The 47,078-nt window shown below is 64.9% G+C and carries 40 protein-coding genes and 1 pseudogene; 26 read left to right on the forward strand and 15 right to left on the reverse strand.

What is annotated here, in order from left to right:
* Positions 1-82: 82 nt before the first annotated feature.
* Together VIG32_05555 and VIG32_05560 are read left to right on the forward strand one after the other, a co-directional pair.
* On the forward strand, positions 83-604 hold the full coding sequence (locus tag VIG32_05555) for a hypothetical protein (protein ID HEY8297469.1): 522 nt from the start codon (positions 83-85) through the stop codon (positions 602-604).
* 19 nt (positions 605-623) lie between these two features.
* Positions 624-1,025, forward strand: coding sequence for a hypothetical protein (locus VIG32_05560; protein ID HEY8297470.1), 402 nt, complete (start codon positions 624-626; stop codon positions 1,023-1,025).
* On the opposite strand, the gene VIG32_05565 is transcribed toward VIG32_05560, so the two are convergent.
* The gene (locus VIG32_05565; protein HEY8297471.1) at positions 1,002-2,123 is read right to left on the reverse strand and encodes a GNAT family N-acetyltransferase; all 1,122 of its coding nucleotides are present in this window, start codon (positions 2,121-2,123) and stop codon (positions 1,002-1,004) included. The two genes, VIG32_05560 and VIG32_05565, sit on opposite strands and share 24 nt — an antisense overlap.
* 252 nt (positions 2,124-2,375) lie before the next feature.
* Between VIG32_05565 and VIG32_05570 the strand changes: the two genes are divergently transcribed.
* From VIG32_05570 to VIG32_05580, 3 genes are read left to right on the forward strand one after another with little or no spacing between them, the layout of a single operon-like run.
* Positions 2,376-3,491: a glycosyltransferase family 39 protein gene (locus VIG32_05570; protein ID HEY8297472.1), complete on the forward strand. Its 1,116-nt coding sequence runs from the start codon at positions 2,376-2,378 to the stop codon at positions 3,489-3,491.
* Positions 3,481-4,950 carry a glycosyltransferase family 87 protein gene (locus VIG32_05575; GenBank protein HEY8297473.1) on the forward strand — a complete coding sequence of 490 codons (1,470 nt, stop codon included), beginning with the start codon at positions 3,481-3,483 and terminating at the stop codon, positions 4,948-4,950. Before VIG32_05570 ends, VIG32_05575 begins: the two co-directional genes overlap by 11 nt.
* Positions 4,898-5,659 carry a class I SAM-dependent methyltransferase gene (locus tag VIG32_05580; GenBank protein HEY8297474.1) on the forward strand — a complete coding sequence of 254 codons (762 nt, stop codon included), beginning with the start codon at positions 4,898-4,900 and terminating at the stop codon, positions 5,657-5,659. The genes VIG32_05575 and VIG32_05580 overlap by 53 nt, the downstream gene beginning before the upstream one ends.
* On the opposite strand, the gene VIG32_05585 is transcribed toward VIG32_05580, so the two are convergent.
* The 7 genes from VIG32_05585 to VIG32_05615 are packed head-to-tail and all read right to left on the reverse strand — an operon-like array spanning position 5,627 to position 14,580.
* Positions 5,627-8,410, reverse strand: coding sequence for a hypothetical protein (locus tag VIG32_05585; GenBank protein HEY8297475.1), 2,784 nt, complete (start codon positions 8,408-8,410; stop codon positions 5,627-5,629). The two genes, VIG32_05580 and VIG32_05585, sit on opposite strands and share 33 nt — an antisense overlap.
* Positions 8,410-9,348, reverse strand: a complete 939-nt coding sequence (locus VIG32_05590) for a polysaccharide deacetylase family protein (protein HEY8297476.1) — start codon at positions 9,346-9,348, stop codon at positions 8,410-8,412. The genes VIG32_05585 and VIG32_05590 overlap by 1 nt, the downstream gene beginning before the upstream one ends.
* The gene (locus tag VIG32_05595; protein ID HEY8297477.1) at positions 9,332-10,657 is read right to left on the reverse strand and encodes an FAD-dependent oxidoreductase; all 1,326 of its coding nucleotides are present in this window, start codon (positions 10,655-10,657) and stop codon (positions 9,332-9,334) included. The genes VIG32_05590 and VIG32_05595 overlap by 17 nt, the downstream gene beginning before the upstream one ends.
* A gap of 2 nt (positions 10,658-10,659) precedes the next feature.
* Positions 10,660-11,298 carry an acyltransferase gene (locus tag VIG32_05600; GenBank protein ID HEY8297478.1) on the reverse strand — a complete coding sequence of 213 codons (639 nt, stop codon included), beginning with the start codon at positions 11,296-11,298 and terminating at the stop codon, positions 10,660-10,662.
* Positions 11,295-12,311 (reverse strand): Gfo/Idh/MocA family oxidoreductase, encoded by a 1,017-nt coding sequence (locus tag VIG32_05605; protein HEY8297479.1) that lies wholly within the window; start codon positions 12,309-12,311, stop codon positions 11,295-11,297. Before VIG32_05605 ends, VIG32_05600 begins: the two co-directional genes overlap by 4 nt.
* Positions 12,308-13,528, reverse strand: a complete 1,221-nt coding sequence (locus VIG32_05610; GenBank protein HEY8297480.1) for a DegT/DnrJ/EryC1/StrS family aminotransferase — start codon at positions 13,526-13,528, stop codon at positions 12,308-12,310. Before VIG32_05610 ends, VIG32_05605 begins: the two co-directional genes overlap by 4 nt.
* Positions 13,513-14,580, reverse strand: coding sequence for a glycosyltransferase family 2 protein (locus tag VIG32_05615; GenBank protein HEY8297481.1), 1,068 nt, complete (start codon positions 14,578-14,580; stop codon positions 13,513-13,515). The genes VIG32_05610 and VIG32_05615 overlap by 16 nt, the downstream gene beginning before the upstream one ends.
* Here VIG32_05615 and VIG32_05620 point away from each other — a divergent pair.
* The 3 genes from VIG32_05620 to VIG32_05630 are packed head-to-tail and all read left to right on the forward strand — an operon-like array spanning position 14,572 to position 16,429.
* Positions 14,572-15,327, forward strand: a complete 756-nt coding sequence (locus VIG32_05620) for an ABC transporter ATP-binding protein (protein ID HEY8297482.1) — start codon at positions 14,572-14,574, stop codon at positions 15,325-15,327. The genes VIG32_05615 and VIG32_05620 overlap by 9 nt on opposite strands.
* Positions 15,324-16,136, forward strand: coding sequence for an ABC transporter permease (locus tag VIG32_05625; protein ID HEY8297483.1), 813 nt, complete (start codon positions 15,324-15,326; stop codon positions 16,134-16,136). The genes VIG32_05620 and VIG32_05625 overlap by 4 nt, the downstream gene beginning before the upstream one ends.
* A 23-nt stretch (positions 16,137-16,159) precedes the next feature.
* Positions 16,160-16,429, forward strand: coding sequence for an HPr-rel-A system PqqD family peptide chaperone (locus VIG32_05630; GenBank protein HEY8297484.1), 270 nt, complete (start codon positions 16,160-16,162; stop codon positions 16,427-16,429).
* Here VIG32_05630 and VIG32_05635 read toward each other — a convergent pair.
* Positions 16,339-17,913: a nucleotidyltransferase family protein gene (locus VIG32_05635; GenBank protein ID HEY8297485.1), complete on the reverse strand. Its 1,575-nt coding sequence runs from the start codon at positions 17,911-17,913 to the stop codon at positions 16,339-16,341. The genes VIG32_05630 and VIG32_05635 overlap by 91 nt on opposite strands.
* A complete protein-coding gene (locus VIG32_05640; protein ID HEY8297486.1) occupies positions 17,910-18,845 on the reverse strand; it encodes a hypothetical protein in 936 nt (311 codons plus the stop codon). Before VIG32_05640 ends, VIG32_05635 begins: the two co-directional genes overlap by 4 nt.
* A gap of 280 nt (positions 18,846-19,125) precedes the next feature.
* Between VIG32_05640 and VIG32_05645 the strand changes: the two genes are divergently transcribed.
* Genes VIG32_05645 through VIG32_05675 form a run of 7 tightly spaced genes read left to right on the forward strand, consistent with a single transcriptional unit; the run spans position 19,126 to position 27,051 of the window.
* The gene (locus VIG32_05645) at positions 19,126-19,512 is read left to right on the forward strand and encodes a hypothetical protein (GenBank protein HEY8297487.1); all 387 of its coding nucleotides are present in this window, start codon (positions 19,126-19,128) and stop codon (positions 19,510-19,512) included.
* Positions 19,513-19,555: 43 nt separating this feature from the next.
* Positions 19,556-20,980, forward strand: a complete 1,425-nt coding sequence (locus VIG32_05650; GenBank protein HEY8297488.1) for a sugar transferase — start codon at positions 19,556-19,558, stop codon at positions 20,978-20,980.
* A gap of 7 nt (positions 20,981-20,987) precedes the next feature.
* Positions 20,988-22,196, forward strand: a complete 1,209-nt coding sequence (locus VIG32_05655; GenBank protein HEY8297489.1) for a glycosyltransferase — start codon at positions 20,988-20,990, stop codon at positions 22,194-22,196.
* Positions 22,193-23,476, forward strand: a complete 1,284-nt coding sequence (locus tag VIG32_05660; GenBank protein ID HEY8297490.1) for a nucleotide sugar dehydrogenase — start codon at positions 22,193-22,195, stop codon at positions 23,474-23,476. Before VIG32_05655 ends, VIG32_05660 begins: the two co-directional genes overlap by 4 nt.
* A complete protein-coding gene (locus VIG32_05665) occupies positions 23,473-24,498 on the forward strand; it encodes a D-glucuronyl C5-epimerase family protein (GenBank protein HEY8297491.1) in 1,026 nt (341 codons plus the stop codon). Before VIG32_05660 ends, VIG32_05665 begins: the two co-directional genes overlap by 4 nt.
* On the forward strand, positions 24,491-25,870 hold the full coding sequence (locus VIG32_05670) for an O-antigen ligase family protein (GenBank protein HEY8297492.1): 1,380 nt from the start codon (positions 24,491-24,493) through the stop codon (positions 25,868-25,870). The genes VIG32_05665 and VIG32_05670 overlap by 8 nt, the downstream gene beginning before the upstream one ends.
* Complete coding sequence (locus tag VIG32_05675; protein HEY8297493.1) at positions 25,783-27,051, forward strand: glycosyltransferase family 4 protein; 1,269 nt, start codon at positions 25,783-25,785, stop codon at positions 27,049-27,051. The genes VIG32_05670 and VIG32_05675 overlap by 88 nt, the downstream gene beginning before the upstream one ends.
* A 13-nt stretch (positions 27,052-27,064) precedes the next feature.
* On the opposite strand, the gene VIG32_05680 is transcribed toward VIG32_05675, so the two are convergent.
* Together VIG32_05680 and VIG32_05685 are read right to left on the reverse strand one after the other, a co-directional pair.
* Positions 27,065-28,177, reverse strand: a complete 1,113-nt coding sequence (locus tag VIG32_05680) for a glycosyltransferase (protein ID HEY8297494.1) — start codon at positions 28,175-28,177, stop codon at positions 27,065-27,067.
* On the reverse strand, positions 28,167-29,222 hold the full coding sequence (locus VIG32_05685) for a glycosyltransferase family 4 protein (GenBank protein ID HEY8297495.1): 1,056 nt from the start codon (positions 29,220-29,222) through the stop codon (positions 28,167-28,169). Before VIG32_05685 ends, VIG32_05680 begins: the two co-directional genes overlap by 11 nt.
* Positions 29,223-29,485: 263 nt before the next feature.
* Here VIG32_05685 and VIG32_05690 point away from each other — a divergent pair, with 263 nt between their 5' ends.
* The 7 genes from VIG32_05690 to VIG32_05720 all read left to right on the forward strand — a co-directional run bounded on the left by VIG32_05690 (position 29,486) and on the right by VIG32_05720 (position 38,351).
* Entirely contained in the window at positions 29,486-30,118 is a 633-nt protein-coding gene (locus VIG32_05690) for a response regulator transcription factor (GenBank protein ID HEY8297496.1), read from the forward strand.
* Between the two features lie 2 nt (positions 30,119-30,120).
* Complete coding sequence (locus VIG32_05695; protein ID HEY8297497.1) at positions 30,121-31,812, forward strand: diguanylate cyclase; 1,692 nt, start codon at positions 30,121-30,123, stop codon at positions 31,810-31,812.
* Between the two features lie 10 nt (positions 31,813-31,822).
* Positions 31,823-34,042, forward strand: coding sequence for an HD-GYP domain-containing protein (locus VIG32_05700; protein HEY8297498.1), 2,220 nt, complete (start codon positions 31,823-31,825; stop codon positions 34,040-34,042).
* Between the two features lie 149 nt (positions 34,043-34,191).
* A complete protein-coding gene (locus tag VIG32_05705; GenBank protein ID HEY8297499.1) occupies positions 34,192-34,890 on the forward strand; it encodes a hypothetical protein in 699 nt (232 codons plus the stop codon).
* Positions 34,891-34,900: 10 nt separating this feature from the next.
* Complete coding sequence (locus VIG32_05710) at positions 34,901-35,794, forward strand: polysaccharide biosynthesis/export family protein (GenBank protein HEY8297500.1); 894 nt, start codon at positions 34,901-34,903, stop codon at positions 35,792-35,794.
* Between the two features lie 3 nt (positions 35,795-35,797).
* Positions 35,798-37,954, forward strand: a complete 2,157-nt coding sequence (locus VIG32_05715; protein ID HEY8297501.1) for a hypothetical protein — start codon at positions 35,798-35,800, stop codon at positions 37,952-37,954.
* Between the two features lie 4 nt (positions 37,955-37,958).
* Entirely contained in the window at positions 37,959-38,351 is a 393-nt protein-coding gene (locus VIG32_05720; GenBank protein HEY8297502.1) for a hypothetical protein, read from the forward strand.
* Between the two features lie 4 nt (positions 38,352-38,355).
* Here VIG32_05720 and VIG32_05725 read toward each other — a convergent pair whose 3' ends face one another.
* Positions 38,356-38,739: a hypothetical protein gene (locus VIG32_05725; protein HEY8297503.1), complete on the reverse strand. Its 384-nt coding sequence runs from the start codon at positions 38,737-38,739 to the stop codon at positions 38,356-38,358.
* A gap of 6 nt (positions 38,740-38,745) precedes the next feature.
* Complete coding sequence (locus tag VIG32_05730) at positions 38,746-39,225, reverse strand: hypothetical protein (protein HEY8297504.1); 480 nt, start codon at positions 39,223-39,225, stop codon at positions 38,746-38,748.
* Between the two features lie 192 nt (positions 39,226-39,417).
* Here VIG32_05730 and VIG32_05735 point away from each other — a divergent pair, with 192 nt between their 5' ends.
* Positions 39,418-40,323, forward strand: a complete 906-nt coding sequence (locus tag VIG32_05735; protein HEY8297505.1) for an NAD(P)-dependent oxidoreductase — start codon at positions 39,418-39,420, stop codon at positions 40,321-40,323.
* Entirely contained in the window at positions 40,320-41,108 is a 789-nt protein-coding gene (locus tag VIG32_05740; GenBank protein HEY8297506.1) for an alpha/beta hydrolase, read from the forward strand. The genes VIG32_05735 and VIG32_05740 overlap by 4 nt, the downstream gene beginning before the upstream one ends.
* On the opposite strand, the gene VIG32_05745 is transcribed toward VIG32_05740, so the two are convergent.
* Positions 41,105-41,539, reverse strand: a complete 435-nt coding sequence (locus VIG32_05745) for a CAP domain-containing protein (GenBank protein HEY8297507.1) — start codon at positions 41,537-41,539, stop codon at positions 41,105-41,107. The genes VIG32_05740 and VIG32_05745 overlap by 4 nt on opposite strands.
* 373 nt (positions 41,540-41,912) lie before the next feature.
* Between VIG32_05745 and rpoC the strand changes: the two are divergent.
* Together rpoC and VIG32_05755 are read left to right on the forward strand one after the other, a co-directional pair.
* Positions 41,913-45,398 (forward strand): annotated as a pseudogene (rpoC, locus tag VIG32_05750) (DNA-directed RNA polymerase subunit beta').
* Positions 45,399-46,475: 1,077 nt separating this feature from the next.
* On the forward strand, positions 46,476-47,078 hold a 603-nt coding region (locus tag VIG32_05755), incomplete at its 3' end, for a hypothetical protein (GenBank protein ID HEY8297508.1).

Raw genomic sequence — 47,078 nt, forward strand, 5'->3', positions numbered from 1 at the left:
AGTTGTCATCCTGAGCTTGTCGAAGGACGAAAGGGACGGAAGCACTGCTTGCGCGCGTGCGTGCTTGTCGTGAACGTGTGGCGTGAGGATCGGTCGGGGCGTTACGATGGACGGGCTTCTTCGTGGGCGCGTTGCCGGTAACGATGAAGTGCTCGGGCGGCTGCGTATCCCAAGAGCGCATTTCGAAGAGTTTGCCGAAGCGGAACGCTATCTCGCGAGGGACCCCGAGGCGGTCGCCATACTCTACACGCTCGAACACGGGCGGCGTGCGCTGCGGCTCAGTATCATTCGCGATGGGAACGATCGTTTCGATGGCGCGGATACGATCGCGTGGGACCCGCACTCGGCGCTGCGCACGACGCAGGGAGGCCGCCAGACGCCCGCCCTCGGGTTACTGCACGAAGAGGACCACGCATTCGAGCGCCTCACTGCTCCGAGGCTGCAGAAAAGACTGCTCGCATCGCCCGACCCCGCATACGACGATCTGGAAGAAAAGCGGGTGATCGCGGGCGTGGAGACGCGCGCCGCGAAGATACTCGGAGAAGGCGTTCGAACCGATCATCGCGGAACGCTCTTCACCGTCTCGAAACCGACGAGCCTATGATCTACGAGGAAACGCGCTCATGCTCCACGCGGCTCTAGCCGTCGCACTCGCCTCCGCAAACGTGGTTCCAGCCAGCTACGACCGCGCGCGTTCGATGATCGTCTATCACGTGAGCGATCGCTTGATGACGCGGGTCGCGATCGCGCCGGAACGGGTGCGCTTCTACCCCAACGCGACCGTGTATCGCCGCTCCGGCGAGGAGATCGCGCGGCTTCTCGAAGCGGCAGAGATCGCGCGACCGGTCGCCAAGGACACGCGCGTGGACGCGCGCTGGCTCGTCGAGTTCTACGATCGGTCAGGCCGGAATATCGGATCGATATCGTGCGATAAGTTCGGCGGCCACGGCACCATCGGCGGCCGGCACGTCGCTTTCTCGAGCGACCACTTCGTCGTCTGGCTACGCTCGGCGTTCCCGTATTGAGTGCGGGCGGAGATGCGATACGGCGGCGAGCGTTTTGAGCGCGCGGCTGCGTAGAGCGGCTTGCCAACCGCGGGTGGCGTGCACGGCGGCGGCCCGTAGCCCGCGCCGCGCCAGCAGCACGTTGCGCGTTTCGCGGGTCTGCGTGCCGAAGCGCGCTTTATACGCCTCGTTTCCTCGCGTAAAATCGTAGAGCTTGTAACCGCGCGCGATCGCGTGTTCGATCGCGAGGGCGTTGAGTGCGATACCGGGCGAGTATTTGGCGTACTCGGGATCCGAGCCGGTCATATACATCAGATACGCCCCTTCGCGCTCGCAGAGAAAGACGGCTTGCGTGGCGATCGTCTCACCGCCGCGGCGCAGCGAGAATATCTGCAGGCAGCCGCGGTCGTACGCGTTGCGGAAGAGCGTACCGAACCGCACGCGTGCGTGCGCGAGGTTGCCTCGCCAGCGAAGATAGTTCAGCGTGACGAGCATCTCGATGCGCTCGTCGATGTTCGTGTCGTCGGCGACTTCAAGCGTTGCTCCGAGCTGCTCGAAGGTGCGCAGCGAGCGGCGTAGATTCGCGCGAAAACTCTTGGAAAGGCCGGCGAGGTATCCCTCGAAATCCTTGCCGAGAACCACGTACGGACAGGTCGTGGATCTCGATGTCACGATTCGATTGCCGCGCGCGCGCAGCCGCTCCACGATGAGCGCGATGCGCGGATCGCGAGTGTCGTCGAGAAACGCGTGATCCCACGTTAGTCCATCGAGATATTCGGCGAGCACTTCCGCTGCTGCATTTTCGTGGGCCGGGTCGGCAACCAGCCCCGTATAGTCCGCTTTGGGACTGCCGCCGAGATGAAGCGCCGCGCCGAACGGCAATCGAGCCGGCCACCGTTCGCTCGCGAGGGGAGCGAACGCAACGTATGCGTCGCTTCGCCGATCGCGCACCGCGGCGACAAACGGACGATACGGCGAGATCTCCCAGTAGGCGCGTTGCCATCCCCAACTCGTAAACACGTGCGCGTGTGGGTCGATCGCGTGTAGCCGCTCCCAACTTGCGCGCAAAAGCTCGAAAGCCGCGAGCCGGTCGATTCGTTCGACCGTGTAATCGCTCACGGTTTCACCGCGGCGTAGGAGCCAGATGCTGTTCTGTTGCGTGCATGTTCCGTGTCATCGTAACGGCTCGCCCGAGGCAGTGAAAAGGGCCGCATACCCGCATCGAGAGGGCCGAAAGACCGCACGGCGCGCGCGGGGGCCGAAAGCCTCCATGAAATCCGGCAAAATACCCCACGCGCTCGGGCAGGAGCGCTCGCCGCGCCGTACCGATGTGCCGCAGTGCGCGCGTTCTCCGCATGCTAGCCTGAGTGCGTGGCTCCTCTGAAGCTTGCCGCCTGGCGCGCGCGCGCATACGCGCTGGTGTTGGCCATCGTTGCCGCCGCGGCGATTCACGTGCAGACCGATCGTCATCCCGATTGGGGGTATGACGGATACACCTACGCGATTCGCATGGAAATGGATGCCGGAATCCCGTACGCTCGGGCGCGCTCGTCCGCGCAGCTTTTCTACGCCGGGAAACCCGAGCTCGCCGATCCCCTTCGCCGCCACTACTTGTACGCCGCGTATCCGCAATATTGGGCGCTCTTCGCGCCGCGAATCGTGTACCCGTTGGCGGCTTCCTGGCTCTGGCCGCTCGCCGGTATGCAAGCGCTTCTGATCGTATCCAACCTCGCCTTCGTCGCCGGAATACTGCTGCTGTACGCGCTCGCGATGCTCTACGCGGCGCCGGAGATCGCCGCGCTCGTCGCCCTCTCGTGCTGCGCGCTGCCAAACGTACGGTCGTACGGAAGCGGTGCCTCGACCGATATGCTCGCGTTCGCGTTTCTCGTGGCCATGATTTATGCCGTCTGCCGCTACGCCGATTCGGCGAAATGGCCGTGGTTTGCCGCGTTTACCGCCGCAGCGACGCTCATGAGTTTCACGCGTCCCATTGCGTACGTGCCGTTGGCCGCAGCGCTCGTGCTCGTTCTCGCGGGTATCGGCGCGAAGAACCAACGGCACGTGCGTCTCGGACTGCGAATCGGTGCGGTCTCCCTGCTGCTGTGCGGCGCGCTCGTAGCCATCGGCTTGGCCGCCCATTCGCCGGGACTTGGCGAGGTGGTGGCGCAGCTACGGGATAGCAGCGCGTATCTGAAGACCGCGCCCCTATGGGCGTGGTACGCGGCGCGCGTCGGGTACGTGACGATTCGCAGCATCGCTCTAGCATTCGCGCTCTTTGCGGCGCCGCTTTCGCTCGTCGCGCTTTGGCGCTGGCGAACGCGAGCAGACGCGGTGTTTTTCTTCGGCCTGGTGGCGGCGTCGATTCCGACGATCCTCGTCAATCCGATCGTGGGCGATATTCCGCGCGTCGTCATTTTCCCGCTCCTGCCGGTCTTCTGCTGCGGCCTCGCGATCGCGCTTTCTCGCGGAGCGCGCGGTGCGGTCTAAAACGCGCCGCGAGTTCGCGGCGACCGTCGCCGTCTGCGCGCTCGTCGTCTTCGCGTTTTTCGGAGCGCGCCCGCTGTTCGATAGCGCGCTCCACCGCCACGGCGGCGACCCGTATCCCGCCACGGACTTCGCGATCTTCTATTGCGCGGGAGCCGCGCTCGATGCCGGACGCAATCCCTATCTGCTCGAGCCGCTGCGATCCTGCGAACACCGCATCTGGACGCCGGGATATCTTCCGGCGAGCGCCGCCGAGCCCGCGGCGCTGCCGGGATACGCCGTTCTTCCGTTTGCGCTGCTTGCAAAGTTGCCGTTTCCGGCCGCCAAGTTTCTCTGGCTCGTGCTGTCGTGTGTGTTTTTTGGAGTCGCCGTCGCGTGCGGGCAGCGACTTTCGCGAATGCCGGCCGTCGCGGTCTTCGCGATCCTCTTCGTGCCGGTCGCGATGCTCAACATTCGGTGGGGGCAGCTCGGACCGCTCGTCGCCGCCGCACTCTTCGCAAGCGCCGTGCTGGCGCGCGCGGGACGCGAGCGGCTCGCCGCCGTCGCCGCGATCGCCGCCACGATCGAACCGCATATCGGGCTCCCGGTTCTGGTCGCGCTTTCTTGGTTCGCACCGCGCTCTCGCGCGGTCGTGATCGGCGGCGCGGCCGTCTTGGCCGTCGCGCACTTTTGGTCGCTGGGCCTCGCGACGGGGCTGCGTTATTTCACGCAGGTGCTGCCGGCGATGTCGCACGCCGAGCTGCTTGCCGCCGATCAGTACGGTACGGTTTGGGCGCTGCACGCCGGCGGCCTGAGCGAACGCTACGCCACGCTGCTCGCGCAGCCCCTGTACGTTGCCGCGATCGTGTGTTCGCTGCTCGTGGTCGCCGCGTATCTCCGGCGGTTTGCCGATCGCTCGGCGATCGTAGCGGCGCCCGCCGCGGTCGCGCTGCTCGGGGCGCCGTATCTGCACGACGTGGAGCTTTGCGTCGCACTAATTCTGCCGCTTGCGGCGCTCGCGAGGACCTCGCGCCGGATGGCGTGGAGCGCGATCGCCGTCGCGCTCGCCATTCCATGGTACGCGGCCACGCACGACACGGTCATCGCAACCGCCGCAATCGGCTCGGGCGCGCTATTTCTCGCCATTGCCGCCAGTCCGCGAGGCCGCCTCGCCATAACGGCGGCACTCGCCTGTACGCTCGCAGGTCTCGTTGCGATTCTCGCCTTGCGCCATCTTCCGGTGGGCCACTCCGCTGCCGTTGCCTTCGGCAACCCGGGCGTGCTCGCAGCCGAAAGCTGGGGCGCATACTTGCGTTCGCAGCCTCCGGCGCTTGCGACCGGTATGCAAACGGCCGTTCCCAAAGCGCTCACCTGGGTCGCGTTGCTGCTGGCAGCGCTCGGTGCGGCGCAGCTTTCGAAAAGGAGTACCGATGAACCAACGCACGTCGAAGGCACGCGCCGCGTACTACGCCGGACTGGCTGAGCTCTATGTGCCGGAACGCCGATTCTTGGAAACGCTCGTATCGCCGAGCGATTCGTTTCTCGATATCGGCGTCGGCGCCGGCCGCACCACACTGCACGTCGAACCGCGGGTCGCCCGCTATGTGGGCGTCGACTACTCGCCGGAAATGATCGCCGCCCTGCGTAGGCGGTTCCCGGCGCTGCCCGCCGAGCGCTTTGCTCTAGCCGACGCGCGCGATCTGCCCTTTGAGGATGCATCGTTCGATCGCACCATGTTCAGTTTCAACGGCCTGGACTACGTCCCGCGCGCCGATCGTGGCCGCGTGCTCTCGGAGGTTCGCCGCGTGACCAAGGATGATGGGTACTTTCTCTTTTCGACGCACAATATCGACTGGGAAGGGCTCGATGATTCGCTCTGCCTGAAGCGGGAAGACTGGATTCGTCCGCGTTCGATCGCGCGTCACGTTCGGATGTGCGTTCGTAATCGAACGTTGAGCGTTCGCGCGAAGATGGAAGCCGCGCGGCGCCAAGGCTATGGCGTGGTCGCCGGCAGCGCCGTGCGGAGCTGCTACACGTCGTATGGCCGGCAAATCGCGGAACTGGGCGCCTGCGGTTTTGCCGCGATTACGGCCTTCGCCTTAGATGGCGCAGAGAGCGACGACCCAACCGTGCTCGCGAAGAGCCCGTTCATTCACTTCTTAACGCGAATCGAGAAGAACCAGGCCCGTTAGCGGCGCGAGCGTGGCCGGAACACCGTTCGTCCACGTGGCTCGGCCGCGAGCGTATTCGCTCGCGGCGTCGACCGAAAGCCTCTGGGAATACCGGCGCAGTACCGACGGCATGGGGATCGGTACGTTTCGATCGTTTACGACCGCCGCGCACCGGCCGATGTTTCGCGCGTCCTGATAGCAGCGAGCGAACTCGCGCACGTATGCCCCGCCATCGGCCAATTCGCCGATGCGCGCGTGCGCCGAGCGTATGGGCGATTCCGGAACGATATCGTACTCGGGATACACGGTGTGTCCGTCGGGCGCCCGGGCCACCGGCGCGGCGACCGACCAGCGCGAGTCGTAGCTGAGCCACCAGGAAGCGAGCGCGTAGAGGCGCTGCGCGGGCGCGAACGGACCCGTCATCATACAAACGACGTATCGCGCCAGGCGATCGTCCGCAAGCAGCGCGTTCTCCATTCGCGGCCAGTTGCCATAGCGCTGGTCCAAGATGCCGATGGCCGCGCTCGAAAAACACCCTTCAAAGTTGACGCCGAGGACGTTGCGCGAACGTGCGAGGGCGCCGCCATACGCAGGTCCCCAATCCTCGCCGTCGCCGTTGAGAATGACCGGACGAGCGGCCGACGCGATCAGCCCGCGTTCGGCGGCGAGCCACGCCTGGGGCCCGGCGAGTTCGCGCGAGGCTTCGCCGAAACCGTCGAACGCCCCGTTCATCTCAGAGCCGGTGTCGTCGGCGAAAAAACCGTCCAGCCTAGCCGCAGCGGCGAGACCCGCCGTATAACGCGCGTACGCGCGCTGCGTTACGGCAGAGGCCGGGTTCAGAACGTCCTGATACTCGTGCGTGTAGGCGTCGGCTCGATGAAGCCGCGCGCCGTCCGGTGCGTGAAGCCAAGCGTCCTCATTCGACGAAATCTCTTTGCCGATTGGTCCCGCGCAGGCACCCGCTGGCGCCACGAACGGCGGTTTGCAGTACGGCACGAGCGTCGGGTCGGTATAGGCCAGTGCGTATTCGCCGCCCGCCGCCTTAAACGCGCCGACCAGTTCGGGCGTTCCGCCGGCCGTTTCGACGAACGTTGCTTTGCGCGCCATGTACGAACCGGGAATGTCGACGTTGGTCGAAAACGCGCCATAATAGAGATACGTACGAACGTGTGCGGGGGCCGCACTGGCGAATTGCCCGCAGAGGAGTAACGCTGCAACGGCTGCGGCGGCGACGGCGGCGCTGCGCCGTCGTCGCATGGCCATTCCCCACGCCTTTCGCAGCGTGAGATATTCGCGCCGGCCGTCGATCAATATGCGGCCGTCGGGCAGGCGCGCGAACGTATGGATCCCGTGCGGGAGCCGGGCATCGCCCGAATCGATGCGCGCCGCGGGTTCTTCAACGAACGCCTCGGAATCGAGCCGAAGCACGCGGTTGATGACGACCGCGCCGCCGTAGCGAACGCTGCAGTCCTGAGCGGGCCGATAGAGAACGCCGTTTTCAACAAAGAGCGGGCCCGCCGGGCGCGCGTTTGCGAGATCGGTCTTCACCGGGTTGGCGGCGTGCGGCGTCCACGGTCCGAACGGCGAGGGCGCGCTATACAGGTAGAGCGCCGCATTGCTATCGCAACCGGCACGCGTACAGAAGAGCCACCACGTGCCGAGGTAGTTCACGATCGTGCTGTCGCACGCGCCGATACCGTCGAGCACGGTTTGGTGACGCTCCAAAACGAGCGTGCCGCGGTCGAAGGTAAAGGCGTCGACGCGCCGTTTATCCGATGTCTCCGGAAGACAGAACGCCGTGCCGTCGTATCTGAAGACGAACGGATAGGACCAGTGACCGGAATCGGCGGCGATGCGCGTTTGCGCGAGCGGTCTCCAACGCTCGTCGACGCCAATGGCCACCAAATTTCCCTGGCGCAGCCGGTGCGAAAACGTTTCGCAGAGAACTGCGGGTGACGCGCCGGGCAAAAAGAACGGATCGGCATAGAATGGCCTGCGCTCGCGCGGATGCATCCAGCGCACTCCGCTCACGATCACGCGCTCGCTCGTGATTCTGCCGGCGTCGATCGACACCGTGCCGATATCCCACGCGTCGTCAACGAGCGCAAAGCGCAGCGCCGCACGCGCGGCACGGTAGGCTTGCGCCGCACCGAACCGCAGGAGGTCCCATGCCCCCAGTCGCTGTGGATCCGGCATCGTCGCGGCGACGTCGCGACTGGCAACTGTTCCGGCGGCCGCGAGACGGACGCACAGGGCCGGCCAGGCGCTGAGGTGACGGAATACGTCTGTCAACGTCAGCGCGTACGAGTAGCGAATGCCGAAGCGTCCCGTTCGCAGCACGCGCGACGTATTCGCGATGCGCAGGCGAGCTTCGACGACGCGATCGCCGCTCGCCACGCTGCGCGCATACGGCAGTTCGCGGGTCGAACTGTGCATCTCCGGGATCCACGTTCCGTAGCGCCCGGTAAACGGTTGCGGCAATGCTTCGGCATCGTGGCGAAAATCGATGACGACGTCGACCGGCGGCCGCACGCCAAGGTCGTCGAGTTCGACCACGCCCTCGAGCGAGCGGTTCGCGAGTTGCCGCCGGGCGAGCAGACGCGCGATCGTTCCATAGGAATGCGCGGCGCGCGCGTCACCGAAGACGCGCAGATCGCATGACGGTTCGGCCCGCAGCGCCGCGATCGCATCCGCTTGCCACGCGGGTACGCCATCGAGAGAGACGATCGCAACGACCGCCAACCGTCGCAGGGTCTCGGGCGAACGGGTCATCAGGCGGCTGCGAGCGCTTGCGTGCGGCGCGCGTGTTCGCGCATCGGAACGATCTCGAGTGACTTTTGGTAGATGTCGAGAAAGCGCGCGATGCTCGCGAGTTTCTCCGATGACGGGCGCGACATTCCCGGAAAGAAGCGCAACGACGCAACGTCGTCGCCTCCAAGGAAGTCGAGCGGGTGCAAGAGCAGCGACGGGCGCACGCCGGCTGCTCGGCACAGGCTCATCGCAAGCGCAAAATAGCGGTCGGCGGCGACCGGCGAGAATGCGTCGATATAGTGCAGGTAACTGCAGTGAATGGGCAGCCTCACGATCGGCATCGTGGTCACCGGAATCTCGACGATCGAACCGGCGGGCGCGTATTTTACGTGCGCGCGGTTCGGGCGCAGTCCGTCGCTGAAGGTGCCGAACAGCGTCGCTCGCTCGAGGCGTTGCGCCGCGTCCAGCTGGGACTGCCGAAAGTAGTACCAGCGGGCGAGGGGTCCGATGAACGTGGCGAGATCGGAGGCGTCGTACCGGTAGCCGCTGCGGATCAAGGCGTTAAGCAGTTGCGGTGAACTCGCAAAACCGGGACCGCGAAATCCGACGGGCGCCTGGCCGGTCGATTGAGCGATCGCCTCATGCGCGCGCGCCAGTTCGTCGTATGCGTCGCGTTCGGAGGCCTGGGCGATCCACGGTTCGTGCGAGAACGAGTGATTGCCCAGCTCGTGTCCGGCACGCGCAATTTGCGCGAGCGCCTCGCGGTTGCGCGGCGCCGCGGCATCGCGACCGACGACGAAAAACGTGATCTTCAGATCGCGACGCGCGAGAAACTCGAGAACGCGCGGCACTACGACGTCCAGATACGAGGGGTAATCCGTCCACGCGGCGTCACCGTGAATCTTGAGATACGACCACTCGTTATCGAGGTCGAGCGAGAGGCTACCGAAGTGTGACATAGCGCGGGCCGTCTCCTTGGATCGCCGCAGTCCGTACGATCTCGGTCGCCTGCGCCGCCAGCCGCAGCGTCTCGTTAACGTTTAAGGTCGCGTGCGCGATCTGCGAAGAGTTCACGATAAAGAGTCCCGGAACCGACGTGCGGATCGGGAGCATGCGGCTCACCGCGCCGCACTCGGGGAAGGGCATAACGTACGGCGCGCGGGCGACCTCGAACGCGCGCACGCGGCGCTCGTCGAAACCCGGATAGACCAGGCGTAGCGAATCCACGGCCATGTCGTAGAGCGTGGCGCCGGTGTGATAGGTGTCCTCGCTCGAATCGACGTAACGGGGGAGATAGACGAGTCCTCGCCCGCTCAAGTGACGCGGGTCGACCAGCGCGCTCATGTCGATGATACCGGTGAAGGGGATGCGCGCATCGGCAAGATTGGTCACGTAATAAGGCCCGAGCGGACGATCCAGCACGAGCGAGCAGCATACGACGCCCAACCCGGGCGCGTTTGCTAGCCGATCGCGCTCGATGCGGGAGAGCGACGGGCACATCCACGCGGCGGTCTGCGGCGGTGAAGTCACGACCACGCGATCGAACGACTGCATTTCGCTATTCGCACGAATGTCGAAGGTCCCGTCGGCGTTGTGCGCGATCGACTCGACGCAGACGCCGGTCCGCAGGGAAACTCCGCACCGCGCGAGATCGCGGGTCAACGCGCGTACGATCGTGGCGTAGCCGCCGTCGACGTAGCCGAAACGCGCCGGCCCTGCATGCTTGGTACCTTGAAGCCGCGCGATCGTGGCCTGCAGAAAAGCCGCGGAGGCTCGCGCGTAGCCGTCCCCCAGCTTGGCCCGAAGCAGCGGAGCCCAAATGCGTTCGTAGACGCGCCGGCCTGCGAGCCGCACCATCCACGCTTCGACGGAGATATCGTCGAGCGCCGGATCCTCGCGCTTCGCCCCGCGCACGCTCCGTAGGAGCGCGAGCTTGTCAAGCCAATTGAGCGCATCGAACGCCAGGTAATCGCGCGCACTCGAAAACGGCTGCAGGCGACCGCCAATAAAAAAGGCGCTCTTGATGCGTTTCCACTCGAGCGCCGAATCGAGGTCCAGCTCGCGCAGCAGGGCGATGACGTGTTCGTCGCTCTCGAGGATGACGTGATAGAAGCGGTCCCACTCAAGATCGCCGATGCGCCAGGGTGCGGCGAGTCCGCCGATCCCGTCGGCGCGTTCGAATATCGTGACCTCGTGCGTTGCGGCCAGGCGTCGCGCCATCGCCACGCCCAACATGCCGCCGCCGACGATTGCTAGACGCGCGGGCATCGCTACGCCCCTCGCTCCGCAACGACGCCGTCGCGAACGGTATAGTCGCGCGCGCAGTCCCGGCATGAGACGTCCTCGGTCGCCTGCGGGGAGCGGTCCGCGAATCGCAGCAGCAGCGTGCCGCAGCGACAGACGCAGCCCATCGATCGCGCCGGGTTGCCGATCGCTAGATGAAAGTCCGGTACGCTTTTGGTAACCACGGAGCCCATGCCGATCATGGCGAAGCGGCCGATGCTCAAATCGTTGCCGATCGTGCAGTTCGCGCCGATCGTCGCGCCCTCGCGCACCAGCGTCGGAAGTGTGTGTTCGTCGGGCTCGCTCGAACGCAGTTCGCGCAGATCGGGGCTGGTCGCGCGTGGGAACCGATCGTTGGTGAAGACGGTCCCCGCACTAATCATCACCCCGTCCTCGATCGTGACGGCGGCACAGATGTAGACCATCGCGTTGAGCTTGCAGCGATCGCCGATCGACACGTCGTAGGCGATGTAGGATTTTTCGCCGACGATGCACTGCTCGCCGATGGCGGCGCCGGCACGAACGTGAACGCCGTCCCAAAGGCTCGTTCCGCGACCGACGCGCGCGCCGGGCTCGACGATCGCCGCTGGATGGATGCGAACCTCGGGGAGTTCGGCGATCGTCATGCGACCTCGACCATCGTGCCGGCCCCTACTTCGATCCACATATTGAAGCGAAGCGATGCGTATGCGGCGTCGACGGCTTCGACGGAAGCGAGGGCATCGGCGGCGGTGACTTCGAGTGCGTTCTCACCCCGAATCGCGCCGGCGAAATTCTCGATAACGCCCACGAAGGCGCGCATCTTCGCATAGCCGCTGCCGAACTCGACCCACTGCGAATCGGCGGCGGTCTTCATCCGCGAGCCCGCCCATCCAAGTTCGATCGCGCCGTCATCGCCGCAGATGCGCAAGTACTGCGTGAGGCGCTTGTCGAGCGACCAGCTCAGGTCGGCCGTTGCGACGCCGCCCGCGCCGAAGCGCGCGCAAACCGTCGCCGTATCTTCGACCGCAATGTCCTGGTGACGCACCGGTTCGGTCGCGCGCACGCTGCTTAGCGGCCCGCCGATATAGCGAAAGATATCCATCGCGTGCGTGCCGTTATCGATGATGACGCCGCCGCCGGCAATCTCGCGGTCGCCGTTCCAGCGCGACCGCATGTCGACGCGCGAGGTGAAGGCGACGTCGATGCTTCGCAGTTCGCCGATTTTGCCGGCCGCGATCGCCTCGCGCGCCGCTCGAACGTCGGTGACGAACCGAAACTTGGAGGCCATGCTCACGATGGAACCGGCATTCTTCGCGCAAGCGATCATGGAGCGCGCGCCGGCTACATCGGTGGCGAACGGTTTCTCGCAGAGCACGTGTATGGCGCGCGACGCGAAGAACTCGGCGATCGACCGGTGCGTGTTTGGGGGCGTCGCGACGACGACAGCGTCGGGCGACTCTTCTTGCGCGAGAGCGAAGAACGACGTATACGAGCGCGTGCCGTTTTCGAGCGCGACGCGGCGTGCCGATTCGGCATCGGCGTCGCAGACGGCGATCAATTCGACGCCGCGCGCCAGCCGAATCGCTTCGGCGTGCACGCGGCCGATCGCGCCGGCGCCGATCAGTGCGATGCGAAGCGGTGTTTGAGGCGCGCTCATGCCGCGATCACGCGCAATTGATCGGCGGCCGCGCGCAGCGCGTGGGCGACGTGTGCGACGTGCTCGCTCGTGTAGCGCTCGTTGAGCGGCAGCACCAGCACGTCCTCGAGTGCCTCGGCCGTCCCTGGAAAGCGTTCGGCACGGTAGTCGATCGCCTCGGGGCGCGCCAGTGAGAACGGAAACTGGCTCGAGCCGAACGTCGCCCGCGCTTGGAACACCTCGCACATAAAAGCCGGCTTCTGGATGTAGCGTGGGACGGCGGCGACGTCGTATCCCTTGAGCAGACGGGCGAATCCGTGCGGCCCTTCGGGGTAGATCGCGGAATCGATGCGCAGTGCGTATTTCCAATACGAATGAGTCGCGTGCTCGGCGACGTAGGGAGGTGCGATGCCGCCCACGCCCGCGAGCGCTGCGGTGAGCTCGGCGGCGCGCGTGCGGCGGATGTCGACGAACTGGTCGAGGCGCTCTACCTGCGCGTAGGCTACGGCGCCCTGCAGTTCGGAGAGCCGGTAATTGAGCGCCGCGAAATAATGATCGGGATGGGCGTCGCCATAACCCCAGGCTTTGTTGATAAAGAGCATCACGCGTCGCGCGAGCGCGTCGTCGTCGGTGACGACCACGCCGCCCTCGCCGCACGTGATATGCTTGCCTTGTTGCAGGCTGAAACAGCCGAGCGCGCCGATCGACCCGACGTTGCGGCCGTGGTCGGTCGCGAGATAGGCCTGCGCGCAATCTTCAACGATCGGAATGCCGCGCTCGCGGGCGAGCGCTTCGATCGGCTCCATATCGCACGGATTGCCGAAGAGATGCGTGACGATAATTGCGGCGGTCTTGGGGGAGAGCGCTGCCTCGATCGTCTCGCGAGTCACGTTGCACGTGAGGGGATCGACGTCGGCAAAGACGGGGATGGCCGCCTGATAGACGATCGGCGTCAGGGCGCCCATGTCGGTGATCGACGTCGTGACCACTTCGTCGCCGGGCTCCAGATCGAGCGCCGCGAGGGCCGTATGGATCGCGGCGCTTCCGGAGGTACACGCAAACGCATGCTTGACGCCGAGTCGAGCCGCGAGCGTGCGCTCGAAACGCTTGACGAACTGCCCTTTGGTGCTAATCAGCGTTCCGGATTCGAGCACGGCTCGCAACGCCTCGAGTTCGGCATCGCCGAAAGAACGGCCCGAGGCGTCTTGATCGTTGGGAAGTGTCACGGACGTTTGCACAGTACTGCTCCATTAGTGAGAAAGTCGCCGACCTGGAGGCCGACCAGGGCGAGGCTGGTATACTGAATCGCGATCGTCACCCCGGTTGCGATCGCGAGCGTTCGGGTGGAGGCGTGAAGGAACAAGGCAATCAGAACGACGGCCGGCAGAATTCCGGGCAACAATCCCGGAATGCCCGCCAGCAGGGCCGGCCGGGCCGCAATGCCGGCGCAGAAGACGCGCCACGTTCGGCGCGCGGTGGCCAGCAGATTGACGCGTCGCGCGCGATCCTTCGGTTGCGCGCTCCAATCCAGCGTTTCGGGAATCTCTACGATTGGCGCACCGCAGCGCAGCGCTTCAAAAAATAGCCCGTACGTTGCGTCGATCGCGCGCACGCTCAAAGCATCGCGCAGCCAGTTTCCGCGGTAGGCACGTACGATACCGGTCATCGTAAAATGCCGGCCGCGGGTCGCATACGAGAGGAAGCGATTGGCCCAGCGGCTGAGCAGACGTTTCACGAGCGGAATTCCCACGCACGCACCGCCGCGCATGTACGGCGAGGCCACGCATACGGTCGAGCCGCTCGCGTGGAGTTCGCCCACGAGCCGCCCGATCGCGGCCGGTTCGTAGGTGAGATCGCTGTCGAAGGTCACGACGCACTCGCCGCTGCTGCGGAGTACGCCGGTGCGGACCGCGGCGTTCATGCCGCAGTTGGCGCCGTGCGCGAGGGCCACGCACGAAACGTGCCTGCGCGCGAACGACTCGATCGTCGCACGGCTGGCGTCGGTGCTGCCATCGTCGACGACGATCAATTCGTAGGCTTCACGGCCGTACTCGGCGTCGAGCCATACCAGCATCGACGAAAGCCGGGAAAAGAGCGTTGCGCCTTCGTTGTACACCGGCACAACGACGCTAAGCTTCGGATTCACTCCGACAACGTACCTCAATTGGGTTGCCGGTTGCTTCGGTCGAATACACCCGCAGGTGTAGGGCCTTTCGGGCCCGGGCCTCGCGGCGTTCACACCTTTCGCCCGTAGCTTCGTGCGCCCTAGAATACTGGAGGTATGGTTCACGCAGTACGGCTGGAAAAGGTCGTCAAGAATTTCGGGACGGGTTCGCTCTCCCCGCTCGCGCAGCTGCGGCCGCGATTCGAACGTCCCGTCCTGCGGGACGTTTCGTTTTCGGTGGCGCCCGGCTCGATCGTCGGACTGCTCGGTCCCAACGGCTCGGGAAAGACCACGATCCTGAAGCTGATCGCCACGCTGACCGTGCCGAGCGCGGGCCGCGTTGAGGTCTTCGGTATGGATGCCGCACGGAATGCGGCGGCGGTGCGCAAGCTCCTGGGACTCGGCTTGGCCGACGATCGCTCCTTTTACTATCGCTTGAGCGCCCGCGCCAATCTGGAGTTTTTCGGTGGGCTCGGCGGTCTGTGGGGGAAGCGATTGCGGGATCGGATCGTCTATTGCGCCCGCCTGTTCGATCTCGAGAGCGATCTCGATCGCCTGTACGGTACGTTCTCCACCGGCATGCGTCATCGTCTGGCGCTGGCACGCGCGTTGCTCTCGGACGGCGCGGTGCTCGTGCTCGACGAACCGACGCGAGCGATCGACCCATCGCATGCCGCCGAGATCCGCGCGCTGATTCGCGATCGCTTGGCGGCCAGTGAAGGCAAGACCGTGATCGTTGCGAGTAATTCGCTTGAGGAAGTGCACGAACTCTGCGATCACGTCGCCGTTCTCGAGAACGGCATCGTTTCGGGAACGCGACCCGCCGCCGCCGTACTGCACGAACAACGGCTCCGTCTTGCGAGCGGCCAGTGATCGCCGCCGTCAACGTGGGCGCCTTCTTTCGCCGCGACCTACGGATCGCGATGGCCTACCCGATGAACTTCGTCATGCAATGGGTGGGCGTAGCCGTCGCCGTCTTCGGCGCCTACTTCATCTCGAAGCTCGTGCCGAACTCCGCGCTCTTCGGTGCCGGCGGGCGCCACGGCACCTATTTTGAGTACGCGGTGGTGAATCTCGCGTTCTTCTCGATGATGCAGGTGGCGATGCAGAGCGTCGATCGCGCGATCCGCAACGATCAGATGGTCGGTACGATCGAAGCGACTCTGGCGGCGACACCCAATGTCGCTACCTTCGTCCTCGCGAGCATGCTGTGGCCGTTGACGCTTACGGTCATCCAGGGCGCCGGGTATCTCGTGCTGGCATCGCTCCTGTTCGGCGGCTCACCGTTCGCGCACGTCAACGTCGGCTCGACGCTGCTCTGCTTTCTGCTCATCGTAAGCTCGACGGTGCCGCTGGGCATCTTGAGCGCTGCGGCGACGCTGCGATTCAAACAGGTCTCGCCGTCGGATTTCTTCGTCGGAGGCGGCATGTCGCTGCTCAGCGGCGTGCTCTTTCCGGTCGCGTTGTTGCCGGGGCCGCTGCAGATCGTGTCGTGGCTGCTGCCGATCACGCACGGGCTGCGCGCCGTGCGGGAAGCGCTGGCGGGTGCGGCGTTTCCGATTATCGCCGGCGACGTCGTGTGGCTGAGCGTTGCATCGGTCGTCCTCTTCCCGCTCTCACTGCTGCTCTTTTCGAGAGCCCTGCGCGCCGAACGAATGGCCGGCACGCTCGCGCAATACTAGCGGGTCTACGAAAGGACGATGCGATGATTGACTATCCTAAATTGGCCGCGGAAGTGGAACTGCGCGAGTGCGCCCAGGACGTGGTCGTGTACGACAAACGCGGCGCCAAGATTCACGTCGTCAACGCCACGGCCGGGGCCATCTTAGGCTGGTGCAGCGGAAGCGCGAGTGCGCCGGAGATCGCCGGGAAACTCGCGCAGACCTACGGGATCGAACTGGAACGGGCGGAGCGCGACGTGCGTGCGATTCTCGCGACGCTCGAAGCTTCGGGCGTCATTACGCAGAGCGCGTAGCCCGCTACCAGCGGAGCGATCGCGAGTTGCGCCGCGACGTGCGCGATCTTGCGCGGCAGCGAGCGACGCAGCGTCGGCGTATCGCGTACGCCCGAACAGAGTACCGCCGCCGCGGCGGACCATTCACCCGAAAGCGCGATAAGCGCAGCTTCCGCACCGCGGCTGTATCGCCGCATCGCCGCCGGCAACGAGGATTTGTGCAGCGTCCATCGCGCGAAGGCGCGCGCGAGCGGCCGGATCGGTAGGCCGATGCCGGCTAGATCGCAGGCGATCGATAGCAGGCCGGCAAGGCGCGTCGACGGACCGCTGGCGCGGATCCACTCGAGGACGCTCCCCGCGATCGCCGGTTTGGCCGCCAGCAACTGCGCGGCGACGATCGCATCGCGCAGGTGAAAGTCGTCGAGCGAATGGAGCAGAAGATGATAGACGCTTGCGGTATCGTCGAGAACGCGGATTGCGCCGCGTTCGCCGCGCACGAAGAGAAAGCGATCGTGCAGACTTCGCCAGTCCGTGTTCGCCTGGCGAACCCCTCCGGAGACGAGCGACGTGTGCAGCTCGACGATGACGCCGTCGGGCGAACGCAGAGGAACTTCGTGGTGGTGGCGTTCGTAACCGGATCGATTGCCCGTCGGCCGATAGCCCGCCGCGCAAAGCGTATCGACCGCCGCTCGCGCCAGCGCGCGCGGCACGAGCAGATCGACGTCGCTCGACGGATGGAGGGCGGTCGCATCCGGCGACGCCGCACGGGCGGCGCCCTTCAAAGCTGCAACCGCAATACCGGCGGCGTGCAGGCGATCCCGCACGTCGAGAGTCGTCGCACGTAGCCGCGTTGCCTGCACCGCCAGTGCGGCGCGGTGGCGTGCTGCGACGGGTTGCCAGCGATCGGCCGCCGCCGGATCGCCGTAGGCGGACGCGAAGGCAAAGCACCGATGCACTTGCGCGTGCTCGAAGATCTCGTCGCGGTGCGCGGCGAGCAGATCGCGGGCGAGCCCGTCGTGCCCGCGCACGGCCGCCGACGCAAACTCGTGGAGCAAGGCCGCGCGCGCGGCTCGCGAGCCCGTTGCGGCTTTGGCGCGCCGCGCCCGGGCGGCCGGGGCGCGCAGCAATCGCGTCCAGACGATCGCGCGCGCGCGAAGCGCGGCGACGCCGTTTCGTAAATCGATCGCGCGCTCGCCGCGTTCGTTGAGGATCCCGCGGACGCGCCCGATAACGTCGGCGCGCGCCACCCGCTCGATGTGGTGCGGTTGCGCGTCCCCGCAGGTGAGCAGGTGCAGCTTGGTTTTGCCGACGACGCGATGCGCCACGAGCGCCCGTGCGTCGGAGAAAACGATCACGTCGCTGCAGCGCGGCTCGCCGTCGAGGCGCTCGAGTTCCAGCGTCATCGGTGCGCGCAGCGTTGGAAGCATGCTCTCGCCGCCCATTCGGACGACGGCTCGTCCACAGACCGCCAGCACGGCGCGAACCGCCCGTTCGGTCTCGGTCACGAGCGCCCCCGCGGTTCGCCCACGACTGCGGCGATCGCGCGCACCGTCTCGTCGGGCGTACCGAGGATGAGTTCGTGGCACGTCGCTCCCGTCAGCGCGTCTAAGAGCCGGACGGCACGTTCGCCGCCGCGAGCCTCGACGCGCGCGTGCGGCGCGATGTGGCGAAGCATCTCGTACCGCGTGCTCGAGCGCACCGCGGGCCGTTCGCTCTTTCCGGCGAGACGGAACACGTGGCGCAGCGGCGCTGCGGCCGGCGGGGCGAGGCTCCCGAAGAGGTCGTCGTACCCCGCGTTCTCCCAACCCGCGTTCGCGCGCGCCGCGAGCCGCCGCCGCAGCGCCGGTGCGGCAAATGCGGAGCGAGCGAGCAGCGCCGTACCGCCGGGCCGAAGATTGATCGCGCGCGGAAACGGCTCGACCCCGGCCGAGCCCACGCGGCAGAACTCATCGGAATAGAGGCCGTAGCCCGCGAGCGCGCACGCCAGTGCCGTCGTGCTCTTCCCCGACTCCGACGCGCCGACCAGCGCGAAGGCGCCGTCGCGTGCCGCCAGCGCGGCGGCATGAAAGGTCACGGTCTGCGCGTCCGATCCGAAGCACAGCGTGGTGACGACGGCGTCGGCAAGAAAGGCGACGCTCGACGCCGGCAGCGGGCCGCCGTTCCAGCGAAACGCCGTGCCGTCGCCGCGCCAAAAAATGGGACGTGCCCCCGCGTCGAGCGAAGCGTAAAAATGTTGCGCTGGATGCCAACAACGCAGATGACGATAGCGCGCCGCAAACCGCTCGGCTGCCCGCGGATCGGAAAACGCGCATCGCACGCCGTTCGAGATTGCCACGTCTACGGTCGCGAGCGCGCTCGCCGCGTATGCGCGCGACTCGCGGGGCGAGAGTTGCATCGGCTCCAGCGCGGCCGCGTCGATCCATTGGGGAGACTTCATAAAAGAGATACGCTCGAGCTCGCACTGATGCGGGCCCGAGCGAGCCCGCTACGACTCGTGCCGGTGGCAGCTCCCGGAGCCAATGACTTCTCCGAGAACCTCAGCGGCGTCGTACGACGCGATGACACCGGGTTCCTGATACATGGCTGTCCTCCGTACGTAGTGTGTAGTGGCTCTAATCGTAGTGCGCCCTCGCCAAACCACGGTAGAAGCGAACGGCCCGATACTTCGGGCCATTGGTCCGAACGAATCGCACGCCCGCGCGCCGTAGAGATGCACCATGCCGCGTACCGCCCGCATCGTTCTCGTCGCCTTGCTCATGCTGCTCTTCGCCGGAGTGGCCGTGGATCGCAGCATCTACGATGTCACGTCGCCGGGAACGATTCCGTTTCACGTGTTGCTCCGCAAGGGCTACAGCGTCGTCGTCTTCGTTTTGGGAGGGGCGTCGCTCGCGTGGGCGGCGGGCCTGCGTCCGCGCTTCGCCGCTCTCTGCGTCCTGCTCTTTAGCCTCGCGATCGAAATCGCGCAGCGTTGGCACGGCTCGACCGAATCCTTCGGTTCGAACGTTCTCGATACGCTGCTCGGCGGCATCGGCGGGTACATCGGTGCCGCGCTCGTTCCTCGTCGCAAAGGTCCTAAGACCAACGGCCTCCATTTTCGGGATTAGTCGTATCTCGCACCAGTTCGCGCGTCTTGAGTACCATTGCGCTATGAGCCTCTCGCCTGCGTTCGTTCAATCGGCGCCGATCGTCGAGCCGGCGGCGAGCGCCGGCCCGGATCGCACGCTCGTACGCACGGTCCGCGGCGTCCGCGCTCGAGAAGGCATCGCCCTGGCGATCGAAGACGCGCTGCTGCTCGCAATCGCCGTCTTTGCCGTGGCGGGATGGTGGTTCGGACGCAGCGACGCGCTCTTGACGATTCACGCCGGCATTGCGGCGGCGGGCGTTTTCGCCGCATTGTGGCTCGCGCTCTTCGCGGTGCTGGGACTCTACCGCCAAGGCATTGCGATCTGCGCGCGCGACGAGCTGTATGGCGCGGGCGCGGCCCTCGCGATCGGCATGATCCCGCAGTTTGCCGTGTTTACCTATTGGAGTCCGTTTCCGCACGCGCGCTCGATGCTGCTCGCGGCATCGCTCGCCGGCGCCCTTTCCATCGCGGCAGTGCGGTGGATGCAATGGCAGATCGGTGCGCGCGCTCGCGCGCGCTCGCGCCGCGTCGCGCTGATCGGCAGCGCGGAGTCGATCGAGCGGGTCGAAGCCCTGTTGGGGCATGACGCACCGACGGAGATCGAGCGCATCGTAACGTCGCCTCACCGTGAAGCGTCGTTCGCGCCGTACGAGCGCGCGCGAGCTGCCGGATGTACGTCGGTCGTGGCTACGAGCGCGCTCTCGGTGGAGGCGCTTTCGTGCGCGATGCGGTTCGCGCACCAGGCCGGACTCGACTTCGCGCTCGCTAGCCTCCCCGTTGGTGCCGGCGGACTACGCTTTCGCGTGGTGAAAGACGGACGCGCGCTCCTGCTCGTTCCTCAACGTCTCTTTGTGTGTTCGCCGGCCGGCGAGATGCTCAAACGGACGGTCGACATCGTGCTCGCGCTCGTCGGATTGGTAGCGTTCGCGCCGGCGATGGCGGTCTGCGCCGTAGCGATCGCCATCGAATCGGGGTTTCCGGTCGTGTACGCTCAGAGCCGCGTCGGCCGTCACGGCCGCACCTTTGAGATGTACAAATTTCGAACCATGATCGATCGTGCGGAGCGCGCGACGGGCGCGGTCTTTGCCGAGAAAAACGACGGCCGGCTCACGCGCGCGGGGCGCTGGATTCGAAAGTTCAGCCTCGACGAACTGCTGCAGATTTTCAATATTCTCGCCGGCGACATGTCGATCGTGGGCCCGCGCCCCGAGCGCCCGGAATTCGCGAGCGTGTTTCGCGCGCGTTTCGAGCGCTACGACGACCGGCAGCTCGTGCGGCCGGGGCTGACGGCCCTCTCGCACGTGAACATGCCGCGGCTGGTCGACTTCTCACGCATCGGCGAACGGCTCGACTACGACCTCTTTTATATCGAGAATTGGAGCCCGTTCCTGGACGCCACGATCGTCGTACGCACGGCCTTCGAGTTTCTCTTCCATCGAACGGTCTGATGCGTTCGTGCGACTAGCGATCGTTCCGGTCTCGTTTCCGCTCGGCAACAACGAGCCGTACCTTGCGGGCGAAGGATCCTCGCTCGCCAAACTCTGCGAGTCGGTGATGCTCGTTCCGGTACGCCCGCACTCGGCGTCGCGCACGATGCACTCGGGAATGCACGTCATCGCCGAGCCGCTGCTATCGCGATGCGTGTGGCTGGCGGCGGCTCGCGGATTCGGATTGAACCCGCGGGCGGCGCTGCGCTCGGCGTACCAGGCGGTCGTCGCATCCGGCAGCTTCGCGCACGGTTGTAAGAACCTGCTCGTTTTGCCCAAGGCCTTCGCCACTGCGGCGTGGCTGCGCGAGCATCGCATCGATCACGTTCATGCCTACTGGCTCTCGACGCCGGCAACCGTCGCATACGTGGCGGCGAGTATCGCGGGAATCGAATGGAGCTCGAGCGCGCATCGCTGGGACGTGTACGAGGCGAACATGCGCGCGCGCAAGATCGGGTCCGCCCGTTTCATTCGGACGATCTCGGATCGCGGCAGCCGCGATCTGGGCGCGGGACGATCCCATCCCAACGTGCACTGCGTTCCGCTCGGCGTGCCGATGGCCGTCTATCGGCCGCCGGGTATTTTAGAACGCGCGACGCTGCGTTTGCTGTGTCCGGCGGCGCTCGTCGCGGTCAAGGGCCACGAAACCTTAATAGAAGCGCTGCGAATCGCGCGCGAGCGCGGGATTCCCGTCGAGTGCACCTTCGCCGGCGACGGTCCGCTGCGCGCGAAACTCGAACGGCGCGTGCGGCGAGCCGGGTTGAGCGCCGCGATCGTTTTCGCCGGGTACGTTCCGCAAGCACGATTGCATGCCGCGCTGCTCGGCGGCGCGTTCGACGGCGTCGTCTTGGCCAGTCGCGACGACGGACCGCGCGCGATGGAAGGCGTACCGTCGGCGCTGATCGAGGCGATGGCGATCGGCATTCCCGCGATCGCTACGACGTCGGGCAGCGTTCCCGAATTGCTCGATGCACGAACGGGGTATCTCGCGCCGCCCGGAGATGCCGCCGCGCTCGCGACGGCGTTCGCGCGCATCTGGCGGTATCCGCATGAAGCGCGAGCGCGGCGCGAGCGCGCCGCGATCGTCGTGCGCGCCAAACACAACGCCGACCGGCAGGGGCGCGCGCTTTCCGCACTGATCTACGACTGCACGGGCAGCGAGGAGTATTCGGCATGAACGTCACCGTCATCGGCCTGGGATATATCGGCCTGCCCACTGCCGCAATGTTGGCTTGCGCGGGTCATACGGTGCGCGGTTTCGACGTCGACGAACGGCTGATCACCGATTTACGTCTCGGACTGGTCTCCACGCAGGAGGCGCCCGTGCGCGATCTCGTCACGCAGGCGATACGGCGCGGAACGTTTCGCGCCGGCACGTCGGTCGAGCCATCGGATGTATTTATCATCTGCGTTCCGACACCGGCGCTGCACGGACGCCCGGATTTACGGTGCGTGATCGATGCATTACGGCGCGTCGTCGCGGTCGTTCGTCCCGGCGATGCGATCGTGCTCGAATCCACCGTGCCGCCGGGTACGACCGAACGCCTCGTGACCGAGGAGCTCCGGGCTGCCGGGATCATTCCCGACGCCGTGCGCGTGGCGCATTGTCCCGAGCGCGTGATTCCTGGAGCGATCGTGGAGGAACTGCGCGGGAACGCGCGCGTGATCGGCGGGCGGCGGCCGAGCGACGCCGCGTTCGTCGCGGGACTGTATGCGTCGTTTTGTCGAGGCGAGATCCTCCAGACGGATTGCATGACGGCCGAATTGACCAAATGCGTCGAGAATACGTATCGCGACGTGAACATCGCGTTCGCGAACGAACTCGCGATGCTCGCGGAGGACCTGGGCGTCGACGTCTACGAAACGATCGCGCTTGCAAACCGCCATCCGCGCGTCGATATCCTGATGCCGGGTCCGGGAGTGGGCGGCCACTGCATTCCGGTCGATCCGCATTTCCTTACGGATGCGAACCCGTTCGTCACGGAGTTAATTCAATCGGCGCGCCGGGTCAACGAGCGGATGCCGCATCGCATCGTGAGCCGCATCTGCGCGCGTCTGCCGCACGCGACCGCCGGGAGCAAGATCGCCGTCCTCGGTGCGGCCTACAAAGCCGACGTCGACGACGCCCGCGAGAGCCCCACCGAACGAATCGTGGAACTCTTAGAGCAGCGCGGGTTTACCGCGTCGATCTACGATCCGCTCGTTCGTTCGTTCCGCTTTCCGCTGACGGCAACGTTGGAAGAAGCGCTCCGCGGCGCGGATGCCGTGGTACTGGCCACCGGTCACGCGGTGTTTCGCGCGATCGAGCCGCACCGCGCGGCGAAACTGATGCGCGGAACGCTGCTCTTCGATGCACGCAACGCCTTGGATGCCGAACTCTGGGAGGCGGCCGGTTTCGAAGTCGCCGTCCTCGGCCGCCCGTCGCGCGATCGGGTGGCGCGCGCGATGACGGCATGAATCTCACGCTCGAGCGCGCCGTGCCGCCCAATCGCGTGCGGCAATTGGCGCTCAGCTTCCCGCTTTCGTGGAGGCACCGCCGCCCGTTCCAGCCGCCCGCGCAAGGCAGCGGGTTAGGCGCATACTATATTCGCTGGTGGGCCGGGACGGGCACCTTCGGCGAGGATTGGGAGACGAAACCGCGCGATTGTGACGGCGTCCTGCTGACGCCGGGCGGGGATTGCTACCATCCGATCGGCATCGCGCAGTACGCCCTGCACGCGCACGACCGCGCGCGCGCGGAGGGCGGCGAAGCGATCGTTCGGAGTTTTCTCGCGCAGGCGCGCTGGCTTCGCGACAATCAACAACGTCGCGGCGGCGTGTGCGGGTGTTATCCATTTGCCTTTCCGTGGCACAAATACGGCGCGGCAGCGGGCTGGATCTCGGCGATGGCGCAGGGCGAGGCGATCTCGGCGCTGCTGCGCGCCGAAGCGATGCAGCCGGGCATTGGATTCATCGAGGCCGCCGTGCGCGCCGTCGAGCCGTTTCGCCGGTCGATCTCCGAAGGCGGCGTCGTCTGGCGCGACCGCGACGGCACGTTTCTCGAAGAGGTCGCGGTTTCGAGCGGCGCGCACATTTTGAACGGCTGCATTTTTGCGCTGTGGGGCCTCTACGATCTGCAGCGCGTGGCGCCGCAAGCCTGGATCGGCACGCTCTTCGACGAAGTGCGCGAAACGCTCGAGCGGTGGCTTCCGCAGTACGATCTCGGATGGTGGAGCACCTACAGTCTCTTCCGTACGCGCGATGGCCGTCCGCACTTGGCAACGTTAAAGTATCACGCCTTTCACGTTAGCCAACTGCGCGTGCTTGCCAGTATGACGGGTTCGAAGACGTTTCTCGAGACCGCCGATCGGTGGGAAGGCTATATCGACCGCACGTCGTGCCGGTTGCGCGTGCTCTCGCTGATGGCGCGCAACATCGCCGGTCGTGCGCTGTTGCGCGACGACGGCGTCGCCGGCGGATCGGGCCGCGCGCGTGCCTAAGTACGCCCTTGCGATCGCGTTTACCCTGGCGTGCGCGGCGGCGTACGTGCTCCTGACGCGCGGCGAGGTCGCGATCGCCGTGTTATGCGCGATCTCACCCGCATTGCTGGCGGCGGCGCTGCTGCGGCCGATCCTCTTTCCCTACGCCGCCTACGCGATTCTCGTGCCGCTCGATACGCTGCTCTCCACCGGCTCCGATGGAACGATCCCCAAGGTGCTCGGCATGCTCAGCGGGATCGCCTTGGTGATCTACGTGATTCGTAGGCAGGCGTTCGTGGTTCCAAGCCGCGCGAATCTTGCGAGCATCGCCTTTACGATCGCCTTCGCCGCATCGCTGCTCTGGACGATCTCGCCCGATTCGGGGCACATCAACCTGCAAACGCTGGCGGAACTGGTCCTCGTTTATACGTGCGTTTGCATCGTGCCGATCGACCGTTTCGATCTCAAGACGATTCTCGGCGCGATCGTCCTCGGGGGCGTCGGCGTCGCGATCTACGGCATCTGGATGTTTCGGCACGCCAATCCCACCGGCTTCGACGCACAAGCCGTGCGGCTGTTCTTTCGAAGCGGCGGACAAACGCTCGATATCAACACGTACGCCGATGCGATGCTGCTGCCGATCGGGATCGCGCTCTGGGCGTGGCTCGTGGAGACCTCAACGATCAAGCGCGTCGCGATCATCGCCGCGCTCGGCGTCATGACCTATGCGGTGCTGCTCGCCGCTTCCCGCGACGCACTGATCGCCATCGGAATTTTGCTGCTCTACGTCGCCTGGCGCTCCCCGTTGCGCAAGCGCTTGTGGCCGTTTGCGGCGCTCGCGATCGCCGGCAGCCTTTTGCACACCGACGTGTGGAAGCGCTTTGGAGAAGCCCAGGCGACCGGCGGTGCCGGCCGGCTCTCGATCTGGCACGTCGGAGTAAAGGCCTTTGAAGCCCACCCGTTCTTCGGCTGGGGCGGCGGAAGCTTCTCGGACGCGTACGATCGTTTTTACTTGAGCGTCTACCAAAATTACAACGCCGGGTGGGACCGGGCTTCGCACAACCTGTTGCTGCACTACGGCGTCGAGATGGGGATCGTCGGTACGCTGCTGGTTGCCGGCGTTTGGCTATTGCAGATTCGCCAAGCGCGCGAACTGGAGGCCTACCCCGCGCTGCGCGAACTCGCCATCGCGCTGACCGGCGTGTTGCTGGCGCTTGCGTTTGCCTCGCTCTTTATCGATCTTTACCTCGCGAAGATCCTGTGGCTCGCGTTCGGCGTCGTCGGGCAGGCGCGATCCTACGCACTGTGCAACGCGCTCCAATACGTTCCGGCCGCGCGCAAAACGCGCTGGGCGGCCCCGATGCCGATCGCATCGCGAGCCGGCGCGCGATGAGCAAACGCGTTCTGGTCATCACGCAATTTTTCGCACCCGAACCGTGCGCGGCCGCGCATCGCATGCGCGCGCTCTGCCGGGCGCTCGTCGAGGCGGGCGACGATGTCACCGTGCTCACCGGATTTCCGAACTTTCCGCAGGGCCGGCTCGCGCTCGGCGACCGCGGCGTCTGGTATCGCCGAGAAACGATCGAGGGGGTGCGCGTGGAACGCGTCGGCTCGCTCGTCGGTGCCCCGATCGCGCGACGCTTGGTCGCGTGGATCACGCTTGCCGTCGCGATGTCGCTGTACGTTCTTGCAAAATGCCGGCGCGTCGACGCGACGATCGTCTCGCTACCGCACGTGCCGCTAGCGCTGCCGGCGTTGCTTGCGGCGTTCGCCAGCCGCTGCCGTTTGATCGTCGACGTGCGCGATGTCTTTCCCGATATCGCGGTTGCGATGGGAAAGTGGCGAAAAGGCGGCCTGCTCGAACGCGCGGTCGGCTGGATCGTCGATCGGTTGTACGCGCGAGCCGACACCGTGGTCGCGGTTACCGAAACCGCGCTCGATCAGATCGCGGCGCGCGGCGTCGCGCGATCGCGCCTGCTGCTCGCGCCCAACGGATTCGATCCCGTCGATGTCGAGTGCCGGCGCGCGGAGCCGCGGCTTACGTTCGACCTCGTCTTCGCAGGCAATCTCGGATTAACGACCGGCGTCGAGGTGATACTTGCAGCTGCCGAACTGCTCGCATCGGAGTCGCGCTTTCGGTTCGTCGTCGTGGGCGGCGGCGCGCAATGGCCGTGGCTCGGGACGCAGATTGCGAGTCGCGGCTTGACGAACGTGGAGGCGCGCGGCGCCGTGCCGCGGATGGCCGCGCTCCAAGCGCTGGCCGACGCCGACGTCGCGATCGTGGCGCTGCGGCCCGGAATCGTCGAGAGCATTCCGACGAAACTGTTCGATGCGTTCTCCGCGCGAACGCCGGTCATCGCCTGTCTCGACGGTGAAGCCCGCCGACTGCTCGAGCGCAACGGCGCCGGAATCGTCGTCCCGCCGGACGACGCGGAGGCGCTCGTACGCGCGATTCGCCGAATCGAGTCGGACGCAACGCTCGCATCGACCCTCACCGCAAACGCTGCGGCATTGTTGTCAAATCACCGTAACCGCCTGCAAATCATGCGCGACCTCCGTACCCAAATCGCGTAACCCCCCAGTTCGGTCATCCTGAGCCTGTCGAAGGACACAGGCTTTCGTACAACTCGCGATGCAGTTGCGCGCAGCGTGCGATACCGTAGTACTCGCGGGCGAATCGTGTGGCGGCGGCCGTGCGGGCGGGGACGTTCGCGTCGGTAAAGAGCGATGCGAGCGTTTGCGCGACGGAATGCGGCGAATAGTCGGAGGAGATGCTTGCGAGGGCGCCGCCGGCGAGAATGTCGCCGGCGCCCGGCCACGGCGTGGTTGCTACGGGCACGCCGCCCATGAGCGCTTCCAATACCGCCAAGGGCATCGCTTCGTTCGTCGAGGTTACCAGGAGCGCATCGGCGCTCTCCAGCAAGGCGCGGGCGTCCGGGCGAAAGCCGAGAAAATGCACGCGGTCGCCAAGCGCAAGCTCGTCGCGCAGCGTCTCGAGCATTGCCCGTTGCTCGCCTTCGCCGATGAGCGCAAGCGTCGCGTGCGGGAAGTCACGTGCGAAGAGTGCGAACGCCTCGAGCGCGAGTCGCTGATTCTTTACGACGCGTAACCGCCCGACGTGCGCGACGATGGGAGAGCCGCAGCGTTCCCCGAGCAGCGCTCGAATCGTCGGCGCGTCGCCGACGGCACGCGCGTCCGCAATGCCGTTGGGGATCGTCACCAACTGCTTCTTCGAAACGGGTTCGCCGCGCAGGAGCGCCGCCCGATGACTCGGCGTGAACGTTACGATGCGCCGCGTCCGCGGATGCAGCAGATGATTTCCGAGCACGGCCAGGGGATGCGCGCGAAACGCGCTGTCGTGCTCGGTATGCACGATCGTTCGAACGCCGGCCGCCAATGCCGCGAGCCGTCCCCAATATTTGCCGTTATGGACGTGCGTGTGCACGATGTCGGGCTTGAAATCGCGCACCGCGCGGAGCATGCGCGAGAAGAAGCCGAGATCGCCGCGCCCCCGCCGTGCAATCGAATAGTACGGAAACGGCGCGGCGAGCGAAGCGTTAGGACTCTCGTACATCGCCAGCACGCCGACGGGATAGCCTTGCCCGTGCAACTCTCGCACTAACGCATCGACGACGTTTTCCGCGCCGTAGTACGAAAGCCGCGAGATGACGTGCAGCACGCGCGGTGGCTTAAAGGTCATACGATTTGAGAACCTCGTCGACCCATCGGTCGAGGGAGATGGCGGCACGCAACTCCTGCGAGAGCGGCACACGTGCGCCGGAATCGATCGCGTCGAGCGAGCGTGCCCAGCGAGCGATATCGCCGCGTTCGATGGCCGTCGCGCCGCGGTCGCGCCCGGCGTACCGCGCGAGCGGCGGGATCTCCGAAACGAGGGCCGGCAATCCGCACGCGCGCGCCTCCAGCAGGGTGAGCGGCAGGCCCTCGGTCGAGCTCGGCATCACGATAGAATCGCCGGCCCACAAAGCGGGACGCACGTCGTCCAGCCCTTCGCAGCGTACGACCCGGGTAAACGGCTCCAGGCCCTCGGCGTCCCCGGCCGGTCCCACGAAGAGGACCGTGGGCGGCCGCGTCGCGCCGGCGAGGGCCGCGCGCAACACGGCGGTTCCTTTGATAGCGGCGTCGCGACCGAAGAAGAGCGCCACGCGTTCGTCGGCTGCGAGCCCGAAGCCGTGCCGCGCCGCGCGGCGCTCCGGCGTGGAGGGTACGACGAAGCGCTCCACGGCTATGCCGTTTTCGATAACCGCAAGCTTGCGGCGCGGCGCGCCGAATCGTTCGAGCTCCATCGCGATCTCCGGCGTTACGGCAAAAATGCGCGAGACCCGTCGCGCGAGACCGGCAAACTTTGCCGTGCGCAACAATCGCGACCGCAACGGGATCGACGCTTCGCCCGGACTCGAATGAACGTGCCAATACAGATTCGAAACGCCGTGAAGCATCGCCCCGATCGCGGAGGCAACGGCATAACCGGAAAAATGGACGTGGACGAGCTGCGGTCGCAGGCGCGCGAAGAGCGCGTAAAGATCCGCGTAGCGATCGGTCTCGTGGATGCTTGCTCCCGATTGCAGGAGTGCCTCGTGCCAAGGCGGCGTTTGCGCGACGCGCGGCGCGGCCACGATCGACTCGTGGCCGCGAGCGCGGAGCGCGCGTGAAAGCGCGGCCACGGCCGGAATGAAACTCCCCGCCACTGGCGACCGGTAGTCGATTGCGTGGACGATGCGCGCCATGGTGTGCCACTAGTGTGACGCTGCATCGGGCGCCGTGCGCGTGGCGCACGGGCGTCGCCGGTGGCACAAGAGACTCAATGGAACTAGGACCATCGGTACATAAATTCGCAAAAGACCGGCAATACGCTCGAAATACTACCCAAAACGGGGAATGTCAGGGGCGCCATTAGGCTTTACTATGGATGAGAGGTCGGCACTAGTAACGCGAAGCACGAAAATGACGACCGTCAACATCGGGATCTTACGGAGAGGTTTGGCTGCTTATGATAGCCACGGATACGATACGTGTTTTCGTCATCGAGGGACAGGCGCTCTTTGGAAAGGCCCTGTGCCAAATATTCTCGCTCGATCCCGCTTTCCAGATCGTCGGCGACTCGAACGCCGTTCTGATCGATCGGCTCATCGCAGCTAAGCCCACCGTAATCCTCATGGATCTCGACGGTTTGTCGGGTGACGTCGCCGATCTGATCGGCGCCTGCCGCGACGCCGTTCCGGAAGCGAAAGTGTGCGTGCTCTCGATGCGCGTGCTTCCGGAGCTGGTGCATCGCTGCATGAGCGCCTCGGCCGAAGGCTTCATCATGAAGGACGTCATGCCGGCGGAGCTGGCGGCGGCGGTGAAGATGGTAGCCGAGGGTCATTCGTACGTCGATCCGCGCGCCGCGGGAAAGCTCTTGCGCAATCGCGGCGCGTCGCGCGGCGATTTCTTCGATCTTTCGAATCGCGAACTGGACATCATCAAACTGGTCGCCGAGGGGCTCTCGAACAAAGAAATTAGCTCGCGCCTTCATCTCTCCGAGAAGACCGTCAAGAATCATATGGGGCGTATCTTCTCGAAACTCAACATTTCGGCTCGCTCGCAGGCTGCGATCTATGCGATAAAAAACGGCTTGATCTGACAATGTCATCGCAGACCGGAAGGGGAGAGAAGAACATCGTAACGTCGTTTCTGGAGATGTTTACGCCGGGCGGCGGTAAAAAAGACGGTGCGCAGAACGGAAGTACGCACGTATCGTCGCCCGAGCAAGCGCGCGATCTGATGCAGCGATTCTTTGAATCGGCACCGGCCGCGACGCACGAGGAGGTGATCGTTGTGGCCGACGAGGATGTCGACGAAGAGAAACAGGCGCAGATACCCGCCGCCGAGCAGGAGCGAGCGCAAGCCGCTCAAGAGGCGCTAGCGGCCAACGCGGTTCGGCAGCCGGCGCGATTCTCGATGCCGTTCGTTCCGGATCCGTCGATGCACGATCGCACCGGACGCGTGGAGTTCGGCCCGCCGGCCGCGCCGCGCTCCGAAGCCTCCCTCGCCTATGTGGACATGCTCACCGAGCTGCCGAACCGTCGCGCCATCGAGGCGCGCCTGAGTGAGGCGCTTTCCGGTGCCAATCGCGGATCGGGATACGTCGGGGTGGTGTTCTTCGACATCGATGGCTTCAAGGACGTCAACGACTCGTTCGGCCACCAAGTCGGCGACGCGGTTTTGATCGAGTTTGCGAATCGTATTCGGGCACTCAAACGCTCCGCCGACATGGTCGGGCGCTTTGGCGGCGACGAGTTCGCCGCGATCTATCCGTCGGTTACGTCGCACGAGGAACTCTCCGACGCCGCGGCGCGAATCGGCGCGATCTTCGCCGAGCCGGTTGCGGTTGCCGGCGAGCGGTTCACGCTTTCGGCAAGCATCGGCGTTTCGATCTATCCGCGCGACGGCTCGACGAGCGAGGAATTGATCGAGCACGCAGACGCCGCCATGTATCGCGCGAAGAGCGAAGGGAAGGCGGCGATTCGTTGGTACAGCGACGAGCTGGGCGAAGAGCTGCGGGCGCGGCGCCGGCTGCTCGACGATCTCTCGGCGGTCGATATTCGCCGTCAGCTCTTTCTGGCATACCAGCCCATCCTCGATGTCGGCACGCACGAAATGATCGCCGCCGAAGCGTTCCTTCGCTGGCTTCATCCCACGCGCGGCTTGCTCTCTGCGGGCGACGTGATCGATACGACCGGCGGCGTTCCGTCGGCGATCGATCTCTGGTGCGTCTCGCAGGTCGTCGCGCACATCGCCGAATGGACGCGTCGCGGATTCCCGCTCAAAGTTCACGTGAACATCTCGACGCCGTCGGACGAGCTGCTCGATCGCGCGGTTGAGTATCTCGAGAATGCGAAACTCTCGCCGAATTTGCTCGCTCTCGAGATCCCCGAAGACGTGGTAATCAAGGGAACCCACGACATCGCGCGATTCGTTACGCGCGCGCGGGCGGCCGGGATCGAGGTTCTGCTCGATCGCTTTACCGGCGCGATGAGTCTCTCCGCGCTGCGGCGGCTCGAATTTTCAGCGATCAAGCTCTCGCCGCGCATCGTCGGCCAGCTCGAAGAGAATCGCGAAGCGCAAACGGTCGTGCGAGCGGCCATCAACGTCGCCCACACGTTCGGCTGGTCGGTGATCGCCTCCGGCGTGGAACGAGCCAACCAGCAGGCGTGGCTCTTCGATTCGGGACTGCGCATTCTGCAAGGAAGCGGCAAAGCCACGCCGGTCGCTTATCCCGATTTCACATTGTGGCTTTCGTCGAACTTCGCAGCTACCGACCCCCACAACGCGTAGACGTTCGCCGGTGCTGAGTGCTTTAACAAAGCGAGTCGGACGCTTCTGCGCGGCTGCGCTCGATGAAGAGCGTGCGGGGATTACGGCGCTCGCGGCGCCGCCGGGTTTTGGAAAGACCACGGCGCTGCGCGCGTTGGCGGCGCAAAGACGCGATGCGTTTTACTTCAATGCGGCGAGCGCGCACGATGCGACCACGGCCGCGTTACAGTTCGGCCGCGCTCTAGGGGCCGCCACCGGCGTCTCCGCCGCGCGCGGCCAGCTCGCGGTCGAAGAGTTCTTCAATCACGAGTGGGCGATGTCGTGGCGACGCCTGCGCGAGGCCGGCTATCGGTGCGTGCTGCTCGACGGCTGCAACGCGCGCAACGTGTGGATCGCACGAAGCGCGTTCGAAGTATTCCCCAATGCGATCGTCGTCGCGGCGGGCGACGTTCGCGCGCTCGATGGGTTGCCGCTCGCCGCGCACGCGGACGCGCGTGCGTTAGCGCTTACCGTCGAGGAAGCCGAGGAACTCGTTCGCGACTGGCCTGCGAACGTGCCGGCAGCCGAGATCCTGGGGACGACCGACGGTTCGATCGCGGCATTCGCAACGATCGCCCGGGCGTTTGCAGACGGCGTAACGGTGCCGCGCCGCGCCACGGTCTGGGACGTGCCGGCCGCGGTGGTTTGGACGGTCGATCGCTTCGCACCCGAAACGTCGCGCCGCATTCGCGCGCTGGCGTTGCTCGATCGCTTCGATCCGGCTTGGATGGCCATGCCCGCGAAGCCGGAGGAACTCGAAGCGGCTTTGGCAAGCCTGCGGCGCGCCGGGCTCTTCGAGCCGGCCGGCGGCCCGCTGTGGTCGGCGGCGGACTTTGCGCGCGAGGCGCTGGAGGGCGACTCGACGGCGCTCGCGTTCGAACTGCTCGAACTCGCCGCCGCTGCCGAGCGCAACGGATTTCACGAAGCGGCATTGCTGGCCGCGCAGGCGAGCGGCGATCTCGAGGCCCTCGCCGGAATTCTCGAACGTCGCCATACCGAACTGCTCGCGAGCGACTATGGACTGGAGACGGCGCGCGCCGTAGAAACCGTCTCGGCGCCCGCGCGCGACGGCGACGGCATCGGTCGCGCTCGCATCGCGCTCGGACGGTATTTCGGCTATAGCGACGTCGCGCAGCGTCTCTCGGCCGCGGCGCCGGAGCCTTCCGAGCACGCTCGGGATTGGGACGCGGTGTTTGCGCGTTACCGCCGCGCGCGTTTCGTCTCGGGCGACGCATCGCAAGCGCGGCTCCTCTTGCACGAGATTACGACGGCCGCGCGCGTCAGCCCGAGCAACGCCTACCGCTGGCACGCGCTCGTTTTACAATACGAATCGTGCGTGCGAGGCGGCGATCTCGCGGAAGCGTTTGCGATTGCGGACGTGTTGCGAGCAAACGCCTACTTCGATCCGGTGGGCGCCGACGAAAGCGTCTTTTCGTACGCGCAGGCGCAGTGCGCGGCGGCGGTCGGCGATCCGCGGAGTGCCGTGCGTTTCTTGGATTCGGTCGGTGACGAACGCTGGCCGGAGGAGCTTGCCGCGAGCGTTAGCGAGCTGCGCGCGACCGTGAAGCTCGCGCTCGAGCCGGGGAGGACGCCGATCGGCAGCCACGCTCGCGAGGCGGACCGCTCCGAGCTGCGCCGCGACGCCGTCTGCGCCGAATTGATCGGAGAGCTCGACCGTTGGGATGCCGCCACCGGTCTGCACGCGCGCGAAGTCGCTGCCTGGGCGGGCCGAATCGCCCGGCATCTCGGATTCGACGGGCCGCGCACGGTCGAGGCGATGCGCACCGGGCTGCTGCACGACGTCGGGAAGACCGTTATTCCGCGCGAAGTGCTCAACGCGCCGCGTCGTCTGCGCGACGACGAATGGGCGCTGATGAAGACGCATGCGATAGCGGGCGCGCACATCGTGGAGGGACGTCCGGAAGTGCGAACGTTCGCCGGAGCGATCGCCGCGCACCACGAGCGCTACGACGGGACCGGGTATCCGCAAGGGCTGCGCGGCGATGCGATTCCGATGTACGCGCGGATCGCGAGCGTTGCCGATGCCTTCAACGCGATGATTGCCGATCGCCCGTATAGCGCTCCGCGTCTGCCGGACGAAGCCTTAGGCGAACTCGTCGAGTACCAGGGCCGCCAGCACGATCCCACCGTGGTCGAGGCGATGCGCTCGGTGGTTCGGCGGGCCCTCGCGCGAGCCGACGCTCCCCGATAGGCCCACGGCTTTCGCGTATCCGACCCGTTCTCGTAGGGACCAAAGAGCCCGATTTTATGGTGCGTTGTCGAGGCTCGCGTGCGACGCCGTCTCACTACACTAAGAGCAAAGCTGCGTGTCCCGAATGCAGGACACCCGTGGGAGACGAGATGATTCGACGAAAAGCAGGCGTGCTCGCTTGCGCGGTGCTCTTGATGCAGAGCGTGACCACCCAAGCCTCGGCCGCGCCGATCGTTATTCGACAATTGGGGCACGCGCCGTTGCTCGGCACGCTGCATTCCACGAACGAGCTGCAAACGGCCGTACTCGCACATCAAGCGCTCTTCCACCAGGCAGCGACGCTCGTTGGAATGAGCCCGGCGCAATATCGCCGGATGATTTCGCAGATCGAAGCCGGCAACGTAAAGTACGTCACGATCCCGCGACATCTCGAGCGCATGACGTGGGCCGGCGGCGGCCCCGCCCAAGTCCTGAGCGACGTGGTGATTCCCGCCGGTACCAAAGGTTGGGAGATCGACCTCCAATCGGGCCGAAACGTTACCGTAGCGTTTATACCGGCGATCTGCGGCAATCTCTCGATCGTCCACCGCCGCCTTCCGGCGCCGCTGGCCGCTCGCCAACTTCCGATACCGCCGCAGCCGACTCCGGCGCCGTTCGTTCCGGAAGTAACGCCCGCTCCGATCGCTACGCCGCCGCCGCAGACGATCGTCGAGACGCGTCGTCCGGGCGTCATCGTACCGCTGCTCGGCCTTCTCGGACTCTTTCTGATACTCGACGATCACAATCCCACGTTCACGCCGCCGCCGATCGTTCCGACCCCGATGCCCTGCCCGCCGCAAGAGCGGTAGGAGCGCCGAGATGAAACGGCGGCCGCTGCTCGCTTTGATCGCATGCCTGTGCTACGTACTGCCGATCGACGCGAGTGCGGGACGCCTCGTCGGCGACGCCCGCGTCGAACCGGGCGATACGCTGAGCGTCGAAGTGCCGAACGATCCGGCGCTTTCGAAATCGGTCGTCGTGATGAATGACGGCGCGGTGATCTATCCGGTATTGGGACGGCTCTCGGTGGGCGATCGTACCTTGCCGCAAGTGCAAGCGCTCTTTCTGCAGCGGCTTCGCCCGTACGAGCGCCATCCCGACGTTTCGATCTCGATCGCGCAGACGGGTGTGTGGGACGTTACCGTGCTCGGGAATGTGAAGACTCCCGGCAAATATCAAGTGCGCTCCGGCGCGCACGTTGCGGATGCGCTCGCCGCGGCGGGCGGACTCGGGCCGACCGACGGACCGCTGCCCGACGCGCGCGTCATGGATCGTTCGGGAAACCTCCAATCGGTTTCGATGCAGGCGCTGCTACGCGCGGGCGATCCGACTGCCGATGCCCGCCTCACCAACGGCGCAACCTTGTACGTGCCGTCGGCGGCGACGATCGACGTGAGCGTCCTCGGAGCCGTCGACCGGGCGGGCCAAATCGAGCTGCACGCCGGAGATCGTCTCTCGATGGCGGTTGCTAAAGCCGGTGAAAGCACTTCCGCAAAATCGGATCTCAGCCACGTGTTTCTTACGCGCGAACTCGCGAACGGAGCCAAGCAAACGTACGATATCAATCTCTATCAGGCGCTCCAAAACAACGATCCGCGTTTCGACGTGCCGATGCAGAAAGGCGACGTCGTCTTCGTTCCCGAGACGTCGCAAAAAGGCGGATTCCTTTGGGGCGGGATGATCCTGCTGCGCCGCTTGGTCCTTGGGTATTAAGCCATGCTACTCGTAGATAATCACATCGCCCCGAGCCCTCCGGAAAATCTCCGCCGGCTCGATCTCGCACCGCTGCTCTGGTTCTGGAGGCGTCGCGCGCGCTTGATTCTGGGCGTGTTCGCGATCTTCGTGATTATCGTCGCGGCGATCACGCTCCTGACGCCGCGATCCTATACCACGACGGCGCAGCTCATCGTCGGTAATCCGGCCGGTCCGGCGCCGGCGGGCACGATCGAGGCGAGCAATCTCCCGATATTAAACGCGCTTTTGACCGCCTCGAGCGCGCAAACCCCCGAGACCTATGCGGCGCTCTTTCAACAAGTTCCGGTCGCGCAAAGCGTCGTCGATTCGCTGCACCTCAAGACGACCGGCGCGGGGTTGCTCGGAGCCGTGGAGGTCGTGCCGGTCACCAATACGTCGCTGCTCGACGTTTCGGTTACGTGGTCCGATGCCGCAACCTCGGCCGCGATCGCCAACGCTTTCGCGACGGCCGTGATCGCGCGCCAGCGCCAGCTCGTTGCGAGCCAGGCAAACGATGCCATCGCGTTCCTCAGCCAAGAGCTCCCGAAGGCGCGCTCGCAGGCGCAGCAGACCAACAGCGCACTCGCCGCCTATTCCGCGGCGCATCACTTGCCCAGCATGGACTCCGATACGCAGACGACGCTGGCGACGCTCGCATCGCTCGACTCGCGCGCGAACGAAACGAAGATTCTCGCGCAGCAGGCGAAGGCGCAGCTTGCGAGCGCGCGTTCGCAACTGCGCACGCTGCCCGCACAAATTCTCGGCAGCACGCAGCTGGATGCCAACCCCGTCGTCGCGCAGATGCAGGCGCAACTCGCCCAGGTCGACGTTCAATTGCGTAACGCCCGCGCAAACTTTACCGACAAGCATCCGACGGTTCTCAACCTCGAGCAGCAGCGCTCCGATCTGCAGCGTGAAATCGCTGCTCGTCGTACCTCGATCGTTGCCGGCAGTTCGCGGGTTCCCAATCCGGTCTATCAACAGGTGCAGAGTCAAGTCGCCGTGGACCGCTCGCAGGTGAGTGCGGCTCAGGCAGAACTCGCCGAGATCGACCGGCAGCGGGGGGCGCTCGAACCGCAGTTAGCCGCGCTGCCTCGCCAATCGGCGCTCTTTGCCGAACTGCTGCGCTCGGCAAAATCGGCCCAGGCCGTGTATGCGGCGCTCCAGGGGAAACTCAACGACGCAAACATCGCGAAGAGCACGGCGCTCAGCGACGTGACCGTGACGGCGCCGGCCTTGGCCGAACTCGCGACCAAGCGACCGCGCCTGCTTGCCAATTTGCTGCTCGCTGCAATCGTCGGCGCGTTTCTCGCTCTCGTCGCAGCGCTGCTCTTCGACGCGGCGGACTCGTCGCTGATCGAGGCGCGGCGCGCCGAACGAGATCTATCGCTGCCGGTCATCGCGAGCATCCCCGACATGCCGGGCGAGGTGACGACCGTACGAGCCGCCGCGCTTCAAGAAGCGACGATCGAATCGTTTGTCGGGCTCGCTTCGCTGCTGAAGTTTGCCCCGGGCGACGCGCGGACGATTGGAATCACGAGCTCCGGTCACGCCGAAGGCCGTTCGACGGTAAGCCTCAACTTGGCGCTCGCACTCGGCGAGATGGGCGAACGCGTGCTCTTGGTGGACGCGAGCCGTACCCGGCGCGTGAGCAACGCGGCGATATTAGCCAAGGGCGAGCCCGGGTTCTACGAAGTGCTCGGCGGCCTCGTTCCGTTAGAAAAAGCCGTGAAACGCACGCGCGAAGAGCGGGTCGACCTGTTGACGTGCGGCAATCCGAAAGATTCGTTTCGGATGCTCGCGCCCGATCGGATCGACGCGTTCGTTTCGCGCGCGCAGCAATCGTACCGATTCGTGCTCTTCAACGCGCCCGCAATTTCGGATGGAATCGAATCGGCGCTCTTGCTGCGTTCGGTCGATCGCTGGCTGATGGTCGTCTGCGACGGCGTTACAAATTTGGGTGCCGCGCGCACGGCGCTACAGTCGGTGCGGCGGCACACCGGCGAGAACATTGCCGGAACCGTTATCAACAGGGTGCCCCTCGATCGGATTGATTATTTGACTCGCGTACCAGCAAGACCGGCCGCACCCGCGGCCGCCGCCCTTCCGGTTAATGAGCCCAGACGCGTTGCATCGTAACGACGTGCGGACCTTACTTATCGAACCGCAGCGAATCTTTATCCCGTCGCTGTGGAGTACGTTGGAACAAGCCGGACTGCGAGTCGAACAGGCGATCGCCACCCTCGACTACGCGGAGATCGTGCGCGTGCAGCCGCAATGCGTGTTCTTCGATATCGACTTCTCGGATGGAGAGCCGTTGGAGTTGATTCGCGTAATCCGCATGCTCTTGCCGATCGCGCGTATCGCCGTCTACACCAGTACGCAAACGCCCGCTGCGTGGCAGCGGGCGTGTCGGTATGCGGGTGGGAATGCCGTCTTTTCGAAGTCTGCCGAGGAGCGCGAACTCATCGAAGGCGTTCGCGCGCTCGTACAGAGCGGAGACTACATGGACTGGCGCATCGTCCAGTCCGGTTAGCGGATTATTTCGTCACGAAGACGTGATAGGCCGAGAGCTTGCCGCCTGAATCGATGCGGACGACGACGTTCGACGAACCGTTCGAAAATGCGGCGTGGTAGGTGAACTCGTTCTTCGCCGGGTCGCTGCTAACGAGCGTGAGACCCTGGTAGTCGCCGAGCTTGTGCAGCTGGTCCGAAATGGTCCCAACCTGCGTGCGCGTTACGCTGCGCTTTAGCGTGTCGTCCATATTGGCGGTAACGCCGGCGACGTCGTCGTTATACGCGGCTTTCGTCGTGTTATCGGCCATGGATTGCGCCGTCCCGCCGGACGCGCTCCCCGAGCTGCCGGAGCAACCCGCGAGCGCGAATGCGGTGATGAGCGTGAGCGCGGCTACGGTACGAATCATGCGCGCTTAGAGCCGGCCCCAGCCGTAATCGGCCATCGCGACCTGCTGCGTTTTCGACGAACGATGCGTCGAGGTGCGGCTGGGTTCGTTCACGGCGACGGTTCGGGTGGTAAACCCGCTTGCATTCGAGCGCGAATTCATCGCGAGCTGATGATCTTTCTCTTTGATCATGCTGTGCTGGTAGGCGACTTCTTTTTGCAGCCCGGAATTGACGGCAACCTCGTTGTCGTAGGCGCGTTTTTCACTACTGTAAGCGGCCCAAGCGTCGTTGGCTTGGCTCTGGGCTGCGGCCTGACGGCGAGCATCTTCGGCATAGCGCTGGTGCACTTTGCGGTTGTGCTGAATGATCAGGTAGGTAGCGGCGGCGGCGCCGAATATGATATTACGCGTACTGGCCGCACCGTTGGCGAGCGCCGGTGCCGCGGGGATCGCCCCGGCCAGGATCGCTGCCAGCGCGCTGCCGGCGACAATTTTAGTAAATTTCATAAGGTGATCGGTCCTCCATACGCTGCTAACGTAGTGGTTCTTCCCGAGGGTTCCCTACTTCTAAACCAAACCTCCGCCCGGCGTGCCCCCGTAAGCCGGAGCGAGGGGCTAATCGCTTCCGGGGGGCACTCAAGCCGCAACTCGCCATCCGGCGGCGACGTTATGCGGTGCAATTCACACTCGGAGGAACCAATGAACACCCCCCAACGAATCGGGATCGTCGGTACGGGCCGCATGGGCGCCAACATCGCCAAGCGGCTTCACGAAACCGGCCACCCGATCGCCGCCCTTTACGACGTCCGGCCCGAAGCGGCGATCGAAACCGCGCGCGAAACCGGCGGCGAGGCGACGCAATCGCTCGCGCGGGTCGCCGAACTCGCCGACGTGATCCTCACCGTCGTCACCGACGACGCCGCCATGTACGCCATCTTCGCCCCCTCGGGGGAGAGCCTGCTGAGCGGCAATGTGGAGGGCAAACTCTTCGTCAACTGCGCGACCGTGACGCCGCGCGTGCACGTCGAGGTGCAGCGCCTCTGCGAGGAACGCGGCGCTCGTTCGCTCGAGGCCTGCATGGCCAGTTCCATCGCCCAGGCGCGCGAGGGGACGCTCTATTTAATGATCGGCGGTCGCCGAGCGGCGTTCGATTCGATCGAGCCCCTGCTCGCCAACATGAGCGCTTCGCTCATCTACATCGGGGAAGCCGGCCGCGCCGCGCAGGTCAAAGCGCTGGTGAACATGGTGATGAACGTCAATACGGCCGGGCTGGCCGAGGGCTTGGGGCTGGGCGACGCGCTGGGGCTCGATCTCAACCTGCTGCGCGACGTGTTCGCGCACACCGGAGCGAACTCGCGCGTCTTGGAAACCGACGGCGCCGATATGCAGCATCGCGACCACGAGGTGTATTTTTCGGCCGCGCACGCCGCCAAGGATTCGGGCATCGCGCTCGGACTTGCGAAGAACGCAGGCCTGACGCTGCCCGTCGCTCGCGCGAGCTTCGACCAATACGAACGCATGAAGGCGCTCGGGCTCGGCGAACTCGACAAATCGGGTGTTTCGGAGTTGACCTTCGCATCGCGGCACGGGGTGGAAACGCGATGACGATCGAACGGCCGGTCGCGCTCGACGACGGCGCGCAGACGATCCTCGAGCAGTGGGGCACGAACGGGCCCGCGATGCTCTGCGTGCACGGCATGACGAGTTCGCGCAAGTCGTGGGAGCGTTTTGCGTTGCACTACGCGGATCGGTTTCGGATCTTTGCCTACGATCAGCGCGGACACGGCGATAGCAGCGGCGTCGAAGGACCGATGACGCTGCGCCGGTCGCTGGGCGATCTGTATAACGTGATGGACGCGATCGGCGAAAAAATCGACGTGTTAGCGGGTCATTCGTGGGGCGGCGCGATCGCGGTACTCGGCGGCGAGCGTTTCGACGTGCGCCGCGTGGTCGCGGTCGACCCGATGATTCGTCAGGCGTCGACGCAGTGGTACGACGAGTTCCTCGGCGACCTGCGCGAGATATTCGCGCTGCATGGTGCGCGGCGCGATGCCAAGGTGCTTGATGAGTATGCGGATTGGCCGGAGATCGATCGCAACCGTAAGGTGCATGCGGTGCACTCGATGACGGCCGCGCCGATCGAAGGGTTACGCGATGAAAATCCACCCGAAGCCTGGGATTTACGCGGCGACCTCACGGAGTATCCGAAGCCGCTGCTCCTAGCGATGGCTCAGGGCGGCGAGAGTATCGTCGCGCCCGCCGATCTTGCCTACCTGCACGAGCGCGCCGGTGCGAATGTGGCGATACGCGTCTTCGACGGGCAAGGGCACAATCTGCATCGCACGGATTTCGAGCGGTTTACGGCGACGCTCGACGAGTTTTTGCGCTAGCTGGAGAAGTCTTCGACGAAGAGCATCGCGCCGTCGGGGGTGACGGCGACGCCGATCCCTACGTGGCCGTAGTGGTTGTCGAGCATGTTGTCGCGATGTTCCGGACTGTTCAGCAGCGCGAGTTCCGCGCTCGATTCGTCCTCGCTCTCGGCGATGTTTTCGCCGGCATAAGCGGCCAGGGCGCCCGCGGCGCGCATGCGGTCGAAGGGCGAGAGCCCCTCGGGCGACGTGTGGGAGTAATAGTTGCGCCGCGCCATATCCAACGCGTGCTGCCGTGCCAGATCCGTGAGCTTTTCGTCCCAGGCTAGAGGGTGCAAGCCGTCGGAGACGCGGGTACGGTTCAGGTCGTCGAACATGCGCCGCTCAGCGCGCACCGCACTAGTATGCGGGCCTTGTATAACGAGAGCCAAGATCGTCGCGGCGAGGATCATACGTTCGTGTTCGGCTGCCGACGCGCATATACAAGGGATTGAATGTAAAGATTATGTAAAGCAACCGAGTGGAATCTTAAGCGCTTCGGCGGCTCAAACGAAACCCGGGGCGAGGCTCTTCCATTTGACCGAATTTTGGGGCGGTGATATACTGTTCGCCTGTGTCCCGCACCTGAAAACTAGCAGACCGGTTAGAAGGAAAGCCTCGACGGGGGCGATCCGGCGGTTTGCTATTTTTGCGTCGGTCTGCGGCAACGGTGGGAGTCCTTACGTGACCTCGTGAGACGCACTCCCTGCGTAAGCCGGATCCGATGGCGGGCACACCTCTGCGGAGAACCACTTGAATTTAATAGACGTCAACAATTTCGACGCGATGCGCATCGGCTTGGCCTCGCCCGAGCAAATTCGCGCGTGGTCGTTCGGTGAAGTAAAAAAGCCGGAGACGATCAATTACCGCACGCTCAAGCCCGAACGCGACGGTTTGTTCTGCGAGAAGATCTTCGGGCCAACCAAAGACTGGGAATGTCACTGCGGCAAGTACAAGCGCATCCGCTTTAAAGGCATGATCTGCGATCGCTGCGGCGTCGAGATCACGCGCGCCAAGGTCCGTCGCGAGCGCATGGGACACATCGAGCTCGCCACGCCCGTCAGCCACATCTGGTATTTCAAAGGCGTGCCCAGCCGCATCGGCATCCTGCTCGATATGTCGCCGCGCCAGCTCGAGAAGGTGATCTACTTCGCTGCCTACGTCGTCATCGACGCCGGCGACACCAACCTGCAGAAGCGCGAAGTGCTCACCGAGCAGAAATTCCGCGAGTCGCGCGAGAAGTTCGGCATGAAGTTCAAAGCCGGCATGGGCGCGGAAGCGATCCGCGATTTGCTGCGCGATCTGAACCTGCGCAAGATTCAAGAAGACCTCCGTAAAGAGTTCAAGGAGACGACGGGCCAAAAGCGCCTCAAGGCGATCAAGCGTCTCGAGGTGGTCGAAGCCTTCATTCATAGCGGCAACAAGCCGGAGTGGATGATTCTCTCGGCCGTCCCGGTGATCGCCCCCGAACTGCGCCCGATGGTGCAGCTCGACGGCGGCCGCTTCGCAACGTCGGACCTCAACGATCTCTATCGCCGCGTCATCAACCGCAACAACCGCCTCAAGCGGCTGCTCGAGTTAAGCGCGCCCGAGATCATCATCAAAAACGAGAAGCGCATGCTGCAGGAAGCGGTCGACGCGCTCATCGATAACGGCCGCCGCGGCCGTCCGGTCACGGGCCCGAACAATCGCCCGCTCAAATCGCTCTCGGATATTCTCAAAGGCAAGCAAGGGCGCTTCCGTCAGAACTTGCTCGGCAAACGCGTCGACTACTCGGGCCGTTCGGTCATCGTGGTCGGCCCGAACCTGAAATTGCATCAGTGCGGCCTGCCCAAAGAGATGGCGCTCGAGCTGTTCAAGCCGTTCGTGATGAAGAAGCTGGTCGATCGCGGCCAAGCGCACAACATCAAGAGCGCGAAACGCATGGTCGAACGCGTACGCCCGGAAGTCTGGGACGTTCTCGACGAAGTGATTCGCGAGCATCCCGTGCTGCTCAACCGCGCGCCGACGCTGCATCGCTTGGGCATCCAAGCGTTCGAGCCGGTCCTCGTTGAGGGCAAGGCGATCCATCTCCATCCGCTCGTTTGCACGCCGTACAACGCGGACTTCGACGGCGACCAAATGGCCGTCCACCTTCCGCTAAGCGCCGGGGCGCAAGCCGAAGCGCGTATCCTCATGCTCTCGAGCAACAACATCCTGTTGCCCGCCTACGGCAACCCGGTTTCGATTCCGACGCAAGACATGGTCTTGGGCCTGTACTACCTCACGTTCCAACGCGATGAGTACAAGGGTCCCGCCAAGGCCGCGATCGTCGACGACGCCGACAACCGCGTGCGCGGCTACTCCAAGCGCAACGGCAAGCTCAAGCAGACCGAAGACGGTCACGACCGCTTGCCGATGTTCCGCGATCCCGACGAAGCGGTGATGGCGCACGACACGCACAACGTCTCGCTCCAAGAGTGGGTCAACGTGCGCTGGAACGGTGAAGTGATCCGCACGACGGTCGGACGCATCATCTTCAACATGGCGTTCCCCGCGAATTGGGAGCATCCGTTCGTCAATGCAATCCAGGATAAGGGCGCGCTCAAGAAACTGATCACGTCGTGCTATCGCAAGTACGGCAACGCCGAGACCGCCAAGTTCCTCGACGCAATCAAGGATCAAGGCTTCCACTACGCAACGCAGTCGGGCACGACCGTCTCGATTAGCGACATCGTGGTGCCGCAAGCGAAGTACGACATTCTTGCGAAGGCGCAAACCGAGGTCGACTCGCTGCACACGCTCTACGATCAGGGCTTCATCTCCGACGACGAGCGTTACACCAAGACGATCGAGATCTGGTCGAAGAGTTCGGATCAGGTCACGCTCGCGATGCAAGAGGCGCAGAACCCGCTCAACCCGGTGTTCATGATGGCGACCTCGGGCGCGCGCGGTTCGATCGCGCAGGTCAAACAGCTGGGCGGTATGCGCGGACTGATGTCCGACCCGTCGGGCCGAATCCTCGAGATCCCCGTCAAGGCCTCACTCAAAGAAGGCTTGACGGTTCTCGAGTACTTCATCTCGACGCACGGCGCGCGTAAGGGTTTGGCCGATACGGCGCTACGTACGGCCGACTCGGGCTACCTCACGCGACGTCTGGTGGACGTGGCGCAAGACGTGATCATCCGCGAGGAAGATTGCGGCACGGCCAACGGCATCACCGTGATGAACATCCAATCGGGCAAAGAGATCATCGAGCCGCTCATCGACCGTATTATCGGTCGCCGTTCGGCCGAAGACGTGCGCCTGGATCCGAAACGTCCGACGACCGTCATCGTCAAGCGCGACGAAGAGATCGACGAAGATAAAGCCAAGGCGCTTATCGATGCCGATATCTCGACGGTCAAGATCCGCTCGGTGCTCACGTGCCAAGCGAAGTACGGCGTCTGCTCGATGTGCTACGGCCGCAATCTCGCAACCGGCAACAAAGTGGACATCGGCGAAGCGGTCGGCATCATCGCCGCCCAGTCGATCGGCGAACCGGGCACGCAGCTCACGCTGCGTACCTTCCACACCGGCGGCGTGGCAACCGAAGACATCATCACGGGTCTTCCGCGCGTCGAAGAAATCTTCGAAGCGCGCAAGCCTAAGGGTCAGGCGGTCATCACCGAAGTGGCCGGTACGGTCAGTTTCGGCGAAGAGAAGAGCAAGCGGATCGTCATCGTTACCGACGAGACCGGCGAACGCCACGAGTACGACGTGCCGCACGGCACGCATCTCGCGGTCCACGACGGCGACGCGGTAAAACCGGGCGATCAGCTCAACGAAGGCTCGCTCAATCCGCACGACATCTTGCGCATCAAGGGCGAGACGGCGCTGCAGAACTACCTCGTGCGCGAAGTCCAGAAGGTCTATCGCTCGCAGGGCGTCGACATCAACGACAAGCACATCGAAGTCATCGTACGCTCGATGATGCGTAAGGTGAAAATCGTCGACGGCGGCGACACGCAGATGCTTCCCGGTCAACTCGTGGAGAATGCGTTCTTCCACGACGCGAACGCGAAGATCGCCGGCGGCCAAAAGGCCACGGCCGGTTCGGTGCTGCTCGGCGTAACGAAGGCGTCGCTCGCGACGGATTCGTTCTTGTCGGCCGCCTCGTTCCAGGAAACGACTCGCGTACTCACCGACGCCGCGATCAAGGGCAAACACGATCCGCTGCTCGGCCTCAAAGAGAACGTCATCATCGGTAAACTGATCCCGGCCGGTACGGGCATGTCGCGCTATCGCAACATCGCCATCGAAGCCGAGGGCCAGGATATCGACGACGAAGGCCGCGCGAAGAATCAGTTCGAGGCCATCTACTCCGACATGATGACCGCGGACGACGCGGCCCTCGCCGAAGTAATGGGCTCCAACGGCGACGGCATGCAGAAACTCGTGAGTGCGTACGACCGCACGCGCGAACCCGCGGCCGTTCAATACGAAGGCGACTACGACGATCACACCGCCGTAACCGCCCCGCCGAAGAAGACCCAATACGACCGCATGGTCAAAGGCATCAACCCCGAAGACCTCTAGCAGTCGTTAGAACCACGCAAAAAAGAGAGCCGGCAGCAACGCCGGCTCTCTTTTTGTCTGTCATCCTGAGCCTGTCGAAGGACGGAGCCTGTCGAAGGACGGACCCAGTCGAACGACGGGTGAATGACGCGCGCCCATGCTTCGACAAGCTCAGCATGACAAAAAAGCGTTCCCATTGTCATCCTGAGCCTGTCGAAGGACGGAGCTTGTCGAAAGGACGGAGCCAGTCGAACGACGGGTGAATGACACGCACCCATGCTTCAGACAAGCTCAGCATGACAAAAAAGCGTTCCCTTTGCCATCCTGAGCCTGTCGAAGGACGGAGCTTGTCGAAGGACGGAGCCAGCCGAACGCCGGGTGAATGACACGCGCCCATGCTTCGACAAGCTCAGCATGACAAAAAAGCGTTCCCATTGTCATCCTGAGCCTGTCGAAGGACGGAGCCTGTCGAAGGACGGACCCAGTCGAACGACGGGTGAATGACACGCGCCCATGCCTCGACAAGCTCAGCATGACAAAAAAGCGTTCCCTTTGTCATCCTGAGCCTGTCGAAGGACGGAGCTTGTCGAAGGACGGACCCAGTCGAACGACGGGTGAATGACGCGCACCCATGCTTCGACAAGCTCAGCATGACAAAAAAGCGTTCCCATTGTCATCCTGAGCCTGTCGAAGGACGGAGCCTGTCGAAGGACGGAGTGTCGCGTTCGTGTCGCTGCGTGAGGGCGCGCGGGCACTTGGTGTGTTGTGGAGTCGCGCGAGCGTGGGCTTTCGCTTATTGAGGTAACCGTCGGTATGGCCGTCGCCGTTATCGTCATGCTTGGTTTGTTGTCGGTGCTACAGCACGTGCTGCGATGGAATGCCACGCTGAACGCGCGCGACAACGAGCACGCGGCATTGGAGGCGCTCGTCAACCGCTGGGAGGCCGAAGCGGACTCGTCGTGGGCGATCTTTACGCCGACGCGCGACGTTCGCGGTGCCGATAACACCGACCGGCACGAACTCGACTTCTTTATGCGCGACGGCCGCGGGCGAGACTCGTTCTGGGCGTACACCTACGATAAAACATCCCACTCGCTCCAACGATACCTCTACGCGCAGCCCGGAGCGGTGCCGCAAGCCGACGGGGCGGCGATCGGCGAGGTTCGCTCCTTCGCGGCGACAACGTATCCAATTACCGCGCTGCAGGATCCGGCGTCACCGATTTACCAGCCGCTCTATGGTGGCGGCCCGCTGCGGCCCGCCGCAGTGCATTTTGGCTACGGGCCCGATGTCGCAGGCGGCAACGCCATAACGCAAGTTCGTATCGTCGGCACGACATACGCGCGACTACTAGAACTGTCGACACAAACCGCTCCAAGCGGATTCACCATAGTCTACCGCTACACACCGGCCCCG

This window comes from Candidatus Baltobacteraceae bacterium (assembly GCA_036559195.1).
In the GTDB taxonomy this organism is placed as follows: domain Bacteria; phylum Vulcanimicrobiota; class Vulcanimicrobiia; order Vulcanimicrobiales; family Vulcanimicrobiaceae; genus JALYTZ01.

Excerpts from the sequence above, each read along its gene's own strand:
- VIG32_05560 (HEY8297470.1), top strand. The coding sequence starts at position 624 with ATGCTCCACGCGGCTCTAGCCGTCGCACTCGCCTCCGCAAACGTGGTT.
- VIG32_05580 (HEY8297474.1), top strand. The coding sequence starts at position 4,898 with ATGAACCAACGCACGTCGAAGGCACGCGCCGCGTACTACGCCGGACTG.
- VIG32_05585 (HEY8297475.1), bottom strand. The coding sequence starts at position 8,410 with ATGACCCGTTCGCCCGAGACCCTGCGACGGTTGGCGGTCGTTGCGATC.
- VIG32_05590 (HEY8297476.1), bottom strand. The coding sequence starts at position 9,348 with ATGTCACACTTCGGTAGCCTCTCGCTCGACCTCGATAACGAGTGGTCG.
- VIG32_05595 (HEY8297477.1), bottom strand. The coding sequence starts at position 10,657 with ATGCCCGCGCGTCTAGCAATCGTCGGCGGCGGCATGTTGGGCGTGGCG.
- VIG32_05600 (HEY8297478.1), bottom strand. The coding sequence starts at position 11,298 with ATGACGATCGCCGAACTCCCCGAGGTTCGCATCCATCCAGCGGCGATC.
- VIG32_05605 (HEY8297479.1), bottom strand. The coding sequence starts at position 12,311 with ATGAGCGCGCCTCAAACACCGCTTCGCATCGCACTGATCGGCGCCGGC.
- VIG32_05620 (HEY8297482.1), top strand. The coding sequence starts at position 14,572 with ATGGTTCACGCAGTACGGCTGGAAAAGGTCGTCAAGAATTTCGGGACG.
- VIG32_05630 (HEY8297484.1), top strand. The coding sequence starts at position 16,160 with ATGATTGACTATCCTAAATTGGCCGCGGAAGTGGAACTGCGCGAGTGC.
- VIG32_05640 (HEY8297486.1), bottom strand. The coding sequence starts at position 18,845 with ATGAAGTCTCCCCAATGGATCGACGCGGCCGCGCTGGAGCCGATGCAA.
- VIG32_05645 (HEY8297487.1), top strand. The coding sequence starts at position 19,126 with ATGCCGCGTACCGCCCGCATCGTTCTCGTCGCCTTGCTCATGCTGCTC.
- VIG32_05650 (HEY8297488.1), top strand. The coding sequence starts at position 19,556 with ATGAGCCTCTCGCCTGCGTTCGTTCAATCGGCGCCGATCGTCGAGCCG.
- VIG32_05660 (HEY8297490.1), top strand. The coding sequence starts at position 22,193 with ATGAACGTCACCGTCATCGGCCTGGGATATATCGGCCTGCCCACTGCC.
- VIG32_05665 (HEY8297491.1), top strand. The coding sequence starts at position 23,473 with ATGAATCTCACGCTCGAGCGCGCCGTGCCGCCCAATCGCGTGCGGCAA.
- VIG32_05680 (HEY8297494.1), bottom strand. The coding sequence starts at position 28,177 with ATGACCTTTAAGCCACCGCGCGTGCTGCACGTCATCTCGCGGCTTTCG.
- VIG32_05685 (HEY8297495.1), bottom strand. The coding sequence starts at position 29,222 with ATGGCGCGCATCGTCCACGCAATCGACTACCGGTCGCCAGTGGCGGGG.
- VIG32_05690 (HEY8297496.1), top strand. The coding sequence starts at position 29,486 with ATGATAGCCACGGATACGATACGTGTTTTCGTCATCGAGGGACAGGCG.
- VIG32_05695 (HEY8297497.1), top strand. The coding sequence starts at position 30,121 with ATGTCATCGCAGACCGGAAGGGGAGAGAAGAACATCGTAACGTCGTTT.
- VIG32_05705 (HEY8297499.1), top strand. The coding sequence starts at position 34,192 with ATGATTCGACGAAAAGCAGGCGTGCTCGCTTGCGCGGTGCTCTTGATG.
- VIG32_05710 (HEY8297500.1), top strand. The coding sequence starts at position 34,901 with ATGAAACGGCGGCCGCTGCTCGCTTTGATCGCATGCCTGTGCTACGTA.
- VIG32_05715 (HEY8297501.1), top strand. The coding sequence starts at position 35,798 with ATGCTACTCGTAGATAATCACATCGCCCCGAGCCCTCCGGAAAATCTC.
- VIG32_05725 (HEY8297503.1), bottom strand. The coding sequence starts at position 38,739 with ATGATTCGTACCGTAGCCGCGCTCACGCTCATCACCGCATTCGCGCTC.
- VIG32_05730 (HEY8297504.1), bottom strand. The coding sequence starts at position 39,225 with ATGAAATTTACTAAAATTGTCGCCGGCAGCGCGCTGGCAGCGATCCTG.
- VIG32_05735 (HEY8297505.1), top strand. The coding sequence starts at position 39,418 with ATGAACACCCCCCAACGAATCGGGATCGTCGGTACGGGCCGCATGGGC.
- VIG32_05740 (HEY8297506.1), top strand. The coding sequence starts at position 40,320 with ATGACGATCGAACGGCCGGTCGCGCTCGACGACGGCGCGCAGACGATC.
- VIG32_05745 (HEY8297507.1), bottom strand. The coding sequence starts at position 41,539 with ATGATCCTCGCCGCGACGATCTTGGCTCTCGTTATACAAGGCCCGCAT.